Source organism: Pseudoxanthomonas sp., from assembly GCF_051953815.1.
Classification (GTDB): Bacteria; Pseudomonadota; Gammaproteobacteria; order Xanthomonadales; family Xanthomonadaceae; genus Pseudoxanthomonas_A.
Genome location: NZ_JBQCIJ010000052.1, coordinates 1 through 55,611 on the forward strand (window position 1 = coordinate 1; position 55,611 = coordinate 55,611).

Genomic DNA, 55,611 nt, shown 5'->3' on the forward strand with positions numbered 1-55,611 from the left:
CCCGGCTTGGGCTTCGCTCCGGCCTTGCCGGCCGGTTTCTCGGGCGCCAGGCCCAGCGCCGCATAGTCGGGGACGATGCGCGCTTTTTGTACGTTGTCGTGGACGACGACGAATTCGACGCCGTCCTGGTCGATCGTGATGCGGTCGCCGTCGACGGCGCGGATCGCGCCCTGCAGGCGGCGGCGTCCTTCGACCGGCAGATTCAGACTGAGCTTGGCCTTCTCGCCGATGAAGCGCGCGAACTGCGCCGGGGTGAACAGCGGCCGGTCGATGCCCGGCGAAGACACTTCGAGGGTATAGCGGCCGCTGATCGGATCGTTGACGTCGAGCTGTGCCGACAGTTCACGGCTGACCGCTTCGCAGTCCTCGATCGTGATCGGACGCTCGGCGTGGTCGATATAGATGCGCAGCAGACTGTTGCCGCGGCTGGGCGCGTACTCGATGCCGAGGCATTCGAGGCCCAGGTCGGCGACTACGGGATTGATCAACTGGATGAGTTCGTCGTCTTTCACGCTGCTTTGCTTTCTGCACAAACAAAAAATGGGCACTAAGGCCCATTCCATAGTCCGCCGTTGTCTCGCTTCCCAACATCGGCTACACGCGCATCCTGCGCTTCGTCCGGCGTATCCCCGATCGCAGCTCGTTCGATCGGTCTTGCCGGTTCTAGCAAAAAGGCCACACGAGGTGGCCTTTCGCTTGAACCTGGTAGCGGGGGCAGGATTTGAACCTGCGACCTTCGGGTTATGAGCCCGACGAGCTGCCAGACTGCTCCACCCCGCAGCAGAAGCGGAATTATGAAGGCTTCCGCGGTTTCTTGCAAGCCTTCACATCAACAAAAACTATCGCCCGGGCAAACAACATTCCGGGCGCCGGGTGCGCCCGCGCGGATCAACCCGCGAACGCCTGCTGGCACCACGACATGATCGGGTTCCAGAAGATGCCCAGCACCAGCAGCGCCAGCGCGTTCACGCCGAACACGAACGGCACCACCCTATCCTGCCGCGCCGGCTGGCGCTCGCCCACCGGCTCGTCGAAGTACATGACCTTGATGACGCGCAGGTAGTAGAAGGCGCCGATCACCGCGCAGACCACGCCCAGGATGGCCAGCCAGGTGAAGCCGCCCTTCAGCGCCGCGCCCAGCACCACCAGCTTGGCCCAGAAGCCCAGGAACGGCGGCACGCCGGCCAGCGAGGCCATCACGCACAGCACCAGCCCGGCCTGCCAGGGGTTGCGGGCGTTCAGGCCCTTGAAGTCGTCGATCCGGTCGGCCTCGAAACCCTGGCGCGACAGCACCACGATGGCGCCGAACGCGGCCGCCGACATCAGCGCGTAGCTGATGGCGTAGAACAGCGCCGCCGAATACCCGGTCGCGCCGCCGCCGGCGAAACCGACCAGCAGGAAGCCCACGTGCGAAACCGTGGAATACGCCAGCATGCGCTTGAGGTTGGTCTGGGCGATGGCGATCAGGTTGCCGATCACCAGCGATACCGCGGCCAGTCCCGCCAGCAGCCACTGCCATTGTTCAGCGGTCGGGCCGACGCCGCTTTCCAGCAGGCGGTAGGCCATGCCGAACGCCGCCAGCTTGGGACCGGAGCTGATGAACAGGGTGATCGGGGTCGGTGCCCCTTGGTAGACGTCCGGCAGCCACATGTGGAAAGGCGCCGCGCCCAGCTTGAAGGCCACGCCGGCCACCATGAACACCACGCCGGTCAGCAGCAGCGTGCGGTCGGGAGCCGAGGCGATGGCGGCGTGGATGCCGTCCAGGTGCAGCGTGCCGGTGGCGCCATAGACCAGCGACATGCCGTACAGCAGCAGGCCAGAGGCCAGCGAGCCCAGCACGATGTACTTCATCGCCGCTTCCGCGGACAGGCCGTCCTCGCGGTTGAGCGCGACCAGCGCGTAGGAGCACAGCGCCAGCAGTTCCAGGCCCAGGTAGACCATCACCAGGCTGCCGGCGGAGACCATCATCATCATGCCGGCGGTTGCCAGCATCACCAGCACCGGCACTTCACCCGGATACAGCTTGCGCTCGCGCAGGTAGGGCCAGGCGTAGACCAGCGACAACGCGCTGACCAGCAGGATCGCCAGCTTGGTGACATTGGCCATGACGTCGCGGACGAACATGCCGTTGAACACCGTCCCGCCACCACCGACGTCGGTCAGGATCATGAAGAACGACGCCGCCAGCGTGGCCAGGGCCAGCAGGTGGGTGATCACCCGCTGGCGGTCGCTGAGGAACAGGTCCAGCATCAGCAGCGCGAACGCGCCGGCGATCAGCACGACTTCCGGCAGCAGCGGCAGCAGGTCGGCGGCGGTGGGGAGCATCGACGTGGTCATCATTCTTCCTTACAGCTTGCTGTTGGCGAGCTGCATCGCCAGGTTCGCAATCGACGGTTCCATCAGGTCGACGAGCGGCTTGGGATAGACGCCCAGCACCAGCACGCCGACGGCGAACACGCCCAGCACCAGCGCCTCGCGCCCGTTGATGTCCTTGAGCTCGGCGACGTGCGAGTTGGCCACTTCGCCGTACATGACCCGCTTGATCAGCCATAGGGTGTAGGCGGCGCCGATGATCAGGGTCAGCGCGGCGACCAGCGCGATCAGCGGATGCTTCTGGAAGCTGGCGACGATGACCATGAACTCGCCGACGAAACCACTGGTGCCCGGCAGGCCGGAATTGGCCATGCCGAACAGCACGAAGAACACCGCGAACCAGGGCATCACGTTGGCGACGCCGCCGTAGTCCTTGATCATGCGGGTATGCATGCGGTCATACAGCACGCCGACGCAGGAGAACATCGCGCCGGAGACGAAGCCGTGCGAGATCATCTGCACCATCGCGCCCTGCAGGCCCAGGCGGGCGCCATCCAGGTTGCCGTAGTCGCGGACCAGGCCGAAGGCGATGAAGATGCCCAGGGTGACGAAGCCCATGTGCGAGACCGACGAATACGCGATCAGTTTCTTCATGTCGTCCTGCACCAGCGCCACCAGGCCGACGTAGACCACGCCGATCAGCGACAGCAGGATCACCAGCCACGCCCACTCGAAGCCCGCGTCCGGCACGATCGGCAGGCTGAAGCGCAGGAAGCCGTAGCCGCCGATCTTCAGCATGATCGCGGCCAGGATCACCGAACCGGCGGTCGGCGCTTCCACGTGCGCGTCCGGCAACCAGGTATGGACCGGGAACATCGGCACCTTGACCGCGAAGGCGATCAGGAAGGCGAAGAACAGCCAGGTCTGCTCCTTGGCGCTGAGCTGCAGCGTGTACAGGTCCGCCAGTTGGAAGCTGCCGCCCTTCAGGTACAGGTAGATCAGGCCGATCAGCATGAACACCGACCCGAGAAAGGTGTACAGGAAGAACTTGATCGAGGCGTAGATGCGGCGCGGGCCGCCCCACACGCCGATGATCAGGAACATCGGGATCAGCATGCCTTCGAAGAAGACATAGAACAGGATGGCGTCGAGCGCGCAGAACACGCCGATCATCAGGCCTTCCAGGAACAGGAACGCCGCCACGTACTGGCTGACCCGCTTCTCGATCGACGACCACGCGCCAATCAGCGCCAGCACGGTGGTCAGCGTGGTCAGCACGATCAGCGCGACCGAGATGCCGTCGGCGCCCAGCGCGTACCAGATGTTGAAGGTCGGCACCCAGGCGCGCCTTTCGGCGAACTGCATGCCGGGGTTGGCGAAGTCGAAGCCGGTCAGCAGCGGCAGGCTCGCCAGGAAAGTCAGCAGCGCCACGCCCAGCGCCACCCAGCGGGCGGCACTGGCGCGACGGTTGCCAAGGGCGAGGACCAGCGCGCCGCCGAGAATCGGCAGCCAGATCAGAATGCTAAGCAAAGGCCAGTTCGACACGAGTGGATATCCGTTAGTTCAGCGCCAAGGCGTTCATTGCCAGAACCGGATGAGCACGGCCAGCAGTGCAATCAGGCCGAGGATCATCGCGAAGGCGTAGTGGTAGAGGAAACCCGACTGGGTACGGCGCAACAGGTTGGCGGCCAGATCCACGATGCGGGCGCTGCCGTTGACGGCGGCGCCATCGATCACGTGGGTGTCGATCGCGCGCGAAGCCTTGCCCAGCTTCACGCCGCCACCGGCCAGGCCACCGATCCACAGGTCGTCCATGCCGTACTTGTTCTCCAGGATGCGGACCGGCAGCGCGAAGACGCGGCGCAGCTTGCCCGGCAGTTCCGGCTTGAACAGGTACAGGAAGGTCGCCAGGACGAAGCCGGCCAGGGTCAGCCAGAACGGCGGGGCCTGCATGCCGTGCAGGGCGAACTCGAACGGGCCGTGGAAAGTCTTCTTCAGCTGCGCCACCGTGTCGGCGGCCGGGTTGATGAAGTCGATCGCGCCGAGGAAGAACGGCATCTGCTCGTGGTGACCGCTCCAGTCGGTGCCGAACAGCATCGGCCCGATGGTGAAGTAGCCGACCAGGATCGAGGGAATCGCCAGCAGGATCAGCGGTACGGTCACCACCCACGGCGATTCGTGCGGCTCGTGCGCGCCGTGATGGCCGTGGTCGTCGCCATGGTGATCGTCATGCGCATCGGCAGGATGGTCATCGTGCGCATGATCGGCATGGGCGTCGCGGAAACGCTCCTTGCCGTGGAAGGTCAGGTACAGCAGGCGGAAGCTGTAGAAGCTGGTGACGAACACGCCCAGCAGCACCGCCCAGTAACCGTAGGTGGCGACCCATTCGCTGGGACCGCTGATGCCCTGAGCCATCGTGCCCAGTTCGGCCACCTTGTGGGCGAACTCGCCGGCCTGCTCCTGGTGGTGCTTGGCCGCCTCGATGATGGTGTCCTTGGAGTAGAAGCCGGACAGGAACGGCGTGCCCACCAGCGCCAGGGTACCGATCAGGCTGGTGAGGTAGGTGATCGGCATGTACTTGCGCAGGCCGCCCATCTTGCGCATGTCCTGCTCGTGGTGCATGCCGATGATGACCGAACCGGCCGCCAGGAACAGCAGCGCCTTGAAGAAGGCATGGGTCATCAGGTGGAACACCGCCGCCGAGTAGGCCGACACGCCCAGCGCGACGGTCATGTAACCCAGCTGCGACAGGGTCGAGTACGCGACCACGCGCTTGATGTCGTTCTGCACGATGCCGATCAGGCCGGTGAAGAACGCGGTGGTGGCGCCGATGAACAGCACGAAGTCCAGCGCGGTCTGCGACAGCTCGAACAGCGGCGACATGCGCGCCACCATGAAGATGCCCGCGGTCACCATCGTCGCGGCGTGGATCAGCGCGGAAATCGGGGTCGGGCCTTCCATCGAATCCGGCAGCCAGACATGCAGCGGCACCTGCGCCGACTTGCCCATCGCACCGATGAACAGGCAGATGCAGATGATGGTGGCCATCGACCAGATCAGCGGCTGATCCAGCACCTGCCAGGTCTGGCCAAACAGCGTGATGGCGCCGGACCACACCGGAATCGCCTTGCCGGCCAGCAGCGGCGCGTTGGCGAACACGGTCGCGTAGTCCAGGGTGCCGAACATGAACAGTACCGCGGCGATGCCCAGCAGGAAGCCGAAATCGCCCACGCGGTTGACCAGGAACGCCTTGAGGTTGGCGAAGATCGCCGAGGGGCGCTTGAACCAGAAACCAATCAGCAGGTAGGACACCAGGCCCACCGCTTCCCAGCCGAAGAACAGCTGCAGGAAGTTGTTGCTCATCACCAGCATCAGCATGCTGAAGGTGAACAGCGAAATGTAGCTGAAGAAGCGCTGGTAGCCCGGGTCCTCGGCCATGTAGCCGATGGTGTAGATGTGCACCAGCAGCGAGACGAAGGTGACGACCACCATCATCATCACGGTCAGCTTGTCGATCATGAAACCGACATGCGCGCTGTAGTTGCCCACCTCGAAGAACGTGTAGACGTTCTGGTTGAACGGCGAGGCGCCCTGCCCGACCAGTTGGTACAGCACCCAGCCGGACAGCGCGCAGCTGACCGCCACGCCGAGGATGGTGACGACGTGCGAGCCGGCGCGGCCGACCTGCCGGCCGAACAGGCCGGCGATGATGCTGCCCAGCAGCGGCGCCAGCACGATGGCCAGCAGCACGTTCTTGGAAATTGCGACTTCCAGACCTGTCATGGGTGCATCAGCCTTTGAGCGTGTCGACTTCGGCGACGTTGATCGTGCGCCGGGTGCGGAACAGGGTGACCAGGATGGCCAGGCCGATGGCGGCCTCGGCGGCGGCCACGGTCAGGATGAAGAACACGAAGATCTGGCCGGCGGTGTCGCCCAGTTCGCGGGAAAAAGCGACGAAGTTGATGTTCACCGACAGCAGCATCAGCTCGATGGACATCAGCAGCACGATGACGTTCTTGCGGTTCAGGAAGATGCCGGCCAGGCTGATGCAGAAAAGCACCGCACCCAGCGCCAGCAGGTGACCCAGGGTAATCATGCCTTGCCCTCCCCTTCGGCAGCTTCATCGGCGGATGCGCGGACCGGCTTTTCGACCGCCATCTTGACCATGCGGATGCGATCGCCGGCCTTGACCCGCGATTGCTCGGACGGATCCTGGTGCTTGGCGCCCGCGCGGCGGCGCAGGGTCAGCATCACCGCGGCGACCACGGCCACGGTCAGGATCACGGCGGCGAACTCGAACGGCAGCAGGAACTCGGTGAACAGGCTGCGCGCCAGCCAGGCCGTATTGGACACATCGGCGGCCGCGGCGGCGGCATTGTCCGGGAACGCGGCGCCGGTGCGCGCCTTGACCCCGATCAGGGTCAGCATCTGCACCAGCATCGCGACCGCGACGACCACGCCGACCGGCAGGAACTTGACCCAGCCTTCGCGCATCTTGGCGATGTCGATGTCCAGCATCATCACCACGAACAGGAACAGCACCATCACCGCGCCCACGTAGACGAGGATCAGCGCCACGCCAAGGAACTCGGCCCCGACCAGCAGCCAGATGCAGGCCACCGAGAAGAACGTCAGGATGAGGCACAGCACGGCGTGCACCGGGTTGCGCACGCTGATCACCGCGCCCGCGGCCACGGCCGCGATGCCGGCGAAGATCCAGAAAGCGATATTTACCCAATCCATCTCTTGGACCTCAGCGGAATGCGGCGTCGGCGGCGCGACGCTCGGCGATTTCGGCTTCCAGCCGATCGCCCAGCGCCAGCAACTGCGGCTTGGTGACGATGTTCTGGCCGCGCTTGTCGAAGTGGTACTCGAGCACGTGCGTTTCGACGATCGAATCCACCGGGCAGCTCTCCTCGCAGAAGCCGCAGAAGATGCACTTGAACAGATCGATGTCGTAACGGGTGGTGCGGCGGGTGCCGTCCTCGCGCGGGGCCGAGTCGATGGTGATGGCCAGCGCCGGGCAGACCGCCTCGCACAGCTTGCAGGCGATGCAGCGCTCTTCGCCGTTCGGATAGCGGCGCAGCGCATGCAGGCCACGGAAGCGCGGCGACTGCGGGAACTTCTCCATCGGATACATGATGGTGTACTTGGGCTTGAACGCGTATTTCAGCGTCAGCCACAGTCCGCCCAGCAACTCGAGCAGCATCAGGCTCTTGAAGTAATGGATGACCTTGTTCATTGCGTCAGACACCCTTCTCGAACACGCCAAAGAACACCATCACCGCCGTCACCGCGATCCATGCGATGGTCAGCGGAATGAACACTTTCCAGCCCAGACGCATGATCTGGTCGTAGCGGTAGCGCGGGAAGCTCGCGCGGAACCAGATGTAGGCGCTGGCGAAGAACAGGACCTTCAGCAGCAGCCACGGCCAGCCGCCGGTCCAGATCCAGTTGACCCAGGGCGACACGTCGGCGGTGATCCAGCCCTGCAGCGGGCTCAGCCAGCCGCCCAGGAAGAACAGCGACACCAGGAAGCTGACCAGGATCATGTTGGCGTATTCGGCCAGGAAGAACAGCGCGAACGCGGCGCCCGAATACTCCACCATGTGGCCGGCCACGATTTCCGATTCGCCTTCCACCACGTCGAACGGCGAGCGGTTGGTTTCGGCGACGCCGGACACCCAGTACACGACGAACAGCGGGAACAGCGGCAGCCAGAACCATTCGAAGAAGCCGTTGTTGCCGGCCTGCGCCATCACGATGTCGCTCAGGTTCAGGCTGCCGGCGGCGATCAGCACGCCGACCAGGGCGAAACCCATCGCGATTTCGTAGCTGACCACCTGCGCGGCCGAGCGCATCGCGCCGAGGAACGCATACTTCGAGTTGGAGGCCCAGCCGGCGATGATGATGCCGTACACGCCCAGCGAAGTCATCGCCAGCAGGTACAGCAGGCCGGCATTGGCGTTGGACAGCACCAGCTTGGCGTCGAACGGCACCACCGCCCAGGCGGCGAACGCCGGCGCCAGCGTGATCAGCGGCGCGATGATGTACATCGCCTTCTGCGCGCTGCTGGGCTGGATGATTTCCTTGAACAGCAGTTTGAACACGTCGGCGAAGGCCTGGAAGATGCCCATGCCCACGTACATCGGTCCGTGGCGGACGTGCATCCAGCCGATCAGCTTGCGCTCCCAGACCACGTAGAAGGCGACCGCGATGATCACCGGCACGGCGATCACCAGGATCTTCAGCACGATCCACAACGCGACACCGATGTCGCCCAGCGCGAAGAACCACTCGCGGAGCGGTCCGACGGCATTGATCAACAGCTCGTTCATGCGCTCACCACCGTGACACGTCCTGCGCCCAGCGGCGCGGTCGCGCCGTAGCCGCTCTCAATCCAGGCACTGCCCCTGGCCACGCGGGCATCCACCACCACCGGCAGGGTCGCGGTGCCGTGCGCCGAGCCGACCTTGGCCATCGCGCCCTCGGCCACGCCGGAAGACTGCGCGTCGGCCGGGTTCAGGACGATGCGCGCGCCCACGTTGAGCGGATGCGCCTGCAACGCCTCGGCCCGGCGGACGATGCCGTCGGTGCGATAGATGGCCGCGCTGACCGCCAGCTCCAGCCCCTCGCCCGCCGTGGCGGGCGCGGCCGAGCGCGCGATCGTCACCGGCGCGGCACCGGCGATGGCGGCGCGCAGGCCAGCCAGGTCGGTGAACTCGAACGACGGCAGTTGCAGTTCGCCCCCCAGTGCGCGCAGCACGCGCCAGCCCTCGCGGGCCTCGCCCGGCAGCTTGCCGGCGGCCTGGGTGCGCTGGTCGACGCCGTCCAGGTTGGTCAGGGTGGCTTCGATCTCAGGCAGTGCGCCGATCGGCAGGATCACGTCGGCGACGTCGCGGGTGGACTTGCAGGCGAAATGGCTGAACGCCACCACCTTGGCCGACGACAGCGCGCGCGCGGCGGCCGGCGTATCGGCGAAATCCAGGCCCGGCTCGATGCCATAGATGACGTAGGCCTTGCGCGGCTCGGCGAACATGCCGGCCACGTCGTGGCGCGACGGCAGCACGCCCTGGCGGGCCAGGCCCACCGCGTTGGCGCCCTGCGGGATGCGGCACAGCGAGGCGCCGGTGGCGGCGGCGAATTCGCCGGCGGCCTGGCGCAGCGCGGATGCCTGCGGATGATTCTCGGCGATGCCGCCCACGATCAGCACGGCATGGTTGCCGGCCTTGGCGGCTTCGCGCAGCGCGGCCTCGTTGAGCGCGCCGGCCAGCTGCGACGGCGGCACGATGTGCTTGCCGGCGATGCCGAACGCGAAGTCGAAGTCGACCGGGTTGACCACGTGCACCCGGGCGCCCTTGCGCTGGGCCTTGCGGATGCGCTGGTGCAGCAGCGGCAGCTCGTGGCGGACGTTGGTGCCGAACAGCACGATGACATCGGCCTTCTCGATGTCCGCCAGCGGCAGCGCGAACGGCTCGGCCACGGCGCCATCGGAGAAGTCGCGGTTGTTGATCCGGTGGTCCAGGTTGCCGGTGCCGAGGCCCGCGGCCAGCTTGGCCAGCAGACCGCCCTCCTCGTTCGAGGTGGCCGGGTGCGCCAGCACGCCCAGATCGTCACCGGCGTTGCCGCGCAGGATCTCCGCGGCGGCGGCCAGCCCCTCGGACCAGGACACTTCGCGCCATTCGCCATTGACCTTCTGCAGCGGCTTGACCGCGCGGTCGTCGCTGTACAGGCCCTGGTGCGAGTAGCGATCGCGATCCGACAGCCAGCACTCGTTGACCGCCTCGTTCTCGCGCGGCACGGTGCGCAGCACTTGGCCACGGCGGGAATGCACGAACAGGTTGGAACCCATCGCGTCGTGGTAGCCGACGGATTCGCGGGCGATCAGTTCCCACGGACGCGCGCGGAACTGGAACACCTTGTTGGTCAGCGCGCCCACCGGGCACACGTCGATGACGTTGCCGGAGATTTCGGTGGTCAGCGGCTTGCCGTCGTAAGTGCCGATCTGCAGGTTCTCGCCGCGGTACATGCCGCCCAGCTCATAGGTGCCGGCAACGTCCGCGGTGAAGCGCACGCAGCGCGTGCACTGGATGCAGCGGGTCATCTCGGTGGCGACCAGTGGACCGATGTCCTCGTCGGGCACCACCCGCTTGCGCTCCTGGAAGCGGCTGACGGAACGGCCATAGCCCAGCGACAGATCCTGCAGCTCGCACTCGCCGCCCTGATCGCAGATCGGGCAGTCGAGCGGATGGTTGATCAGCAGGAACTCCATCACGTTGCGCTGCGACTTCAGCGCCTTCTCGCTGCGGGTCTGGACCTTCATGCCGTCCATGACCGGCGTAGCGCAGGCCGGCGCCGGCTTCGGCATCTTCTCGACGTCGACCAGGCACATGCGGCAGTTGGCCGCGATCGGCAGCTTCTCGTGGTAGCAGAAGCGCGGAATCGGAATCCCGGCCTTGTCCGCCGCCTGGATGATCATCGAACCCTTGGGCGCGGCCATCTCGACACCGTCGATGAAGACGGTGACGTGGTCGGGCGGGAGGTTCGGGTTGACGGGCTGCGCACTCATGCGGCCACCTTGCCTTCAATGACCGTACCGGCGCGCTGGTCGTCGACCAGGAACCGCTTGTTGACGATCGCGTACTCGAATTCGTGCCAGAAATGGCGCAGGAAACCCTGCACCGGCCATGCCGCGGCTTCGCCGAAGGCGCAGATGGTGTGGCCTTCGATCTGGCCGGCGGCGGCCTTCAGCATGTGCAGGTCGTCCAGCGTCGCCTTCTGCTCGGCGATGCGGGTCAACATGCGGTACATCCAGCCGGTGCCTTCGCGGCACGGCGTGCACTGGCCGCAGCTTTCCTTGAAGTAGAAACGCGCGATGCGCTGACAGGCGCGCACCATGCAGGCGGTCTCGTCCATCACCACGACCGCGCCCGAGCCCAGGCCGGAGCCCGCCTTCTGGATGCTGTCGTAGTCCATGGTCAGGCCCATCATGGTCTCGCCCGGCAGCACCGGCATCGAGGAACCACCCGGAATCACCGCCTTGATCTTGTGGCCGTTGCGGATGCCGCCGGCCATTTCCAGCAGTTCGGCGAACGGCGTGCCCAGGCGGATTTCATAGTTGCCCGGACGGGCGACGTGGCCGGAGACCGAGAAGATCTTCGGGCCGCCGTTGTTGGGCTTGCCCAGGTTGAGGAACCACTCGGCACCGTTGCGGATGATCGCCGGCACCGACGCGTAGGTCTCGGTGTTGTTGATGGTGGTCGGCTTGCCGTACAGGCCGAAGTTGGCCGGGAACGGCGGCTTGAAGCGCGGCTGGCCCTTCTTGCCTTCCAGCGATTCCATCAGCGCGGTTTCCTCGCCGCAGATGTAGGCGCCCGCGCCCAGCGCGTTGAAGATGTCGATGTCGATGCCGGAGCCCAGGATGTTCTTGCCCAGCCAGCCGTGCTTGTAGGCCTCGGCGGTGGCTTCTTCCAGGTGCTCGAACGGCTCGTGGTGGAACTCGCCGCGCAGGTAGTTGTAGCCGACGGTGGAACCGGTGGCGTAGCAGGCGATCGCCATGCCCTCGATGACCGCGTGCGGGTTGAAGCGCAGGATGTCGCGATCCTTGGCGGTGCCCGGCTCGGATTCGTCGGAGTTGCAGAGGATGTACTTCTGCATGTCGCCCTTGGGCATGAAGCTCCATTTCAGGCCGGTCGGGAAGCCCGCGCCGCCACGGCCGCGCAGGCCGGACTGCTTGACCATCTCGACCACGTCGGCCGGCGGGATCTTCTCTTCCAGGATCTTGCGCAGCGCGCTGTAGCCACCGGTCTTGAGGTAGTTCTCGTAAGACCACGGCTTGTCGAAGTGCAGCGTGGTGTAGACGACCTGGTGTTCCTTCGGCGCCGGGCCGACCGGGCCGTAGCCCTCGGATGTGTGCGGATGATGTGCCATGCGCTTACTCCAGCCCGTCCAGCAGTTCGTCGACCTTGGCCGGCGTCAGCTTCTCGTGGTAATGGCCGTTGATCACGACCACCGGCGCGCCGCAGCACGCGGCGACGCATTCTTCTTCCCGCTTCAGGAACACGCGGCCGTCGGCGGTGGACTCGCCCAGCCGGCAGCCGAGTTTCTTCTCGGCGTGCTTGACCAGATCCTCGGCGCCGTTGAGCCAGCAGCTGATGTTGGTGCAGAAGGCGACATTGTTGCGGCCCACCTTCTCGGTCTCGAACATCGAGTAGAAGCTGGCGACCTCGTAGGCCCACACCGGCGGAATGTCCAGGTACTTGGCGACCGCGGCGATCAGTTCGTCGCTCAGCCATCCGCCGTTCTGTTCCTGCGCGGCATGCAAACCCTGCAGCACCGCCGACCGCTTGCGGTCGGGCGGGAACTTGGTCAGCCAATGATCGATGTGCGCGCGCGTCTTGTCGCTCAGCGCCACCTGCGGATCGACGTTCTGCGTCGCCTCGAAATTACCCGTGGCCCTCATCGGTCCACCTCACCGAAAACCAGATCGTAAGTACCAATCATGGCGACCACGTCAGGCAGCATGTGGCCGCGCACGATGGCATCCATGGAAGAAAGATGGGCGAAGCCCGGTGCGCGCAGCTTCACGCGGAACGGCTTGTTGGCACCGTCGGACACCAGGTAGCAGCCGAATTCGCCCTTCGGGGCTTCCACCGCCGAGTAGGTCTCGCCGGCCGGCACGCAGTAGCCTTCGCTGAACAGCTTGAAGTGATGGATCAACGCTTCCATGTCGTCCTTCATCTCCTCGCGCTTGGGAGGGGCGACCTTGAAATTCTTGACCATCACCGGGCCCGGATTGGCCTTCAGCCACTTCACGCACTGGGCGATGATGCGGTTGGACTCCCGCATCTCGGCCACGCGGACCAGGTAACGGTCGTAGCAGTCACCCTCGACGCCCAGCGGGATGTCGAAATCGACCGCGTCGTACTTCGCATAGGGCTGCTTCTTGCGCAGATCCCAGGCGACGCCCGAACCGCGCAGCATCACGCCGGTCATGCCCCAGGCGCGCGCCTGTTCCGGCGAGATCACGCCGATGCCGACGGTGCGCTGTTTCCAGATGCGGTTGTCGGTGAGCAGGGTCTCGTACTCGTCGACGCGCTTGGGAAATTCGCGGGTGAAGTCTTCCAGGAAGTCCAGCATGGACCCGTCGCGGGCATTGTTCAGGCGCTTCAGCGCCTGGCCCTTGCGCCACGGGGATTCCTTGTACTTCGGCATCCGGTCCGGCAGGTCGCGGTAGACGCCGCCCGGGCGGTAGTAGGTCGCGTGCATGCGCGCGCCGCTGACCGCCTCGTAGCAGTCCATCAGCTCCTCGCGCTCGCGGAAGGCGTACAGCATCACCGCCATCGCGCCGAGATCGAGCGCATTGGAACCGATCCACATCAGGTGGTTCAGAATGCGGGTGATCTCGTCGAACATTGTGCGGATGTACTGCGCGCGCTCCGGCGCCTCGATGCCCATGAGGGTCTCGATCGCGCGCACGTAGGCGTGTTCGTTGCACATCATCGACACGTAGTCCAGGCGATCCATGTAGCCGATCGACTGGTTGAACGGCTTGGATTCGGCCAGCTTCTCGGTGCCGCGATGCAGCAGGCCGACATGCGGGTCCGCACGCATGATGGTTTCGCCGTCCATTTCCAGGATCAGGCGGAGAACGCCGTGCGCCGCGGGATGCTGCGGGCCGAAGTTCATCGTGTAGTTGCGGATTTCCTGCTTGGATTCTTCAGGATTGCTCGCAAACGCAATGGGGGACTGTTGCGTACTCATCACTTGCTGCCCTCGCCCGCGGCGGCCTCGCCGGCCGCGGTCTGGTAGCGCGCGTCGTCGCGGATAACGCGCGGCACGCCGACGCGCGGCTCGACCGAGGTCACCGGCTCGTAGACCACGCGCTTCTTTTCTTCGTCGTAGCGCACTTCGACGTTGCCGATCAGCGGGAAGTCCTTGCGGAACGGATGGCCGACGAAGCCGTAGTCGGTCAGGATGCGGCGCAGATCCGGATGGCCTTCGAACACGATGCCATACAGGTCGAACGCCTCGCGTTCGAACCAGTTGGCGCCTGGCCACAGGTCGGTGACCGAGGCCACCACCGGCAGATCATCGTTCGGCGCGAAGCAGCGCACGCGCAGGCGCTGGTTGTGCTGGTACGACAGCAGGTGCAGGACCACCGCGAAGCGGCGCTCGGGACCGGCGCCGCGCGGTCGCTGTTCCCAGTCGAAGCGACCCGGGCCGAAGCCCTCGACACCGCGGCTGAAGCCTTCGGACGACACGTCCGAGGTATCCCACTCGGCGCTGCCGTAGCCCAGGTAGTCGACGCCGCAGACGTCGACGGCCTGTTCGAATCCGAACTCGTCGCGCAGGGCGCGGCAGACCTCATGCCAGGACGCGGAAGGCACCTCGAGGGTGACCTCTTCGCGGATTCCGGCAACCGTGATCACCGCATCGGCGAAGCGCGCGCGCAACCGGTCGGTGAAATTTGCAGCTTGCTCGGCCATGGGGCGTAGCGTGCTCTCGGAAAGGAAAACGGGTGAAACGGAACGCAGGCCCGCGCGCTCAGCGCGCGATGGTCTGCGTGCGCCAGATCTTCTTCTGCAACTGCAGGATGCCGTAGACCAGCGCTTCGGCGGTCGGCGGGCAGCCCGGCACGTAAACGTCGACGGGCACGATGCGATCGCAACCGCGCACCACCGAATACGAATAGTGGTAATAGCCGCCGCCGTTGGCGCAGCTGCCCATCGAGATGACCCACTTGGGGTCGGGCATCTGGTCGTACACCTTGCGCAGCGCGGGGGCCATCTTGTTGACCAGCGTGCCGGCCACGATCATCACGTCCGACTGGCGCGGCGACGGGCGGAACACCACGCCGTAGCGGTCCAGGTCCAGGCGCGATGCGCCGGCATGCATCATCTCGACCGCGCAGCAGGCCAGGCCGAAGGTCATCGGCCACATCGAGCCGGTGCGCGCCCAGTTCATCAGCGCGTCGACACTGGTGGTCACATAGCCCTTTTCCAGCAGCGGGTTGTCGCCTTCCGGCCGCAGGATGTCGTCCACCCGCCCTTCCGGGATCGGGTTGGTCATCAGGCGATCGAGGGTCTGGATCACTCCCATTCGAGCGCTCCCTTCTTCCAAACGTAAATGAAGCCGAGGAACAGCATGCCGACGAACAGGCCCATGGTGACCAGTGCGCGGGCGCCGAGCTCCTGGAAGACCAGGGTCCACGGGACGATAAAGATGATTTCCAGGTCGAAGACGATGAACTGGATGGCAATCAGGTAGTAGCGCACGTCGAACTTCATGCGCGCGTCTTCGAAGGCCTCGAAGCCGCATTCGTACGGCGACAGCTTCTGCGCGTCGGGGCGTCGCGGGCCAAGGAAGCGTCCCGCCAGGATCAGCGCGATGCCGATGCCGGTGGCGACGATCAGGAACAACAGGGTCGGCAGATAGTTGGCCAGCACTCGCGTTTCTCTTCTTGTCCTACCTGCCCCGCGTCCGGCCTGCACGCTCTGGAGCGTGTCGCCTTGGCGGGGCACTGCATTCCGCTATGGGACCGCGTGGTACGCGCGGTTTGCGCGGGTGCGCAAGGAGCTGCGGCGAGGCGACTCCGGCCTGGCCGCGGCATCCACCGTGTCCCGCCGCAGGCGGCGGTGACCGAACCGATCCAGGCCCTTCCGCAGCTCGTACCTGGCCTGGAATGGATCGGCGGAATTGTACCGGTTAGTGAACTGACTAGTAAACGTTTACGAAGCTGTATGCGGCGCTTTTCACGGGCAAAAGAAAAGCCCGCTTGCGCGGGCTTCGCTTTCCGACTCCACGGCCCGCCGGCATCGCCGGTCCCGCCGCTTCGATTGGTGCCCAAGAGGGGACTCGAACCCCTACAGCTTTCGCCGCTACCACCTCAAGGTAGTGCGTCTACCAATTCCGCCACCTGGGCTTTGAAACTAGGCAACCGTCGCCGGTTGCAGGGCCGTCATTGTATCCCGGTTCAACCGCCCTGTGCCGGGGTCTGCGCCGGCGGCTGGGCCGGGTTCGCCTGTCCGGATTCCGCCGGAGCCGCGGCCGGTGCGCTGGGCACGGTGGTCGGCGCGGGCTGTGCGGCCGGGGCCGCCGGAACGGTGGTCGGCTGCGCGGGCAGCTCGCCTGCGGCCGGCGTGGCCGCCGCGGGGCCCTGCTGGGTGGTCATCACGCCCAGGTTCTGCTGGGTCGTCGGGCGGGCGCTGTGCGAAGCGTGCCACGCCATGAACAGGGTGATGCCGAAGAACGCGATGGCCAGCCACTTGGTGCTCTTGGACAGGAAGTTGGACGCGCCGCGCGCGCCGAACACCGTGCCGGAAGCGCCGGCGCCGAAGCCGGAACCGGCCTGCGCGCCCGAGCCGCGCTGCATCAGCACCAGCGCGATGATCGCGATGGCGATCAGCACGTAGACCACATTGAGGATCAGCATCATTTCGAATTCGTCCCGAAACCAGTATTGATGGACCCGGCCAACGCCGGACCCGCGGGTCAGCCCCGCTCCGCCGCCGCTTTCGCGATGGCGAGGAAATCGCGCGCCACCAGCGACGCGCCGCCCACCAGCCCTCCATCGACATCGGGCTGAGCGAACAGTTCCGCGGCGTTGTCGGGCTTGACGCTGCCTCCGTACAGGATGGGCAGCGAATCGGCGATTCTAGCATCGCGTCCGGCCACTTCGCCACGGATGAATGCATGAACGGCCTGGGCCTGGGCCGGCGTGGCGTTGCGGCCCGTGCCAATGGCCCAGACCGGTTCATAGGCCACGATGGCCTTCGCGAACGCCTCCACGCCGGCGGCGTCCAGCACCGCCCGCAGCTGCGCGCCGACCACCGCCTCGGTCTCGCCGGCGTCCCGCTGGGCCAGACTTTCGCCCAGGCATAGCACCGGCACCAGTCCGGCGTTGCGGGCGGCGATGAACTTGCGCGCGACCAGCGCGTTGTCCTCATGGTGGTACTGACGGCGCTCGGAATGGCCCACCAGGCCATGGGTGGCGCCGACATCGACCAGCATCGAGGCGGAGACCTCGCCGGTATAGGCGCCCTTTTCGTTGCTGCTCACGTCCTGCGATCCGAGCGCGAAGCCCTGCGGCGCGTAGTCCTCCACCAGTTCGCCCAGATACGGCAGCGGCGGCAGGATCAGCACGTCCACCCCGGCCACCGGCAGGCCCGCGGCGATCTCGTCCATCAGGGCATAGGCGAACTGGCGGTCGCCGTGGAGCTTCCAGTTTCCGGCCACGATCTTGCGGCGCATAAGACCAATTCCTGTCCAGTGGGCGCGCAAGGATAGCCGATGCGCCGCCGAGGGCAAGCGCCGCCGACGCCGCTTACCATGCGGAACGGCCCGAGCGCCGCTTCCCTTCCATGTTCCCACAGGAGTCCGCATGCCCTCGCCCGATTCCGGCCACGCCCTGATCACCGGCGCCTCCAGCGGCATCGGCGCGGAAATCGCCCGCGAGTACGCGCGTCGCGGGGTACCGCTCATCCTCACCGCGAGGCGGGCCGATCGGCTGGAGGCGCTCGCGGCCGAACTGCGCGCGCAGGTTTCGGTGCAGGTGTTGCCGGCGGATCTGGCCGCCGCGGATGCGCCGGCGCAACTGTGCGAAGCCATCCAGGCGCGAGGTCTGCGCGTGCGCATCCTGGTGAACAACGCCGGCTACGGGGTCGCCGGGCGCTATCGGAGCAGCGATTGGCCGGTGCATGCGCAGTTTCTGCAGGTGATGATCGGTTCGGTATGCGAGCTCACCTGGCGCTTGCTGCCATCGCTGCGGAGTTTTCCGGACGGCCGCATCCTCAACGTGGCCTCGCTCGCCGGGCTGATGCCAAGTGCGGACGGACAGACGCTGTACGCACCGGTCAAGGCGTTCCTGATCAAGTTCAGCGAATCGCTGGCGCATGAGAACGCCGATCGCGGCATGAAGGTCTGCGCGCTGTGCCCTGGTTTCACCTACTCCGAATTCCACGACGTCACCGGCACGCGGGCGATGATGTCCAGGCTGCCGAAGGGGCTGTGGCTGCAGGCCGACGCGGTGGCGCGCGCCGGCATCGACGGGATGGAACGCGGTCGCGTGATCGTGGTGCCGGGCTGGCGCTACAAACTGCTGCACGGCATCACCCGGCACCTGCCCGACCAGACGCGGTTCCGGTTGATGGGCCGCAATTCGTCGCGGATCCGCAAGGCGGATTGAAAGGCGCGCGGAGCAACGAACAAGGGCCGGCGCCTGCGCGACCGGCCCTTGTTGCGGGGACACGAACCCTCGCGCACGGCGCGCGACGGCGGCTCCGAGCCCGTCTTACTTCAGCTTGATCTCGCGCAGGCGCTCTTCCAGGTAGCCTTGGGCGGTGATCGCCTCGGGATAGCGCTTGGGATTGTCGGCGCTGATCGTCGATGGCAGCACGTCGATCAGGAAATCCGGATTCGGATGCAGGAAGAACGGCACCGAATAGCGCGGCTGGCGCGCCTGCTCGCCCGGCGGATTCACCACGCGATGGGTGGTGGACGGATACACGTGGTTGGTCAGGCGCTGCAGCATGTCGCCGATGTTGACCACGATGGTGTCCGCGTCGGAGGTGAACGGCACCCACTCGCCCTGCTTGGACTTCACTTCCAGGCCGGCGGCGCTGGCGCCCACCAGCAGCGTGATCAGGTTGATGTCCTCATGCGCGCCGGCGCGCACGTTCGGAATGTCGTCGGCGGTGATCGGCGGGTAGTGGATCGGACGCAGGATCGAATTGCCGGCGTTGGTCTTGTCGATGAAGTAGTCGGACGGCAGGCCGATGTGCAGCGCCAGCGCCGACAGCACCCGCGCGCCCAGCTTGTCCAGCGCCTGGTACAGGCCGTAGCCGTGCTCGCGGAAGCCGGGCACTTCATCCGGCCACAGGTTCGGCGGCATCACCTCGCGATACTTGGAGTCATCGGGGATTTCGCGGCCGATGTGCCAGAACTCCTTCAGATCGAAATGCTTGGAATCCTTGGCGGTCTCCACGCCGAACGGCGTGTAGCCGCGCGCGCCACCACTGCCGGGCACGTGGTACTTGCGCTTGGTTTCCTCCGGCAACGCGAAGAAGCGCTTGAACACATCGTAGGCGGCATCGATCTCGGCCTGCGGGATGCCATGGTTGCGGATGCCGGCAAACCCCCATTCGCGATAGGCCGCGCCCAGCTCGGCCACGAAGGCCTCGCGGTCGGTGTCGAAACGGGTGATGTCCAGGGTGGGAATACGGGCACTCATTCACTTGCTCCAGGAAGGCGCGGCGGCGGCATTGCAGCCGACCGGCGCCGGAATTGCATTGATCGACCTCAAGCCGCCGCGGCGCGCACGGCCTCGGCCAGCTTCTCCAGCGTGTTCTGCATCAGGGTGTCGTCATCGGCCTCGACCGTCACCCGCACCACCGGCTCGGTGCCGGACGGACGCAGGAACGCGCGGCCACGACCGGACACCGCCGCCTGCGCCTCGGCCAATGCCGCCTGCACGCTGGCCGCCTCGGCCGGGCGCGCGCCGTTGGCCAGCTTCACGTTGATGGTTTTCTGCGGCACCTTCGCCAGACCCGCCAGCACCTGGCGCAGCGACTGCCGGCCGTGCTTGAGCACTTCCAGCACCTGCAGCGCGCTGACGATGGCGTCGCCGGTGGTCGCGCGGTCCAGGCACAGCAGGTGGCCGGAGGTCTCGCCGCCCAGCACGCCGCCGCCCTCGACCAGTCCCTGGTGGACGTAGCGGTCGCCGACCTTCACCCGCAGGAACGGCACCTGGCGTTCGGCCAGTGCGCGCTCCAGGCCATAGTTGGTCATCAGCGTACCCACCACCGCGCCCTTCAGGCGGCCGCTCCGTTGCCAGGCCGTCGCCAGCACGTACAGCAGGTCATCGCCATCGACCGGATTGCCCTGGTCGTCGGCCATCAGCACGCGATCGCCGTCGCCATCGAAGGCGATGCCCAGATCGGCGCCGGTCTCGCGCACCTTGCGGGCCAGGTTGTCGATGTGCATCGAACCGACGCCATCGTTGATGTTCAGGCCATTGGGCTCGGCGCCGATCGCGACGACGTCCGCACCCAGTTCGCGGAACAGCAGCGGCGCGATGTGGTAGGTCGCGCCATGCGCGCAGTCCAGCACGATCTTCATGCCGCGCAGATCGAAGCCGCGCGGCACGCTGGCCTTGCAGAATTCGATGTAGCGCCCGACCACGTCGCGGCTGCGGATGGCCTTGCCCAGCTTCTCCGATTCGACGGTGACGAAGCTGCCGTCGAGCGCAGCTTCGATCGCCGCCTCGGTGGCGTCGTCCAGCTTCTCCCCTTCGGCGGAAAAGAACTTGATGCCGTTGTCGTAGTGCGGATTGTGCGAGGCGCTGATGACGATGCCGGCGTCCGCGCCCAGGGTGCGGGTCAGGAACGCGACCGCCGGGGTCGGCATCGGCCCCATCAGCTGCACGTCGGCGCCGGCGGCGACCAGTCCGGCCTCCAGCGCGGCTTCGAACATGTAGCCGGAAATCCGGGTGTCCTTGCCGATCACCACGACCGGGCGACGTCCATTGCGCTCGGCCAGCACGCGGCCCAGGGCATTGCCCAGGCGCAGCACGAAATCGGCCGAGATCGGTCCCTGCCCGACCCGTCCGCGGATGCCATCGGTGCCGAAATACTTGCGGCTCATCGGGTTGCCTCCTTGCTCAGGCGATGACTTCGGCTTCTTGCGGACGGGGCTGGTTCTGCAGCAGCGCCAGCAGGTCGGCCAGGCGATCGCGCATCTCGCGGCGATCGCAGATCTGATCGATGGCGCCGTGCTCCAGCAGGAACTCGGCGCGCTGGAAGCCCTCGGGCAGGGTTTCGCGCACGGTCTGCTCGATCACGCGCGGGCCGGCGAAACCGATCAGCGCTTCCGGCTCGGCGATGTTGATGTCGCCCAGCATCGCGAACGACGCCGAGGCGCCACCGAAGGTGGGATGGGTGCTCACCGAGATGTACGGGATGCCCTGCTCGCGCAGGCGCGCCAGCGCGGCGGAAGTCTTGGCCATCTGCATCAACGAGAACAGGCTTTCCTGCATGCGCATGCCGCCGCTGGCGGCGAACGACACCAGCGGCGCGCGATCGGCCAGCGCGCGCTCGGCCGCGCGGGCGAACTTCTCGCCGCTCACCGAGCCCATCGAGCCGCCCATGAAGGCGAAGTCCATCGCGCAGGCCACCAGCGGGCGCTGCTTGAGGGTGCCCTTCATCGCCACCAGCGAATCGTGTTCGCCGGTGGCCTTCTGCGCCGCCTTGAAGCGGTCCGAATACTTCTTCTGGTCACGGAACTTCAGCACGTCGACCGGGGCCAGACCGGTGCTGATTTCCTCGATGCTGCCGGCGTCGAACAGCGCCTGCAGGCGCGCGCGCGCGCGGATGGACATGTGGAAGCCGCACTTGGGGCAGACCTCCAGGTTTTCTTCCAGTTCCGGGCGGTAGAGCACCGCGCCGCAGCGGTCGCACTTCTCCCACAGCCCTTCGGGCACACTGCGTTTGCTTTTGGCGCCACCGCCTTCGGTGCGGATGCCCGACGGCATCAGTTTGCTGAGCCAGCTCATGCGTTATCGACAATCCCGTTCAGGGGCCCATCCCGCGGATGGGCAGACGGGGCAGTTTAGCAGGCCGCCCGCGGCGGCCCGTCAGCCTGCCGGGCTGGCCGGCTCAGGGCTGGTCCAGCGCCTGCCGCAGCGGCGCCAGGAACGCGGCGGCGCGGACCGGAGGCGTGTCCGGAGCATCGGTCCGGGCCAGTTCGCTGACCAGGGCGCTGCCCACCACCACGCCGTCGGCGTCCACCGCCATGGCGCGGGCGCTGGCGGCGTCGCGGATGCCGAAGCCGGCGGCGACCGGCGCCCTGGCCTGCGCGCGGATCCGGCGCAGGCGATCGCCTGCGGCGCGGGTATCCAGGCGCTCGGACGCACCGGTCACGCCGGCGAAGCTCACGTAGTACAGGTAACCCTGCGCTTCATCGCAGAGCATGGCCAGGCGTTCGTCCGAGGTGGTCGGCGACGCCAGCATGATCAGGGCCAGGCCATGGCGGTTGAAGATGGCGCGGGTCTCGTCGGCCTCTTCCGGCGGCAGATCCACCAGCAGGACCCCGTCGACACCGGCCCGCAAGGCGGCTTCCGCGAACCGTTCGGCGCCGTGGATCTCGACCGGATTCAGATACCCCATCAGCACGACCGGGGTCGCGGAGTCGTCCCTGCGGAACGCGGCCACCACGTCCAGCACGTAGTGCAGGCCCGCGCCACGCGCTAGCGCCCGTTCGGAACTGCGCTGGATGGTCGGGCCGTCGGCCATGGGATCGGAAAACGGGACGCCGAGTTCGATGACATCGGCGCCCGCCTGCACCAGCGCATGCATCACCGGCACGGTGGCGTCCAGGGACGGGTCCCCGGCGGTGATGAACGGAATGAGCGCCTTGCGGCCGGCGGCGCGCAATTCCGCGAAACGCTGGTCGAACCGGCTCATTCGGGCTTGGCTTCCGGGTTGGCCGCCGCCTGCGCTTCGTTGAAGGCGGCGTATTCGGCGGCCAGTTCGGATTCGCCCACGTTGATGCCGCGCTCGGCGCCCAGCGCATCCAGGTGCTCGTTGAGCATGCGGCGGTACATGTTGGTCATGTAATCGAGGAAATCGTTGCGCGAAGCCGCCGCATCCCCCTCGAAGGAGAGGTACACGTGCGAGTTGAAGCGCGCGGCGGCGTACAGCGAAGCCACGCTGATGCGCTTGAGCCCCTGCTGCTGGGCCTGGCGGTTGGTCAGTTCCAGGTACTCGTTGACGCAACTGAAGAACGCCGGATCGAGCTGGTTGGGATCGTTGCCCTGGGCGGCCTGCGGATTGTTCTGTTCGGTCATTGCACTGCCTTAGAAATGGAGGTTCTCGCGCGCGGCGATGGTATGTACGTCCTTGTCGCCCCGTCCGGACAGGTTGCACAGGACCAGCGCGTCGCGCGGCAGATCCCGGGCGAGCTTGATGGCCTGCGCCACGGCGTGGCTGGACTCGAGCGCCGCAAGGATACCCTCGGTGCGGGCCAACTGGTGGAAGGCGGCCAGGGCTTCGTCGTCGGTCACGCCCACATAGCGGGCGCGGCCGGTCTCGGCCAGGAAGGCGTGTTCCGGGCCGACGCCGGGATAGTCCAGGCCGGCGGAAACCGAATGGGTTTCGATGATCTGGCCGTCGTCGTCGCACAGCACGTAGGTGCGGTTGCCGTGCAGCACGCCGGGCCGGCCCGCGGCGATGGACGCCGCGTGGCGGCCGGTGTCGATGCCGTCGCCGGCCGCTTCGGCGCCGACGATCTGCACGTCCGCATCGTTGAGGAAGGCATGGAACAGGCCGATGGCGTTGCTGCCGCCGCCGACACAGGCGGTGATGACGTCGGGCAGGCGGCCATAGTCCTCCAGCATCTGCGCGCGCGCCTCCCGCCCGACCACGGCGTTGAAATCGCGGACCATGCGCGGATACGGGTCCGGACCGGCCACGGTGCCGATGATGTAGAAGGTGTCGTGCACGTTGGTCACCCAGTCGCGCATCGCCTCGTTCAACGCGTCCTTCAGGGTCGCCGACCCCGAGGTCACCGGCACCACGGTCGCGCCCAGCAGCTTCATCCGGTAGACGTTGATCTTCTGGCGCTCGATGTCGGTGGCGCCCATGTAGACCACGCACTCCAGCCCCAGCCGGGCGGCGACGGTGGCGCTGGCCACGCCGTGCTGGCCGGCGCCGGTCTCGGCGATGATCCGGGGCTTGCCCATCCGGCTGGCCAGCAGGGCCTGGCCGATGGTGTTGTTGATCTTGTGCGCGCCGGTGTGGTTCAGGTCCTCGCGCTTGAGCAGGATACGCGCGCCGCCGACTTCGCGCGACAGCCGGGTCGCCTCGTAGATGGGACTGGGGCGGCCGACGTAGTGCTTCAGATCATGGTCGAAGGCGGCCAGGAACGCCGGATCCTGGCGGGCCTGGTCGTAGGCCGCGGCCAGTTCCTGCAGTGGCCCGATCAGGGTCTCGGCGACGAAGCGGCCGCCGAACCGGCCGAAATGGCCACGGGCGTCGGGGAAGGCGTGAAAGTCGGCGGGTCGGGATTCGGACATGGAGAACGACGGCGGGCACGGACGGGAGCGATGAGCTTAGCGCACACATGCCTTCGCAAAAATCGATTCTTTCTGCATCATTGGTGAGATAAACTCACACGAAATGAACACCCGCCTGCCTCCGCTCAATGCCCTGCGTGCCTTCGAGGCCACCGCCCGGCTCGGCGGGGTCGGTCCTGCCGCGCGGGAACTGCATGTCACCCACGGCGCGGTCAGCCGGCAGATCCGGCTGCTTGAGACGGACCTGGGCCTGGCGCTGTTTTCCCGCGAGGGGCGCGGCCTGCGGCTCACGCCCGCCGGCCGCCAGTTGCAGGAAGCCGCGGCCGCCGCCTTCACCCGGTTGCAGGAAACGACCCTGCGCCTGCGCCGCGACACCCCCTCCACCCTCGTGCTCGGCTGTCCGGGCAGCCTGCTGGCGCGCTGGATGATTCCGCGGCTGGAGCAACTGGGACGCGATCTGCCGGGACTCACCCTGCATCTGGCCGCCCAGGAAGGCGGCTTCGATACCGATCTGACCGGATTGGACGCCGCCCTCCTGCTGGCCGAAGCGCCGTGGCCCGCCGGCTGGCAGGTGCGCGAACTGGCCCCGGAACGCATCGGCCCGGTCGTCAGCCCGCGCCATCCCGCCAGCGCCTCGCCGGATCGCCTGCTGGAGGAACCGCTGCTGCACACGGCCTCGCGTCCGCAGGCCTGGCCGGCCTGGGCGGCACGGCACGGGATCGATCCCGCCCGCCTGCGCTACGGCGGCGGATTCGAGCATCTCTACTATCTGCTGGAAGCCGCGCTCGCCGGCATCGGCGTGGCGATCGCCCCCGAGCCGCTGGTAGCCGCCGATCTGGAGGCCGGTCGCCTGCTGGCGCCGTGGGGGTTCAGCGCGACCGGCGGCGCCTGGATTCTCGCCTGCCGGCGCGGCGCGACGGATCCGCGCGTGGACCGCCTGGGCGACTGGCTCGAACACGAACTCGCCGCCGGCGCATCCGGGCCGGAGAACGCGCCAATACCCGCGGCGCGGATCTAGGTCTGCTGTCCGCGCTGATCGGCGCGACGGACTTCCTCGACGAACTGGCGCATCTTCTCGATGTCCTTGACCCCCGGCGCCGATTCGATGCCGCTGGAGACATCCACGCCCCAGGGATGCGCGGTACGGATGGCGACCGCGACATTGTCCGCGGAGAGTCCGCCAGCCAGCAGATACGGACGTTCGACCGCCTGCGGCATCTGCTTCCAGTCAAAGCGCTTGCCACTGCCGCCCTGCTCGCCCGCGGCATGGCCGTCGAACAGGAACCCATGCGCGGACGGATAGCGCGCGACCGCGGTGAACGCGCTCTCGCTGGCGCCGCCCATCGCGATGGCCTTCAGGAACGGCAGCGGGAAGCCGGCGCAGAACGCGTCCTCCTCGCCACCGTGGAATTGCAGCAGATCCGGGCGCACGTGTTCGATGACGCTTTCCACGTCGCCGGCCGGGTTGTCCATCATCAACGCGACCACCGCGATTTCCTCGGGCACCAGATCGCGCAGCATGCGCGCCTGCCCGATCAGCAGACGGCGCGGACTGCGCGGCGCGAACACCAGCCCCACATAGTCCACGCCCAGTTCCACCGCGGCGCGCACGTCCTCGGCTCGGGTCAATCCACAGAATTTGATGCGGGTGGGCATGGGAATCGGGAATCGGGAATCGGGAATCGGGAATCGGGAATCGGGAATCGGGAATCGGGAATCGGGAATCGGGAAGAGCTTCCGCGTACCCTGCCCTTCACGCAAGGTCCGCGGCGTGACGGCCAGGCGACGCGGGGCGAACCGCTAGCCCGGCAGCGTCACTTCGTCCGGCAGTCGCCAGTGCGCCGGATACAGCGGGCTGATGAAGACCAGGCCATCGGGCGGCGCGGTCGGACCGGCCACGGTGCGATCACGGCCCGCCAGCAGTTCGGCGATCCAGCTTTCCGGCTTCTCGCCACGTCCGACCACCAGCAGCGACCCGACGATATTGCGCACCATGTGGTGCAGGAAGGCATTGGCCTGCACGTCGACCCGGACCTGCTCGCCCTCGCGCTGCACGGAAATCGCCTGCAGTTCGCGGAAGGCGTGCGGCGACTGGCAATGCACGGTGCGGAACGCGCTGAAGTCGTTCTCGCCGAGCAGCGCCTGGGCGGCGCGATGCATCGCGTCCGCATCCAGCGGCATCCGCTCCCAGCTCAGGGTGTGCCGGCCCAGCGCGGGCCGGACGATGCGGTTGACCAGTCGGTAGCGGTAGCGGCGGGCCCGGGCGGAAAAACGCGCGTTGAAATCTTCCGCCACCGGCTGGCACCAGCGCACGCAGACCGCCGGCGGAAGATTGGCGGTGGCGCCCAGTACCCAGCTGCGCGGATCGCGCGGCGCATCGCTGTCGAAATGGACGACCTGGCACTGCGCATGCACACCGGCGTCCGTGCGGCCCGCGCAGATGGTGTCGACCTGTGCGTTGGCCACCCGCGAGAGCGCGTTTTCCAGGACCGACTGCACGCTGGTCTCGTCCGGCGTACCGGACTTGCTCAGGCGCTGCCAGCCCTGGAATCCGCTGCCGTCGTATTCGACGCCCAGCGCGTAACGCATCAACGACTCCCTGCCCGCATCAGCCGAGATCGCGCAGCAGCTGCAGGGCTTCCTGGCGCGCGGCCTCGTCATGGCCGGCCGCGACTTCGTTCAGCAGATCGCGCGCGGTGACGGTGTCACCCAGATCCAGATACGCGACCGCCAGTTCCAGCCGCTCGCGCCCCGCCGGCGCGGGATTGAGCGGCGCGACGCTGGCGATTGCGTCGGCGGGGGATTCGCCCGAGTGCCAGGTCGGCCGGACCGACGCGGCTTGGACGGGGACCGGCGACGGCGCGGCGGCTTCGGCGACGGGCTCGTCGGCGACGGTGGACGCCGATGCGACGACCGCGGGCGTTTCGAACAGCGGTTTGCGCGACGCCGGTTTGGGCGGAGCGACCCGCTGGCGGCGGCTGGTCAGCAGCCAGGCCAGCGCGCCCACGATCAACAGTCCCCAGCCGACCCAGGCCCACAACGGCGTTCCGGGCGACGCGGTGCCGTTCGACTGCGCCAGGCGCTGCTGCGCCGCAGCCAGATCGCTGTCCTTCATCGCGATTAGTTTGTCCTGCTGCTGCTTCAGCTTTTCCAGTTCGGCGACCTGTGCACGCAGTTCCTGCACCTCCGATTCACGGGCGGCCAGGTCTTCCTGGGTCTGTTGTGCCTGTTGGTTCGCCAGCATGTTGCCCTCGCCACCGGCTTCGACGCCGGATTGTGTTCCTGCACGCGCGGCCGCGCTCGCCAACGGCGGCGCGATCTCCAGGCGGGCTTCGTTCGCGCGCGCCGGCGCATCCGCCGGAGACGACGTCGACGCCGACGCGATCGCCGCCGGCTGCGGAATCGGCCGGCGCGCCTGCCGCCATTCGTCGATCTGGTTGCGCACCAGCGCCGCTGCTTCCGCCTGTCCCAGGCGCGCGATCTCGTCCGACGCCGGGATCCGCAGCACCGCCCCCTGCTTCAGGCGATTGACGTTGCCGCCGATGAAGGCTTCGGGATTGGCGCGCAGCAGCGCGATCATGGTCTGGTCGAGCCCCTGTCCACCGGCGATCCCGCGTGCGATGCCGGACAGGGTCTGGCCACGCGCGACCGTCAGTTGATCGCCCGCCTGCGCGGACCTGCCGGCTGCCGGGGCTGCCGCCGGGGTGGCCGTCGTGGTCGTCCGTCCCGAAACGCCGCCCGCCGTCTCGGCCGGCGGAGAAGGCTCGACCGCCGCGACCGGCTCGGCCGGGCGGGCGATGGTGTCGTCCGGCGCCGCCTGCGGCGCATCGATGACCGGTTGCGCGGCGGCCGCGACGGTACCGGGCGAGTCGACCAGCGCGGAGTACTCGCGCACCAGCCGGCCCTGGCCCCAGTCCACTTCGACCAGGAAGTTCAGCACCGGCACGGTGACCGGCTCCTGCGTCGTCACCCGGATGACGGGCCGACCCGCGTCGTCCAGCGCGACCGCGAAGTCGAGATTGCCGACCAGGCCGGTCGGCCTGGGCAGGCCGACCCGCTCGAAGGTGGTCGGGGATGCGAGCTGGGCGCGCAGCTGCTCCAGTTCGCCCGGCTCGCTGGAGATGATCGGGATCTCGGCCAGCAGCGGCTGTCCGGGCGAGGATTTCACCCGGATCTCGCCCAGTCCCAATGCCAGCGCCGAGCTGCTGATCAACAGCAGCGCCAGCGCGGCCAGGCTGCGCCATCGGTATCCCGCCCTCGGCATCAAGCCGTCCCCTTTGCCACGATGGCGCCGACTATAACGGTTCAACCGTTTTTCGCCACCAGTTCCGCCAACTGCACGGCGTTCAGGGCCGCGCCCTTGCGGATGTTGTCCGAGACGATCCACAGGTTCAGGCCACGCGGGTGCGACAGGTCCTCGCGGATGCGGCCGACGTAGACCGGGTCGGTGCCCGAGGCATGCGTCACCGGGGTCGGGTAGCCGCCGGGGGCCCGGTCGTCCACCACTTCCACGCCCGGCGCGTTCTCCAGCAGCGCGCGCGCCTCGGCCGCGCCCAGCTTGACCCTGGTCTCGACGTTGACCGCCTCGGAATGGCCGTAGAACACCGGCACGCGCACGGCGGTCGGATTCACCTGGATGCTGTCGTCGCCGAGGATCTTGCGGGTCTCCCACACCAGCTTCATCTCCTCCTTGGTGAAGCCGTTGTCGAGGAACTCGTCGATGTGCGGAATCAGGTTGAACGCGATCTGCACCGGGAAGCGCTGCGGATCCGGATCCTGGAAGTTGAGCAGCGCGCCGGTCTGGCGGCCCAGTTCCTCCAGCGCCGAACGGCCACCGCCCGACACCGACTGGTAGGTCGCCACGTTGATGCGCTCGATGCCGGCCTTGCGATGGATCGGCGCCAGCGCGACCAGCATCTGCATGGTCGAGCAGTTGGGGTTGGCGATGATGCCGCGCGGACGATTCTGCACCTGCTCGGGATTGACCTCGCTGACCACCAGCGGCACGTCGTCGTCGTAACGGAAGGCCGAGGAATTGTCGATCACCACCGCGCCAGCGGCGGCGAACTTCGGTGCGTATTCCTTGGAGACGCTGCCGCCGGCCGAGAACAGGGCGATGTCGATGCCGGCCGGATCGAACGTGGCCAGATCCTGGATGGTGATCTTCTGGCCGTTGAACTCGACCTCGCCGCCGGCCGAACGCTCCGAGGCCAGCACGACCAGCTTGCCGATCGGGAAATCGCGCTCGGCGAGGATGGACAGCATGGTTTCGCCCACGGCGCCGGTGGCGCCCACGACGGCGACATTGAAACTGCGGTTCTGATTGCTCATGAATGGAATTCGCGAAAGAGGGATAGGGATGAAGGAAGACAGCGGACAGCAATGGGGGGCTGTGTTCGGGGAACCTCCGGGAAGGCCAGAGGCTCCCTATCGTTTAATCGCGGTGGCTTTGTCGTCGTCACGGCGGACGGCCAGCACGGCCGGGTTGATCGGGGTGGCCGGACGGCCGGCGTCCGGGCCTTCGCCGAGCGCGGCGATGAGATTGTCCACCGCCAGGCTGACCATGGCGCGCCGGGTGGCCAGGCTGGCGCTGGCGATATGCGGCGTCAGCACCACGTTGCGCAGCGCGAGCAGTTCCGGACGGACATCCGGCTCGCCTTCGTATACGTCCAGGCCCGCCGCCGCCAACCGGCCCCGCGCCAGCGCGTCGGCGAGCGCGGCCTCGTCGATCAGGCCGCCACGGGCGATGTTCACCAGGGTGGCGGTCGGCTTCATCTTCGCCAGCGCGGCGGCGTCGATCAGATGATGGACGTCCGGCGAATACGGCAGCACCAGCACAAGATGATCGGCACTGGCCAGCAGCGTGTCGAAATCGACGTATCCGGCGCGGCACTCCCGCTCGATCGCCGCGTCGACGCGATGGCGGTTGTGGTACAGGACGCGCATCCCGAAGCCGGCGGCGCGACGCGCGATGCCCTGGCCGATCCGGCCCATGCCGAGGATGCCCAGGGTGCTGCCGTGCAGATCCGTGCCCAGCATCGTGCTGAACGACCACTGCCGCCATTGGCCCTCGCGCAGCCAGCGCTCGGCCTCGGTGATGCGGCGGGCGGTGGCCATCAGCAGGGCGAAACCGAAGTCGGCGGTGGTCTCGGTCAGCACGTCGGGCGTATTGGTCGCCACGATGCCGGCCGCGTCCAGCGCCGGGATGTCCAGGTTGTTGTAGCCGACGCCGACGTTGGCGATGGCCTTCAGGCGCGGCGCTCCGGCGATCTCGGCGGCGCCGATGCGCTCGTTGAGGGTGACCACGGCGCCGTCCGCGTCGTGCAGGTGGGCGGCGATCTGTTCCGCCGTATAGGCCCGCACCTCGGCGGTGTCGCGCACGTCGAAGTATTCGCCGAGTCGTCCGATGACGTCATCGAACAACGGCTGCGAGACCCAGACGCGGCGACGGGGTTCAGCCATCGGCCTGTCCCGGCACCCGTGGCGGCACATCGCCCACGTCGCCGCACTGCGCGCGATGGCGCAGCGCGTGATCCATCAGCACCAGCGCCATCATCGCCTCGGCGATCGGGGTGGCCCGGATGCCCACGCAGGGATCGTGGCGGCCGGTGGTGATCACCTCCGCCGGCTGGCCGGCCACATCCACCGTGCGGCCCGGCAGGCGCAGGCTGGAAGTGGGCTTGAGCACGATCGAGGCGGTGACCTGTTGACCGGTCGAGATGCCGCCGAGGATGCCGCCGGCATGGTTGGACAGGAAGCCTGCCGGGGTCATCTCGTCGCGGTGCTCGGTGCCCTTCTGGGTGATCGCGGCGAAGCCATCGCCGATCTCCACGCCCTTGACCGCGTTGATGCTCATCAGCGCGGCGGCCAGATCGCCGTCGAGCTTGCCGTAGATCGGCTCGCCCCAGCCCGGCGGCACGCCGTCGGCGACCACGTTGACGCGCGCGCCGATCGAGTCGCCGGACTTGCGCAGCGCGTCCATGTAGCTTTCCAGCGCCGGCACCTGCGCGGCGTGCGGCCAGAAGAAGGGATTGTCCTCGACCACGTTCCAGTCGAAGCCTTCCGGCGTGACCGGACCCAGTTGCGACAGATAACCGCGGACCGTCACGCCATGGCGCTGCGCCAGCCACTTCTTGGCGATCACGCCGGCGGCCACGCGCATGGTCGTCTCGCGCGCGGAGGAACGTCCGCCGCCGCGCGGATCGCGGATGCCGTACTTCTGCCAATAGGTGTAGTCGGCATGGCCGGGACGGAACTGGCTGGCGATGTTGGCGTAGTCCTTGCTGCGCTGATCGGTGTTGCGGATCAGCAGCGCGATGGGCGTGCCGGTGGTCAGGCCTTCGTAGACGCCGCTGAGGATTTCCACCTCGTCGGCTTCGCGCCGCGCCGAGGTGTGCCGGCTCTTGCCGGTGGCGCGACGCTCCAGGTCATGCCGGAACTCCTCCGGCGCGATCGCCAGCCCGGGCGGGCAACCGTCGATCACGCAGCCGATCGCCGGTCCGTGCGATTCGCCGAACGTGGTGACGGTGAGGAGTTTTCCGAAACTGTTGCTGCTCAAGGCGGTGTCTCATGTGGAGCGGAGCCTGCTCCGCTGTTCCGGTAGGCCCGGACGCGTCGCCGAGCGAGCCCGGCGTCAACTGCGGGATGGCGTGGCGCCATCGAAGGCGCGTTTCATTTTCGCGCGTCCGCCAGCGCACGGATGTGCTTGTTGTGCCGGATCAGTTCGGCGCACTCGACCGCGAAAATGCCCATCTGGCCGACCTTGAACTCGATCCAGGCGAACTCGACCTCCGGCAGCAGCTTCATCAGCGCGTGCTCGGATTCGCCGACCTCGCAGATCAGCAGGCCTTCCTGGCTGAGGTGCAGCGGCGCGTCACGCAGGATCTTCAGCACCAGATCCAGGCCGTCGTCGCCGGCACGCAGGCCGAGTTCCGGCTCGAAGGAATACTCCTTGGGCAGGGCGTCGGTCTCGTCGTTGGTGACATAGGGCGGATTGGTGACGATCAGATCGTAGTGGCGCCCGCCCAGCCCGGCGAACAGATCCGACTTCACCAGTTGCACGTTGTCCGCGTGCAGGCGCGCCTTGTTCTCGGCCGCCAGCGCCAGCGCGTCGTCGCTGATGTCGACGCCGTCGACCTGCCACTCCGGGTTGTAGTGCCCCATCGCGATCGCGATGCAGCCCGAACCGGTGCACAGGTCCAGCGCGTGGTTGACCTCGCGCCCGCCCAGCCAGGGCTCGAAACCGGATTCGATCAGCTCGGCGATCGGCGAGCGCGGCACCAGCGCGCGCGCGTCGCTCTTGAAGCTCAGCCCGGCGAACCAGGCCTCACCGGTCAGGTAGGCCACCGGAACGCGCTCTTCCACGCGGCGCTTGAACAGCGCCAGGATTTCCGCCTTCTCGGCGCCGGTCACCCGCGCCTGGCCATAGGCCGGGCCCAGATCGGGCGGCAGATGCAGCGTGTGCAGCACCAGATGGGTCGCCTCATCGAGGGCGTTGTCATAGCTGTGCCCGAAGGTCAGGCCGGCCTCGTTGAAGCGGCTCGCGCCGTAACGGATCAGGTCGATGAGGGTATGCAGTTCTGCGGCTGCGTCGGCAGTCATGGCGTAAAGACGGGGGAAAGGGCCGGTGGGGTCCGGTTCCCGATTATAGGCGTTGCGCCGGTATCATGTCGGGTCCGCCGGCACGGCCCGAAACCGCAGCCACGCCGGCCTTCCCGCGAGACCGCCATGTTCAACAAGAAGTTCGGGATCATCCTGCTGCTGGCGCTGGCCGCCGGCCTGGGCCTGCTGGCCGCGCAGAAGTTCTTCGGCCCCGCCGGCCCCGCCCAGGCCTGGCCGGCGACGCAGGCGGTGACGATGTTCCCGCAGGCGCGCCCGCTGCCCGAATTCTCGCTGCGGCAGTCCGATGGTACGCAATTGGCCTCCGGCGAACTGAAGGGTCATTGGACCCTGGTGTTCCTCGGCTTCACCTTCTGCCCGGACGTCTGCCCGACCACCCTGGCCGAACTGGCCCAGTCGCAGAACCAGTGGCGCGCCCTGCCCGATTCGACCCGCCCGCGGGTGCTGTTCGTGTCGGTGGACCCGGAACGCGACACCCCCAACAAGGTCGGCGAGTACGCGCACGCCTTCCACCCCGACACGCTGGCGGCGACCGCCGACACGCCGACCCTGGAGAACTTCGCCAAGTCGCTGGGGTTCGTCTTCATGAAAGTCCCGGGCAAGGGCTTCGAGCAGAATCCCAACGACTATTCAATGGACCACTCCTCCGCCATCGCCGTGCTGGATCCGCAGGGACGCCTGGCCGGGCTGATCCGCCCGCCGTTCCGCCCGGATGCCATCGCCACCGACATGCAGGCACTGACCGAGGCCGCCGCGCGATGAGTCCGGTCACCGCGCTCACCTACGTCCTGCCGCACCGCCTGCTGTCCTCGCTGGCGCGTCGGTTGGCGTATTCCACCTCGCCGGCCATCAAGCAGTGGCTGATCGACGCGGTGGTGCGTCGCTTCCGGGTGGATCTGTCCGAGGCCGCCGAACCCGACGCGCGCGCCTATCCCAGCTTCAACGCCTTCTTCACCCGCGCGCTGAAGCCCGGCGCGCGCGTGGCCGATCCGGATCCGCGCGCGCTGCTGATGCCGGCCGACGGCCATATCAGCCAATGCGGCCCCATCCAGGAAGGTCGCATCTTCCAGGCCAAGGGCCAGTCGTTCACCGCCGCCGAACTGCTGGGCGACGCCGCCGACGCCGAACCCTTCCGCAACGGTTTGTACGCGACGGTGTACCTGTCGCCGCGTGACTACCACCGGGTCCACATGCCCTGGCACGGCACCCTGCGCGAGACCGTGCACGTACCCGGCCGTCTCTTCAGCGTCGGCACCGACGCCGTCGCCAGCGTGCCGGGCCTGTTCGCCCGCAACGAACGCCTGGTCTGCCATTTCGACACCGACTTCGGACCGATGGTCTCGGTGATGGTCGGCGCGCTGCTGGTGTCGGGCGTGGAGACGGTCTGGAGCGGCGTGGAAATTCCCGCCTACGGCGATCGGATTACCCGCAAGGACTATCGCGGCAAGGGCATCACCCTGGATCGCTTCGAGGAAATGGCGCGCTTCAACTACGGCTCGACGGTGATCGTCCTGCTGCCGCCGGGCGTGGCCGAGCTTGCGCCGGAACTGCACGCCGAATCGCCGGTACGGCTGGGACAGGCGCTGGCGCGGCGGAGCGCGACCGCCGCCGTCTAGGCGCTGGCGATCCCGCCGATGCTTCGATAGCCGCGGTGACGGCGAAAGCGGGTTAGCCGGCAAGTTGCCCGCAGGGTCGGCGGGAGGCCGGTTCGAGCGCGCGGATATGCCGGGCGATCCTGCTTTCGCTTTCGGCGAGTGCGCCATCGGCGGAGGCTTCGGCATGACGCCTTGCGCGCCGCAACGACTCCTCCGCGCCCGCCCATTCTCCCGCAAGCGCGAACTCCAGCGCCGCGAAACGATGCCGCAGATGCGGCGCCAGCCAATCGACGCCCTTTCCGAAGCCGAACGTTCCGAGCGATTCGATCCGTTGCTCATGCATTGCACGGGAAAATGCCAGTTCCAGTCCAAGAAGCGCGAGCAAGGGCTTGTTCGTCCGCTGCTCTCCTTTCGACAATCCGGGCAGCAATTGCGCCTGTCGCCGCTCCAGTTCTTCTACGGTGCTCCACTCTCCCAGATTCTGCGCCGCCTTCACCCGTATCCACACCACGACCAGGGACGCCAGGGCACCTTGCGTATCCAATTCGTCGATCAGCTCGGGTGGCAGCCGATCGGCGGTGGTACCGAACGCCGAAAGCGACATCAGCCGCAGATAGGCCAACGATGGCGACTGCGCATCCGGTGGATGCCGGCCCCAGAAGCAGAGCAGCATTCCATCGCTGGCCGCGCCTCCGAGCATGGGGATGAGATTCACGATGCCCGCCACGCCATTGATCAGGGCGAAAGCATGGATAAATCCCTCCCGCTCCACGTCAACGCCCCAGGCCAGCAACATGGCCAGCAACGCGGCGAGCAGATTCGCGGCCGGACCGCCCAGCACAAATCCCAGCATGGTGGAACGAAGCCCAACCGCGGGATCGGGATAGGCCTGGACAAATCCATGCAGGCCGAGCGCAGGTTTCGCCAGGCGCCAGCGGAATCCACGCCGCTGGAACATGATGTCCAATGGCCCCGCCCACAGGCGCATCAACCGCATGCCCTTCCGATGCGCCGCCAGCGCATGCCCCGACTCGTGGATCAGGACGGTCAGCAGCCAATACAGGACAACCGTGCCCAGCGCGAGCGGCACTTCCGGCAGGAACCAATTTCGCGCGGCCTCTTCCAGCAACGTCATGGCGCCAAGAAAGCCGACAAGCGACAGGCACCAGGCCAGGACGGTCCCGGCCCGAAGCACCCACACCGCCCCACGCGGAATCTCATCCGTACGCCGCTCTTCCCTCTTCCCCATCTCGCTCCCTCCTCGGGATTCAGCGTCGCGGCGCGCCGGAAAACGGCATCGTGGAGCGCCCGATCAACCACTGCGCCATCCAGTAACTCACCAGCACCCACACGCTCGCGAAGGGAATCTTGACGGCGAAGCGATCGACGGCCAGCAGGGCGTCGGATATCACGAAGCAGGCGCCGCCCGCCGCGGCCAGCGCGGTCGCGACGCGCGGGTGTTCACGCCAGACGCACGCCGCCTGCGCGGCCATGCCGGCCAGCGCCGCCACATAGACGACGACGGGAACTTTCAGTTCCGTCGGCAGGTGCGGCCACAGGTATGCCAGCATCGCCGCCGCGATCACGCCATAGGCGAGCACCGGCCAGACGGGACGAAACCAGCCGCCCCGCATCCGCAGCGCCCGCAAGTAACACAAGTGCGCCAGCAGGAAGCTGCCCAGGCCGAATGCGAACCAGTCACCCGGCAGCATCAGGAACACATCGCCCAGCAGCGACAGCAGCAGTCCCGCCAGTACCGCGCGCCGATAGCCGTGCCCGCTCGTGGCCATCCGCCACACCATGGCCGCGATCAGCAGCGTGGTCAGCGGCTTGAACAGATAATGCAGGACACGCAGGCCATCCACTTCGGCGCCGACGATGGCAAGCGCCGCGCTGACGGCGGCGGCGGACAACCAGATTGCATTCCTTCGCATCGTTCGCCGCCCCGGCACTTCAGATCATTTTTTGCAGCTTTCCAACTGGATCGACTGGCCTGGCCGCACGTTGTAGGCAGGCCCCTTGAGGCCGTTCGCGCGCGCCAGTTTCTTCAGATCGCACTGGTAGCGCTGCGAAATGCGGCCCAGGGTGTCGCCCTTGGCGACCCGGTAGTCGCGCGCCTGCTTCGCCTTGGGCTCGGCGGGCTTGGGCTCGCCGGAAGCGACCGTGGTCGGCACGCCGGCCACCGGAGTGACATCGCCCACCGCCACGGTGCCGGTCAGCGGCGTGCGCTTGATCGCGGCGCTGACGTCGGCGCGGACCAGGGTGCGCGCCAGGTCCGCGCGCGGACCGCTGACGCAATAACGGTTGTACAGGCCGGCGATGCGGGTGTTGGCCTTGAGCGTGGTGCCGGCCGGAATCCAGGCTTCGGCCTCGTAGCGCGGATTGAGGTTGCGCAGCACGCGCATGAAACCCTCGCGGGTGCCGCCGTTGCCCAGGCAGATGGTCAGCTCGTAGATCGAACTGTCGCGCGCCAGCCTCAGCGGGGCCGGATGCACGTCCACCTTCGGAAACTCCAGGCCGTACTGTTTGGGGTGCAGGAACAGCCACGCCGCCGCGATCACCATCGGCACATAGTCGCGGGTCTCGCCCGGGAACTGGCTGTACACCACTTCGTCCCAGAAGCTGCGGCCGGGATACTGCCGGTACACGCGCGCCGCGCGTCCTTCTCCGCCGTTGTAGGCGGCCAGCGCGAACTCGATGTTGTTGTTGAGTTCGCGCATGCGCTCGTTCATATAGGCGGCGCTGGCCTCGCCGGCGAAAGCCGGGTCGTAGCGGGTGTCGAAACCGGTGCCGTCCGGCCCCAGCCCGAAACGCTTGCCGGTGGCGTACATGAACTGCAACGGGCCGGCCGCGCCGGCGCGCGAGGTGGCGTGCACGCGGCCGTTGGATTCCTTGGCCATGATGCCGAACAGCAGGGCTTCCGGCAGTTTGCTGCGCTCCCAGTCCGGATACATTTCAGCGCGCATGTTCTGGTAGTTCTCGTAGCTGGTGATCAGCGCGCCGCGCATGTCGGTCAGCCAGCGGCGGATGCCGGCCTGCACGGCCGGGTTGTACTCGACCATCTTGTCGAATGCGTGGCGCTGGTCGTTGAGCAGCGATGCGGCGCGCTGGGCTTCCGGGATGGCCTGGGCGAGCGCCGAATGATCGCTGCCGTCATCGAGGGGATCGACGCTGGTGGTTTCCTCCTCGGCCTCGCCGCCACCGTCGGAGGCATCCTTGAGCAGGCGCTTGTAGGTGGTCAGCAGGGTATGGGTCTGGCAGCCGCGCTGCTTGATGCAGGCGTCCAGCACGTCCTCCATGTCCTCCAGCGCGGCATCGGTCTCGGTGGTGCCCTTGGGATCGCTGTTGGCCACCAGCACCAGGCCGTCGCGGTAGCGTTTCTCGGCGGCGGCCATGCGCGCGTTCAACACGTCGATGGCGGCCCTGTCCTTGGCGGACACGCGCTGGGCCTGGGCGGCGGGGGCCAGCAGCAGGGCCGGCAGGAGGACGGCCAGGCACGACCAGGCACGCAGGGGGAATTTCGGCTGGGACATCGACACTTGCAAAGGAAAACGGTCGCCGCAGGGTAGCGGCGCCCGGATCCCGGGGCAAGCCGAGCACCGTTCCGGCGTTACGCCCGCGGACATGCGGGATCGCTAGAATCAGCCGACCAGACTGCGAGGCACCTCATGGATCCGATTCTGTTGGGCAAAGGCACCACCGACGACATCCCCGTCACCCTGCTGCCGAAATTCGGCAACCGTCACGGTCTGGTGGCTGGCGCCACCGGCACCGGCAAGACCGTCACCCTCATGACCCTGGCCGAAGGCTTCTCGCGGCTGGGCGTGCCGGTGTTCCTGGCCGACGTGAAGGGCGATGTCGCGGGGCTGGCGGTGGCCGGCGACGGCAACGAGAAGGTGCTCCAGCGCGCCCGCGACATCGGCATCGCCGACTACGCGCCCGGCGCGAGCCCGGTGGTGTTCTGGGATCTGTACGGCAAGCTTGGCCATCCGGTACGAACCACGGTCAGCGAGATGGGCCCCACCCTGCTCTCGCGCATCCTGGAACTCAACGACACCCAGGCCGGCGTGCTCGACATCGTGTTCAAGCTGGCCGACGACCGCGGGCTGCTGCTGCTGGATCTGGAGGATCTGCGCGCCCTGCTCGGCCTGGTCGCCGACGAGCGCAAGGACATCTCGACCAGCTACGGCCTGGTCAGCACGCAGTCGGTCGGCGCCATCCAGCGCGCGTTGCTGCGGCTGGAGCAGGAGGGCGGCGAGATGTTCTTCGGCGAGCCGGCGCTAGAGTTGCCGGATCTGATGCGCACCCACCTGGATGGCCGCGGCGTGGTCAACATCCTGGCCGCGGATCAGCTGATCCTCAAACCGCGCCTGTACTCCAGCTTCCTGCTGTGGCTGTTGTCGGAACTGTTCGAGACCCTGCCGGAAGTGGGCGATCTGGACAAGCCGAAACTGGTGTTCGTGTTCGACGAGGCGCACCTGCTGTTCGACGATGCCCCGCCCGCGCTCAAGCAGCGCATCGAACAGGTCGTGCGGCTGATCCGTTCCAAGGGCGTCGGCGTGTACTTCTGCTCGCAGTTCCCCGACGACGTGCCCGACAACATCCTGGGCCAGTTGGGCAACCGCGTGCAGCACGCGCTGCGCGCGTTCACCCCGCGTGATCAGAAGGCGGTGAAGACGGCCGCGCAGACGTTCGTCCCCAATCCCAAGCTGGACGTGGCCGAGGCGATTTCGCGGCTGGGCACCGGCGAGGCGCTGGTCTCGACGCTGCAGGACAAAGGCGTGCCCTCGCCCGTGCAGCAGACCCTGGTGTCGCCGCCGCGTTGCCGGATGGGCGCCATCAACGACGCCGAACGCGCGCAGGTCCGCGCCGGCAGCCCGGTCGGCGCCAAGTACGACAACCGCATCGACCGCGAATCGGCGGCGGAAATGCTGGCCAGGCGCGCCGACGCCGCCATGCAGACCGCCAACGCGCCGGCCGCAAAATCCGAGAAGGAAGATCCCGACGCCGGCGGCTTTGGCCAGGCGGTCAAGGATGCGGTGTTCGGCACCAAACGCCGCCAAGGCATGATCGAGACCATGGCCAAGCAGACCACCCGCACCATCGGCACCAAGCTGGGCAACCAGATCGTGCGCGGCATCCTGGGCAGTATCTTCGGCGGGCGCCGCTGACGCGGCGGCCGAGGGCAGCGCGGCCGCGAGGCGAGACGGAGCATGCGGATCAGACAGGCCGAACCTTCCGAAATCGAAGCGTTGGCGCGCCTGTGGCACGACGGCTGGCAGGACGCCCACGCGGCCATCCTGCCGCCGGCACTGGCGCGTCACCGGACCCTGGCCAGTTTCGCCGAACGCCTCGCGGATGGCCTGCCCCGGGTGCGCACGATCGGCGCCATCGGCCAGCCGCTCGGTTTCGCCATGATCAAGGGCGACGAGATGTACCAGCTGTACGTGGGCGCCGCCGCGCGTGGCAGCGGCGTGGCGGCCATGCTGTTGGCCGACGCCGAAGCGCGCCAGGCCCGGGCCGGCGTCTCCCGCGCCTGGCTGGCCTGCGCCATCGGCAATGAGCGTGCCGCGCGCTTCTACACCCGCCAGGGCTGGACGCTTGCGGGCAACATGATCAACCGTCTCGACACGCCGGCCGGCATCTTCGATCTCGAAGTGTGGCGCTACGAGAAGACCCTGGCGCGCGCTTGATTCCACTGCCGCCGCCCTGATCTATCCTGTTCCGCAAAGTACTCCGCAAGGCTTTCCTGTCCGCATGTCCCGCTGGCGTCCCCCTGCCGAAAAGAGCACCGCCCTGATCACCCGCGAAGGCCACGATCGCCTGAAGGCGGAACTGGACGAGCTGTGGCGCGTCCGGCGCCCGGAAGTGGTCAAGGCGCTGGCCGCCGCCGCCGCGGAAGGCGATCGCTCGGAGAACGCCGAGTACACCTACCGCAAGAAACAGCTGGGCGAGATCGATCGCCGCGTGCGTTACCTGAGCAAACGACTGGAGGCCCTGCGCGTGGTCGAGGGCGCGCCTTCGGATCCGGAGGCGGTGTTCTTCGGCGCCTGGGTGGAGGTGGAGAACATCGCCAGCGGAGAGACTTCGCGCTACCGCATCGTCGGTCCCGACGAAACCGATGCGCCGCGCGGCTGGATCAGCATCGATTCGCCGCTGGCGCGGGCGATGCTGAAGAAGCGCATCGACGACGAATTCCCGGTGGAACTGCCGGGCGGCCCCGCCCGCTTCGCGGTGGTGGACGTCAGCTACGCGAACTGACCAGCGGCGGCGGATAGCGCCGACCTTCCCGCAACGGACGGAAGTAATCGGCCTGCGTGTAGAAACCGGCATCCTGGTGCGGATGCCAGCCCGGAACGCCGGCCAATGGCAATGGACGCAGTTCCAGCGGGTCAGCCAGGACCTCTCCCGCCTCGATGGCCTCGGTGACGCGCGCCAGGGCGTCCTCCCCGGTTTCGGCTCGGACCACCAGGCATTTGCCCACCAGCCGCCGCCCCGGCAACAGCGCCTGCTCCATCAGTGCGTGGCCTACCACCGCGGCAATGGCGAGGTCGCCGCGCCGCCAACCCTCGATCCGGCCGCGGAACAGGCCCGACCAGTCATGGCGATCCCACGCGTCGAGCAGCGCGGCGTCGCGCACCCGCACGATCACGCCGGTTTCGTCGAACTGGGTAAGCGCTTCCTGCGCGCGGTTGCGCCGATGGGGACCGTTGCGCGCGATGTGCAGGCATTGGCGCGCATTGAGCGCCGCCTTGATGGCCGGGTAGCGTCCCCAGACCAATGCGTTGAACAGATCGTGCCAGTTACCGGCGCGGGTGGCGATGCGGCCCTGCGCGACCCGCGACTCGTAATGCAGCCCGTCGGCGGCCAGCGCCTGGTCCTGGTCGATGAAGCGTCGTCCGGCCAGTGGCAGTCGCGCATTGAGCACGTCGACATCCGGCCAGCGGGCCGAAACGATCAGATCGCGATAGGCCGACAGGCCTTCAAACAGCGGATGCGCGAATCCGCTGGCGGTCGGGTAACCGCGCGGGGGCGCGACAAACCGGCGACGTTCCGCGCCCGCGGCCGCCGCCGTTCCGGTCACAGCACCTTGAGGTCGATCGGCGCGGCGTCCGCTTTGACGACGGCATCGCCGAACAGGTCATGTTCGTCGCTGTCGGTGATCTCCACGTCGACGAAATCGCCTACGCGCAGGCCGGCTTCCTCGGCGTTCTGGATATGCACCAGACCGTCGATTTCCGGCGCATCGGCCGACGAGCGCGCGACCGCGATGCCGTCTTCCAGCAGATCCACCAGGCAACGCTGCACGCTGCCGATCTTCGCTTCCAGGCGCGCGGCGGAGATGGCCGCCTGCCGTTCCATGAAACGGGCCAGGCGTTCCTGCTTCACTTCCTCCGGCACCGGATCCGGCAGCGCGTTGGCGGCCGCGCCGTCGACCGGCGAATAGGCGAACGCGCCCACGCGATCCAGCTGCGCCTCGTCGAGGAAATCCAGCAGCGACTCGAATTCGGCCTCGGTCTCGCCGGGGAAGCCGACGATGAAGGTCGAGCGCAGGGTCAGTTCCGGGCACATCGCCCGCCAGCGCTGCACCCGCTCCAGGGTCTTGTCGACCGCGCCGGGACGCTTCATCAGCTTGAGGATGCGCGGGCTGGCGTGCTGGAACGGAATGTCCAGATACGGCAGCACCTTGCCTTCGGCCATCAGCGGAATGACGTCGTCCACGTGCGGATACGGATAAACGTAGTGCAGGCGCGTCCACGCCCCGAGCGAGGACAACCCCTCGCACAGCGCCTTCATGCGGGTGGCGTAGGTCTTGCCGCCCCATTCGCGCTCGGCGTACTTCAGGTCGACGCCGTAGGCCGAGGTGTCCTGCGACACCACCAGCAGTTCCTTCACCCCGCCCCGGACCAGGCACTCCGCCTCGCGCAGCACGTCGTCGACCGGACGCGACACCAGATCGCCACGCATGGACGGGATGATGCAGAAGCTGCAGCGGTGATTGCAGCCTTCGGAGATCTTCAGATACGCGTAGTGCTTGGGCGTGAGCTTGATGCCCGTGTCGGGCACCAGGTCCAGGAACTTGTTGCGCGCCGGCGGCAGCGCCGTGTGCACCGCGCTCATCACGCTGGCGTAGTCCTGCGGGCCGCTGATCGACAGCACGTCCGGGTAGGCCTCGCGGATCAATTCCTCGCGCTTGCCCAGGCAACCGGTGACGATCACCTTGCCGTTCTCGTGCAGCGCCTCGCCGATGGCGTCCAGCGACTCCTGCACCGCCGCGTCGATGAAACCGCAGGTGTTCACCACCACCGCGTCGGCCGCGTCGTAGCTGGGCACGATCTCGTAACCCTCCACCTTGAGCTGGGTGAGGATGCGCTCGGAATCGACCAGCGCCTTGGGGCAGCCGAGGCTGACGAAGCCGATCTTCTGGGAGGTAGGTTGGGCGGACATGACAGTTACCGGATGAGGCAGCCCAACATTGTACCGCGGCGCCCAGCCGCACGCGTCCGGACCCTAGTTCACCACGCATGCCTGACACGGCAGGTATTACCCTGTCGCGCCTTTCCCCATCCCATCAAAGGAGTGCCCATGGGCCAGATGATCGAACTCTCCAGCACCACGCCGATCGGCGCCTACCTCACCGAGCCCGCCAGCTCGCCCCGCGGCGGTGTCGTGGTCGTGCAGGAAATCTTCGGCGTGAACGCGCACATCCGCGACATCGCCGACCGCCTCGCCGCTGCCGGCTACGTGGCGATCGCCCCGGCGCTGTTCGACTCGGCGAAGCCGGGTGTGGAGCTGGACTACGACGCCGAGGGCATGCGCGAAGGCGTGGCGCTGAAGGCGCAGGTGAGCCTGGAGCGCGCGCTGCAGGACGTGGCCGCCGCGGCCAAACGCGTAGCCAGGGCCGGCAGGGTCGGCACCGTCGGTTTTTGCTGGGGCGGCACGATCGCCTATGCAGCCGCCATCGAGCTCGGCGTGCCCGGCGTGAGCTATTACGGCGGCGGCAACACGCAGCTGGTCGGCAAGCCAGCCGCGGCGCCGCTGATGTTCCACTACGGCCTGAAGGACACCCACATCACCGCCGCCGACCGCGCGGCAGTCGCGTCGGCCAACCCGGGCGCGCCGCTGTACGAGTACGAGGCGGACCACGGCTTCAACTGCGACTGCCGCGACAGCTACGACGCAGCCAGCGCGGCCATGGCGTGGCAGCGCACGCTGGCTTTTCTTGCCGAACACCTCGGCTGATCCAGCCCGAGCGTTCGGCTCCGCAGCAGCAGGCGGACTAGACTTCCCGTTTCGCGAACTTCCCGGGGGCGAGCTCATGGGCCAGTCGATCAGCCTCAACACCACCCGCCTGCACTGCATCGGCGCCTATCTCGCGCGGCCGGCTGGCCCGCCGCGCGGCGGCGTCGTCGTGGTGCAGGAGATCTTCGGCGTGAACGCGCACATCCGCGCCGTCACCGACCGATTCGCCGAGGCCGGCTACACCGCGATCGCGCCGTGCTTCTTCGACCACGTCGAGAACGGCGTGGAGCTGGGCTACGACGAGGCCGGCTTCGCCCGCGGCCGTACGCTGGTGGCCGAGGTCGGCATCGAGCTGGCGGTGGACGACGTAGCCAGCGCCGCCGAAGCGATCGCCTCGGCCGGGCGTATCGGCGTGGTCGGTTTCTGCTGGGGTGGCACGGTCGCGCTGCGCGCGGCGCAGCGGCTGGGCCTGCCGGCGGTGAGCTACTACGGCGCGCGCAATCCGGCCTATCTGGACGAGACGCCGAAGGCACCCGTAATGTTCCACTTCGGCGAGCGCGATACCTCGATCCCACCGGAGACGGTGCAACAGCACCGCGAGAAGCTGCCGCAGATGCCGGTGTACACCTATCCGGCCGGGCACGCCTTCAACCGCGACGTGGACCCGCACACCTACGATGCCCCTAGCGCGGCGCTGGCCTGGCGGCGCACGCTGGACTTCTTCGCGCGTGAACTGGGGAGCCCGGCATGACGGCGGAGTTCGCACTGGATGCTCGCCTGGCGGCCGACTCGGTGCCGGTAATCGACCTGCCGCTGTGCAGCGCGCGGCTGATGAACGACGCGCGCTTCGCCTGGGTGCTGCTGGTGCCGCGCCGTGCCGGCATGAGCGAGCTCCACGATCTGGATGAAGCGGATCAGGAGCAACTCTGGCGGGAGATCCGCTCCGTCACGCAAGCGCTTCGCGCGGTGGCGCCGTGCGACAAGCTCAATATCGGGGCACTGGGCAACATCGTTCGCCAGCTGCACGTCCACGTGGTGGCGCGCGTGGTGGGCGATGCCGCCTGGCCTGGGCCGGTGTGGGGCAGCGGCGTGGCCAGCCCCTGCGAGGAATTATTCTTGGCCAGTAAGTCCGCTGCTTTGTGCGACGCTTTGGCCAAGACGTTCCCCATAAAGCAGGCGACCTAGAACTGGCTGCTTACCTGTTGATCACAGACGCTGCAGCACCCCGAAATAGTAGCCTCAAAAACTTCAAATCATGGGACAACATCGCCAGCCCCCCCACGTAGGGCCTAGCGCCCCTCCGGCGGCTCATATCCGCCTGATGCATCTTTGTTCTTGATCGCATCATTCATCCTCACAGGACCACGGTACTCCTCGAGGGTACGCGCCTTCGTTTCTTCAGGATTGATCTGCTTGAGCTGGCCCTTGTCGTCGTAATAGGCGACGAACCCATAGTCCAACTGCATGCGCGCCAGATACTGCAGATGCTGTTTGCGAACCTTGTAGTCGTCGCTAGGCACTAACAAGACCGTCTTGGGTAGCTTCCCGGCATCTTTCAGGTATGCAAAATGGCTTCCAGCATCAAGCGCCGACAGTACGGCCCCGTCGACCACAAACTGTCCGCCCTTGTAGGCCTTAATCACGGCATCGAAATGCTGCTGCGCCTGCATCGCCGCCACTTCCGCCTTGGTATCGCCGCGATGGCAGCCGGTAAGGACCAGCGCGCTGGCCAGCAACGAGGCGGCAACCAGCCGTCCGGCGAGGGTGGAAAGACGGATCATGCGGATCTCCTGCAGGGTATGCGTGACAGCGGACGAGTGTAGCGCCGTCGGGTGTGGATGGCGTCGAGGGTGGGCGATGGGGTATTCAGGTGCGCGGCAGGGTGACGCCCTGCTGGCCCTGGTACTTGCCGCCGCGGTCCTTGTAGCTGGTCTCGCACTCTTCGTCGGACTCGAAGAACAGCATCTGCGCCACGCCCTCGTTGGCGTAGATGCGCGCCGGCAGCGGCGTTGTGTTGGAGAACTCCAGCGTGACGTGGCCTTCCCACTCCGGCTCCAGCGGTGTCACGTTGACGATGATGCCGCAGCGCGCGTAGGTGCTCTTGCCCAGGCACACGGTGAGCACCGAGCGCGGGATGCGGAAGTACTCCACTGTGCGCGCCAGCGCGAAAGAGTTGGGCGGGATGATGCACACGTCCGCCTCCACGTCGACGAAGCTGGTGGGATCGAACGCCTTCGGGTCGACGATGGTGGAATTGATGTTGGTGAAGATCTTGAACTCGCGCGCGCAGCGCACGTCGTAGCCGTAGCTGGAAGTGCCGTAGGAGATCAGCTTCTGATCGTCGCGCACCTTCACCTGGCCCGGCTCGAACGGCTCGATCATGCCGTGCTGCTCGGCCATCCGGCGGATCCACTTGTCGGGTTTGATGCTCACGCGCGCTCCGGTCGTCAAAGGGGCGGCGCAGCCACCGTCGGCCGCCGCCAAGTGCGAAAAAATAGCACGGGGACGGCCTCTCAGGCTTGCGCCAGCGCCCGGTCCAGGCGGGCCAGCAGCGCGCACAACGCCTCGCGCAGGGCCGGCTGATCGACGATCCACGCCGCCTCGCAGCCGACGCCCGGCAGCGGCACCGTGTCGGAAACGTCGTCCAGCACGGTCGCCGACATGGTGCGCAGGATCTCGACCAGCGCCTCCTGCGCGTGATGCGAGCCGCGCCCCGAGGCGTTGATCAGTGCTACCGGCTTGCCGGGGAACTCCAGGCCGCCGACCAGCCAATCCAGCGCGTTCTTGAACGCGCCCGGCACGCCGTGGGCGTATTCCGGACAGGCAATCAGCAGCGCATCGCTGGTGCCGACCGCCTCGCGCAACGCGGCCACCGGGGCGGGCAGCGGATCGCGCTCGTCGTCCGGGTTGAACCAGGGCAACGCCGCCAGGCCGTCATGCAGCACCAGCTCCAGCGACGGCGGCGCCAACACGCGCGCCGCTTCCAGCACGGCCGTATTGGCCGACACGCGCCGCAGGCTGCCGGACAGGCACAGCACCCGGCGACGCGCTGGCACCGTCATGCGGTCGGCGCGCCCTGCACCACCACCTTGCCCAGGCCCAGCGCCTTGTTGCGCGGCTGGAGCGACAACCGCCCCGCGGCGTTGCGGGCGATCTCGCGGTAGCGCGCGGCCAGGTCGGACTCGGGCATCGCCACCACGGTCGGGTTGCCGCCGTCGGCCTGCTCGCGGATGCGGATGTCCAGCGGCAGCGAGCCTAGATAGGCCACGCCGTACTGCTCGGCCATGCGCTGGCCGCCGCCCTCGCCGAAGATGTGCTCCTCGTGCCCGCAGTTCGAGCACACGTGGGTGGCCATGTTCTCCACCACGCCCAGCACCGGCACCTCGACCTTCTCGAACATCTTCAGCGCCTTGCGCGCATCGAGCAGGGCGATGTCCTGTGGCGTGGTGACGATCACCGCGCCGGCGACCGGCACCTTCTGCGACAGCGTGAGCTGGATGTCGCCGGTGCCCGGCGGCAGATCGACCACGAGGTAATCCAGCGCCTCCCAACGCGAATCGTTGAGCAACTGCATCATCGCCTGGGTGACCATCGGACCGCGCCAGATCATCGGGGTTTCCTCGTCCACCAGGAAACCGATCGACATCGCCTGCAGGCCGTGCGCCTGCATCGGGATGATCGACTTGCCGTCCGGCGACTGCGGCTTGCCGCTGATGCCGAGCATGCGCGGCTGGCTGGGGCCGTAGATGTCGGCATCGAGAATGCCCACCTTGGCGCCCTCGGCAGCCAGCGCCAGCGCCAGGTTCACCGACAGGGTGGACTTGCCCACGCCGCCCTTGCCCGAAGCCACCACGATGACGTTCTTCACGTTCGGCAGCGGCGCCAGCTGGCCCTGCACCTTGTGCACCTGCGCGCGGCTGATCACCGAGACGGCTGCCGCGGCGATCGCCGGGTCGGCCTGCAGCGCATCGCGCGCCTGAGTGGCCAGCGTATCGGCGGCGGTCGCCGCGGGATAGGCCAGCTGCAGGTCGACCGATACGCGATCGCCGTCCACGCCGATGGCGCGCACGGCATCGGCCAGCGGCGCGCCGGTGTGGGGGTCGATGAGGTCGCCGAGGATGCGGCGTACCAGGGCTTCATTCGCCTGGGTCATGGGGGGCATGTCTTGAGGGGAGAGACCGTCGATTATGCCAGCCCCCGACACGCACCCGGCTGCGCCAGATCAGGGCGCACCGAGGCCAGGTGAGGTCTTGCGCATTGCAGCTTGACCCGCTTCGGGGGCCTCGGCACGCTCGCCCCATACGCTTTCGTACGGGAGGACCACCATGACGCTGCTATCCCGCTTCACCCTCGCCACCGGCCTGCTGCTGATCGCCGGCTCCGCCTTCGCCGCCACCGATACACCGGTCGGCACCTGGAAGACCATCGACGACAAGACCCACCAGCCGAAGTCGATCGTCGAGATCACCGACAACAACGGCGAGCTGCAGGCCAAGGTGGTCAAGGTGCTCAACTCCGACGAGGGCCCGAACCCGATTTGCAAGGAGTGCGACGGCGCGCGCAAGAATCAGCCGATCGAGGGCATGACCATCATGTGGGGCGTCACCAAGGATGACGACGTGTGGGATGGCGGCAAGATCCTCGACCCGAAGAACGGCAAGGAATACAAGGTCAAGCTCACGTTGACCGACGGCGGCCAGAAGCTCGACGTGCACGGCTACATCGGCTTTGCCCTGCTCGGCCGTTCGCAGGTGTGGGAACGCCAGCCGTAAAGGCGCCATCTCCGCGCTCGCCTGAAAGCCCGCCCATCGGCGGGCTTTTTCGTGCCACCGACACACCGTGCAGGGCCGGTCGATTTGGACGTCCATGCCATAATGCGCGGCCACTTAAGCCAAGCAAGCTGCCATGAGCCGTCGCCTCCTTGTCACCAACGCCCTGCCCTACGCCAACGGCCCGCTGCACATGGGCCACCTGCTGGGCTACATCCAGGCCGACATCTGGGTGCGGGCGCAGCGCATGGCCGGCCATGAAGTGGTCTACGTCTGCGCCGACGACGCGCACGGCACGCCAATCATGCTGGCAGCACAGAAGGCTGGACTGGCGCCGGAGACCTACATCGACGGCATTCGCGCCGGCCACGAGGCCGACTTCGTCGCCTTCGGCGTGGCGTTCGACCACTACCACAGCACCCATTCGGACGAGAACCGCGAGCTGGCGACGCTGATCTACACGCGCCTGCGCGACGGCGGCGCCATCGCCCGTCGCGACATCCAGCAGTTGTTTGATCCGGACAAGCAGATGTTCCTGCCGGACCGCTACATCAAGGGCACCTGCCCGGTGTGCAAGACGCCGGACCAGTACGGCGACAACTGCGAGAACTGCGGCGCCACCTACGCACCGACCGACCTGATCAACCCGTACTCGGTGATGTCCGGCGCCACGCCGGTGCTGCGCGATTCGGAGCACTACTTCTTCCAGTTGTCGAGGTTCGAAGGCCTGCTGCGCGACTGGTTCGCCGGCAAGTATTCGAACGGCCAGCCGGTAGCCAACAGCGGCGTGGCGGCCAAGCTGCGCGAATGGCTGGACGGCGGCCTGAAGGACTGGGACATCTCGCGCGACGCCCCGTACTTCGGCTTCCCGATCCCCGACGCGCCGGGCAAGTTCTTCTACGTGTGGCTGGACGCGCCGGTCGGTTACCTAGCCAGCTTCAAGGCGCTGTGCGACAGGACCGGGCTGAGCTTCGACGACTTCCTCGCGCCCGACAGCGCCGCCGAGATGCACCACTTCATCGGCAAGGACATCATCAACTTCCACGGCCTGTTCTGGCCGGCGATGCTGCACGGCGCGGGCTTTCGCGTGCCGACCGCGCTGCACGTCAACGGCTACCTCACCGTCAACGGCGCGAAGATGTCCAAGTCGCGCGGCACCTTCATCCAGGCGCGCACGTATCTCGACGCCGGGTTAAACCCGGAGTGCCTGCGCTACTACTTCGCCACCATGCTCGACGACGCGCCGGTGGACGTGGACCTCGACCTCAAAGCGTTCGAGGAGCGCGTGAACTCGCACCTGGTCGGCAAGTGGGTGAACATCGCCAGCCGCACCGCGGGATTCGTACACAAGTTCTTTGACGGTCGCCTCGCCGAACGTTTCGGCGCCACCGAAACCGAGCTGTGGAACCGCCTGCAGGAGCACTACGACGGCCTGGCCGAGCTCTACGAGCAGGGCCAATTCGCCGAGGTCACCCGCCGCTTCGTGCTGATGGCCGACCTGGTCAACGGACACATCGCCGCCACCGCGCCGTGGACGCTGGCCAAGGACGAGTCGCGACGCGTCGAGCTGCACCAGGTGTGCTCGTTCGCGATCGCCGCGTTCCGCCTGCTCGGCGGCTTGCTCAAGCCGATCCTGCCCGCCACGGTGGCGGCGGCCGAACAGTTCCTGGCCGCGCCGATCATCGATTTCGACGATGCCCGCGCCGCGTTGCACAACCACATCATCGCGCCCTTCGAGCCGCTGCTCGGCCGCCTCGATCCGAAGCAGATCGAAGCGATGGTCGAGGCCTCGAAGGAATCGCTCGGCGGCCCCGCCAGCGCGCCTGTTTCCACCGAAAAACCCAAGCAAGTGAAGAAATCCATGACCGACGCCACGCCCGCCCCCGCAACCACCGACGCTGCCGCTGCCACGACCACCACGATCGGCATCGACGATTTCGCCAAGCTCGATTTGCGCGTGGGCAAGGTCACCGTGTGCGAGTTCGTCGAGGGCTCGGACAAGCTGCTGCGCTTCGAGCTGGACGCCGGTCCGCTGGGCACGCGGCAGATCTTCTCCGGTATCCGCGCCGCCTACGGCGAGCCGGAAAAACTGGTGGGACGCAACGTGGTGTTCATCGCCAACCTGGCGCCGCGCAAGATGCGCTTCGGCCTGAGTGAGGGGATGATTCTCTCGGCTGGCGACGGCGGCAGCGACCTGTTCCTGCTTGACGCCGACGCCGGTGCCAAGCCGGGCGCCACGGTGCGCTGACACCGGTTCAACGGCGGCTGTAGGTCACGAACACGCCGACCAGGTCGCCGTTCTCGTTGTACGGCGCCATGTCCACGTAGCGGTAGCCGCGTGCGGCGAAATCGGCATGCGACTTGGTGAGCTGGCCGGCGAGGTGGTCCTTGCGCATGCCGAAGTGGGCATCGATGAAGACGGTGACGCTCTCGGGCGCTCCGGCTGGGGCGGTATCGGCACGCGCTGGACCCACGTGGCCCAGCGCGAGCGAACCGACCGCACCGATGGCGGCGGCCAGCAGCAGCGAAGCGACGGTCAGCGGGGCGTGTTTCAGCGGGAAGACTTTCATGGGCAGACTCCGCAAGCAGGAATACGGCAGTATCGGATCGGCGATTATCGCCCCGACCGCCCACCACGCATGAGCGAACCGATCGACACTCTGGCCACCCGCATCGACGCGATCCTGCCGCAGACCCAGTGCGAGCAGTGCGGCTTCCACGGTTGCCGCCCGTACGCCGAGGCGATCGCGCGCGGCGAGGCGCCGATCAACCGCTGCCCGCCGGGGGGCGCGGCCGGCATCGCGAAACTCGCCGCCCTGCTCGACCGGCCCGTGCTGCCGCTGGACCCCGCCCACGGCGTGGAAAAACCGCGCACGCTGGCGCGCATCGTCGAAGCCGACTGCATCGGCTGCACCAAGTGCATCCAGGTGTGCCCGGTCGATGCCATCGTCGGCGCGCCCAAGCTGATGCATACCGTGCTGATCGACGACTGCACCGGCTGCGAGCTATGCGTGCCGGCCTGCCCGGTGGATTGCATCGTGCTGGAACCGATGCCGCTGGCCTGGGCGGAAGATGCCGACCGCGCCGAGGTGGCCCGCGCGCACTTTCAGCGCCGCGAGGCGCGACTGGCCCGCGAACGCGCGGCCCATGAGGCCGAACTGGCCGCGCGCAAGGCCGCGGTGGATGCCGCAGCGACACCGAGCAACCCCGTACTGGCCGCGCTCGCCCGCGCCAAGGCGAAGAAGCAGGGAAACCCCGAATGAAGCGCGCCGACGTCGTGGAGCTGTTCACCCGCCTGCGCGAGCTGAACCCCAAGCCGACCACCGAGCTGGCCTATACCACGCCGTTCGAGCTGCTGGTCGCCGTGGTGTTGTCCGCGCAGGCCACCGATGTGGGCGTGAACAAGGCCACGCGCAAGCTGTATCCGGTGGCCAACACTCCGGCGGCGATCCTCGCACTGGGCGAGGACGGCCTGAAGGCGTACATCAGCACCATCGGCCTGTTCAACGCGAAGGCGAAAAACGTCATCGCGCTGTGCCAACTGCTGATCGAGCAGCACGGCGGCGAAGTGCCGCGCGAGCGCGAGGCGCTGGAGGCACTGCCCGGCGTGGGCCGCAAGACCGCCAACGTGGTGCTCAACACCGCCTTCGGCGAGCCGACCATCGCGGTGGATACGCACATCTTCCGCGTGTCCAACCGCACCGGCCTGGCGCCCGGCAAGGACGTGCGGGCGGTAGAGGCGAAGCTGGAGAAAGTGGTGCCGCCGGAGTTCAAGCTCGACGCCCACCACTGGCTGATCCTGCACGGCCGCTACGTGTGCAAGGCGCGCAAGCCGGACTGCCCGCACTGCGTGATCCGCGACCTGTGTCGCTACAAGGACAAGACCCCCGCCTGAACCACGCGGCTCGCAAACCCATGTAGGAGCCCGCTCGCGGGCGATGCCTTTCGGTTTGTTTCGAAATTAAGAGCGTGGAGCATCGCCCGCGAGCGGGCTCCTACAAAGAAAGGCGACTATTGCGCCGCACAAAAGCAAACGGCGGGCTGCTGCCCGCCGTTTTCCGTCCCTGGGTCGAACTCCCTTCCGATATTCGGGATCACGACCCCGGCATCTTGCCGGGGTCGTGTGACCGTTTTTAGAACGCCACCTGGCCGAAGATGCCCACTTCGTCGGTCTTCACGTTCTGCACGTGCGGCGGGATCGGGGTGTTGACCGACTTGTCGCCCTTCTCGTGCTTGTACACCGCGGCCAGCTGGAAGCCCTTGGTGATATCGAACTGCACGCCGGCGTTGTAGTAGGTGTCCTTGGCCTTCGGGTCGAGCGTCTTGCTCAGCTTGGCGCTGTCGTAACGAGCGAACAGCGAGACGCCGTCGGCCACCGCCACGCTGCCCCACACCGAGTAACCGTCGGCCTTGTCGGTGGAGATCGTCGTCACGTTGTTCCAGTTCTTGGACGTGAAGTACTCGGCACCGAAGCGGTAGTTCTTGTCGGCGTAGGCCAGCAGCAGGTCGGCGCGCGAAGCGGTGTTGATGGCCGAGGAGTTCTGCAGGTCCTTGCCCAGGTGACCGTTGTAACCGCCGATCGCGATGATCGCGTTTTCAAACGGCACGAAGCCAACGCGGGCTTCGACGTCCACGCCCTTGCCGCGGCTCGGGTTCTTGTAGCCGTTGCCGTTGACCACGGACACCGCATAGTTGAGGGTCTTGCCACCGAGGTCGCCGAAGGCGTGCAAGCCCCAGTCGGCCGAGTTGGCGTAGTGCAGGCGGTCGGTCAGCGTATTTTCGACGTAGCGGAAGCCGTAGTAGTTCTCGACGAACGGGATCCACGGCATGTCGGCCGAACCCATGCGCAGCTTGAACGCCGGGTCGAAGCTGCCTTCCACGTAGACCTTCTTCACGAACAGGTTGGTCTCGCCATCGCTGCCGACATAGTTGAAGTCAGTGGTCAGGTTTGCCGACCACATGTCATCGAACTTGTGGGTCACCGACAGGTAGAAGCGCTTCACGTCCAGGCCGGTGCCGGTGGCGTTGGTCTTGCCGGTATCGCTGTTCTTCTGGCTGATGTTCGAGAAATCGAAGTACATCTTGCCGTTGAGCGTGGTGTCGTTCACCAGCTTCTCGAGCTTGGCCAGCTTCTTGTCGTTGGTGGCCGAGGCCTGCACCTTCTCGATCGCCTGACCGGTGCTGACGTTGATCTCGGACTGGGCGTCGGTGCGCTGCTCCAGCTCGTTGATCTTGGACTGCATGGCCGCCAGCTGGGCCTTCAGCATCTCGATTTCGGCATTGGTGGTGGCCGAGGTGGCCGAAGCCTTGGTGGTCTTGGTGGCCGGCGCGGCCGACACGATGCTGCTGAACCCGAGACCGGCAGCAATCGCTACCACGAGCAACTTGGAACGCATGGGAAATCTCCGCTGGATGGATAACGCCACCTCGACCGCGCCCCTCTGAAATCCGTGGTCGGCGAAGCAGGACGTTAAAAGTTTGCGGGTATCCCTTTGCAGTCATGTTGACGAAATGTGACAGAACGAAGTCAGCCACCACCGGCTGTCACCTTTCGCGCCCCGCCACGCGCGGGTCCGGTGGTGCCACACTGATATGCTTCGCCGATGGATGACCTCAACAAGAGCCTGGCCAGCCGCATGGCCGACCGCTTCCGCGGCTTTCTGCCGGTGGTGGTGGACGTGGAAACCGGCGGCTTCGACGCCGAGCGCGACGCCCTGCTGGAAATCGCCGCCGTCACCCTGAGCATGGATAGCGAAGGCTACCTGCACCCGCAGCCGGCGGTTTCCGCCCATGTCGAGCCCTTCCCGGGCGCCAACCTCGATCCGCGCGCGCTGGAGATCACCGGCATCGACCCAGACAACCCTCTGCGTGGGGCGCTGAGCGAGCGGATGGCGCTGGACCACGTATTTAACGAGGTGCGCCTGGCCATGCGCCACCACCATTGCCAGCGCGCGGTGCTGGTGGGCCACAACGCCGCCTTCGACCTGGGCTTCCTCAACGCGGCGGTCCGTCGCACCGGACACAAGCGCAACCCGTTCCACCCCTTCAGCTGCTTCGACACCGCCACGCTGAGCGGGCTGGCCTACGGGCAGACCGTACTGAGCAAGGCGGTGCTGGCCGCCGGCGGCCACTTCGATTCGCGCGAGGCGCATTCGGCGATCTATGACGCCGAGCGCACCGCGGAGCTGTTCTGCGGCATCGTCAACCGCTGGCGCCGGCTGGAAACCTTCGAGCGCGAACACATCGGCCTGGGTGTGTTGTGACGCCTGGATGACGGTTTGTCACACGGCTGAAACATTCATCTCATTTCATTGCAACACACACCCCCTGTAATGGCGGAAGGGGCGGGCCTCATCCCGTGACTTTCCTCCTCAAGGAGCTACCGTGTTGACCTCAACCAAATCCCGCATCGCCGTGATCGCCGCGGCCTCGATGATGAGCATGGCCGCCCAGGCCACCGACATCACCGGCGCCGGCTCCAGCTTCGTCTATCCGGTGCTGACCAAGTGGTCGGCCGCCTATGCCGAGAAGACCGGCAACCAGCTGAACTACCAGTCGGTCGGTTCGGGCGCTGGCATCGCGCAGATCAAGGCCGGCACCATCGACTTCGGCGCCTCCGACGCTCCGCTGAGCTCGGAAGACCTCAAGAAGTTCGGCCTGGGCCAGTTCCCGCTGGTCGTCGGCGGCATCGTTCCGGTGGTCAACATCGCGGGCATCCAGTCCGACCAGATCAAGCTCGACGGCGCCACGCTGGCCGACATCTTCATGGGCAAGATCACCAACTGGAATGACCCGAAGATCGCCGCGCTCAACGCCGGCGTGAGCATCCCGGCCGGCAAGATCACCGTCGTGCACCGCTCGGACGGCTCGGGCACCACCTACAACTTCACCAACTACCTGACCAAGGTCAGCCCGGCATGGGCCGCCAAGGTGAAGTTCGGCACCGCCGTGGATTGGCCGACCGGCGTGGGCGGCAAGGGCAACGAGGGCGTGTCGCAGTACG

At 67.2% G+C, this 55,611-nt stretch carries 57 protein-coding genes and 2 tRNA genes (1 of these 59 only partly in view); 16 read left to right on the top strand and 43 right to left on the bottom strand.

The annotated features are described in order from the left end of the window. The 19 genes from rimP to tpiA form a co-directional block, all read right to left on the bottom strand. A partial coding sequence (rimP, locus tag ACTHN1_RS16530) for a ribosome maturation factor RimP (RefSeq protein WP_440472033.1) occupies positions 1-512 on the bottom strand: 512 nt, incomplete at its 3' end. 191 nt (positions 513-703) lie between these two features. Then, positions 704-780 (bottom strand) — tRNA-Met (locus ACTHN1_RS16535). A gap of 108 nt (positions 781-888) precedes the next feature. Beyond that, positions 889-2,340 (bottom strand): NADH-quinone oxidoreductase subunit NuoN, encoded by a 1,452-nt coding sequence (gene nuoN / locus ACTHN1_RS16540; protein WP_440472034.1) that lies wholly within the window; start codon positions 2,338-2,340, stop codon positions 889-891. Positions 2,341-2,346: 6 nt separating this feature from the next. Then, positions 2,347-3,858 (bottom strand): NADH-quinone oxidoreductase subunit M, encoded by a 1,512-nt coding sequence (locus ACTHN1_RS16545; protein WP_440472035.1) that lies wholly within the window; start codon positions 3,856-3,858, stop codon positions 2,347-2,349. A 33-nt stretch (positions 3,859-3,891) separates the two neighbouring features. Continuing rightward, complete coding sequence (gene nuoL, locus ACTHN1_RS16550; protein ID WP_440472036.1) at positions 3,892-6,096, bottom strand: NADH-quinone oxidoreductase subunit L; 2,205 nt, start codon at positions 6,094-6,096, stop codon at positions 3,892-3,894. Positions 6,097-6,103: 7 nt separating this feature from the next. After that, positions 6,104-6,409 (bottom strand): NADH-quinone oxidoreductase subunit NuoK, encoded by a 306-nt coding sequence (gene nuoK, locus ACTHN1_RS16555; RefSeq protein WP_440472037.1) that lies wholly within the window; start codon positions 6,407-6,409, stop codon positions 6,104-6,106. Continuing rightward, a complete protein-coding gene (locus ACTHN1_RS16560) occupies positions 6,406-7,056 on the bottom strand; it encodes an NADH-quinone oxidoreductase subunit J (protein ID WP_440472038.1) in 651 nt (216 codons plus the stop codon). The genes nuoK and ACTHN1_RS16560 overlap by 4 nt, the downstream gene beginning before the upstream one ends. Before the next feature lie 10 nt (positions 7,057-7,066). Then, on the bottom strand, positions 7,067-7,555 hold the full coding sequence (nuoI, locus tag ACTHN1_RS16565) for an NADH-quinone oxidoreductase subunit NuoI (RefSeq protein WP_295379652.1): 489 nt from the start codon (positions 7,553-7,555) through the stop codon (positions 7,067-7,069). A gap of 4 nt (positions 7,556-7,559) precedes the next feature. Next, complete coding sequence (gene nuoH / locus ACTHN1_RS16570; RefSeq protein ID WP_440472039.1) at positions 7,560-8,651, bottom strand: NADH-quinone oxidoreductase subunit NuoH; 1,092 nt, start codon at positions 8,649-8,651, stop codon at positions 7,560-7,562. Next, a complete protein-coding gene (nuoG, locus tag ACTHN1_RS16575) occupies positions 8,648-10,882 on the bottom strand; it encodes an NADH-quinone oxidoreductase subunit NuoG (protein WP_440472040.1) in 2,235 nt (744 codons plus the stop codon). Before nuoG ends, nuoH begins: the two co-directional genes overlap by 4 nt. Continuing rightward, positions 10,879-12,243, bottom strand: coding sequence for an NADH-quinone oxidoreductase subunit NuoF (gene nuoF / locus ACTHN1_RS16580; protein WP_141453296.1), 1,365 nt, complete (start codon positions 12,241-12,243; stop codon positions 10,879-10,881). Before nuoF ends, nuoG begins: the two co-directional genes overlap by 4 nt. Before the next feature lie 4 nt (positions 12,244-12,247). Beyond that, positions 12,248-12,775, bottom strand: a complete 528-nt coding sequence (gene nuoE, locus ACTHN1_RS16585) for an NADH-quinone oxidoreductase subunit NuoE (RefSeq protein WP_440472041.1) — start codon at positions 12,773-12,775, stop codon at positions 12,248-12,250. Next, a complete protein-coding gene (locus ACTHN1_RS16590; protein ID WP_440472042.1) occupies positions 12,772-14,076 on the bottom strand; it encodes an NADH-quinone oxidoreductase subunit D in 1,305 nt (434 codons plus the stop codon). The genes nuoE and ACTHN1_RS16590 overlap by 4 nt, the downstream gene beginning before the upstream one ends. Beyond that, positions 14,076-14,801, bottom strand: a complete 726-nt coding sequence (locus ACTHN1_RS16595) for an NADH-quinone oxidoreductase subunit C (protein ID WP_440472043.1) — start codon at positions 14,799-14,801, stop codon at positions 14,076-14,078. Before ACTHN1_RS16595 ends, ACTHN1_RS16590 begins: the two co-directional genes overlap by 1 nt. 58 nt (positions 14,802-14,859) lie before the next feature. Further along, positions 14,860-15,414, bottom strand: coding sequence for a NuoB/complex I 20 kDa subunit family protein (locus ACTHN1_RS16600; RefSeq protein WP_141453300.1), 555 nt, complete (start codon positions 15,412-15,414; stop codon positions 14,860-14,862). Further along, positions 15,405-15,761, bottom strand: a complete 357-nt coding sequence (locus tag ACTHN1_RS16605; protein WP_183642358.1) for an NADH-quinone oxidoreductase subunit A — start codon at positions 15,759-15,761, stop codon at positions 15,405-15,407. The genes ACTHN1_RS16600 and ACTHN1_RS16605 overlap by 10 nt, the downstream gene beginning before the upstream one ends. 391 nt (positions 15,762-16,152) lie before the next feature. After that, positions 16,153-16,237, bottom strand: a tRNA-Leu gene (locus ACTHN1_RS16610). Between the two features lie 51 nt (positions 16,238-16,288). Continuing rightward, on the bottom strand, positions 16,289-16,750 hold the full coding sequence (gene secG / locus ACTHN1_RS16615; protein WP_440472044.1) for a preprotein translocase subunit SecG: 462 nt from the start codon (positions 16,748-16,750) through the stop codon (positions 16,289-16,291). A gap of 56 nt (positions 16,751-16,806) precedes the next feature. Further along, entirely contained in the window at positions 16,807-17,565 is a 759-nt protein-coding gene (gene tpiA / locus ACTHN1_RS16620) for a triose-phosphate isomerase (protein ID WP_440472045.1), read from the bottom strand. 130 nt (positions 17,566-17,695) lie between these two features. Between tpiA and ACTHN1_RS16625 the strand changes: the two genes are divergently transcribed. Further along, entirely contained in the window at positions 17,696-18,499 is an 804-nt protein-coding gene (locus tag ACTHN1_RS16625; RefSeq protein WP_440472046.1) for an SDR family NAD(P)-dependent oxidoreductase, read from the top strand. 105 nt (positions 18,500-18,604) lie between these two features. On the opposite strand, the gene ACTHN1_RS16630 is transcribed toward ACTHN1_RS16625, so the two are convergent. The 6 genes from ACTHN1_RS16630 to trpB form a co-directional block, all read right to left on the bottom strand. After that, entirely contained in the window at positions 18,605-19,543 is a 939-nt protein-coding gene (locus ACTHN1_RS16630) for an isopenicillin N synthase family dioxygenase (protein WP_440472047.1), read from the bottom strand. Positions 19,544-19,611: 68 nt separating this feature from the next. Next, the gene (glmM, locus tag ACTHN1_RS16635) at positions 19,612-20,955 is read right to left on the bottom strand and encodes a phosphoglucosamine mutase (protein ID WP_440472048.1); all 1,344 of its coding nucleotides are present in this window, start codon (positions 20,953-20,955) and stop codon (positions 19,612-19,614) included. Between the two features lie 16 nt (positions 20,956-20,971). After that, positions 20,972-21,862, bottom strand: a complete 891-nt coding sequence (gene accD / locus ACTHN1_RS16640) for an acetyl-CoA carboxylase, carboxyltransferase subunit beta (RefSeq protein WP_440472049.1) — start codon at positions 21,860-21,862, stop codon at positions 20,972-20,974. Between the two features lie 103 nt (positions 21,863-21,965). Further along, a complete protein-coding gene (gene trpA, locus ACTHN1_RS16645; RefSeq protein ID WP_440472050.1) occupies positions 21,966-22,772 on the bottom strand; it encodes a tryptophan synthase subunit alpha in 807 nt (268 codons plus the stop codon). Beyond that, entirely contained in the window at positions 22,769-23,155 is a 387-nt protein-coding gene (locus ACTHN1_RS16650; RefSeq protein ID WP_440472051.1) for a DUF3144 domain-containing protein, read from the bottom strand. Before ACTHN1_RS16650 ends, trpA begins: the two co-directional genes overlap by 4 nt. Before the next feature lie 9 nt (positions 23,156-23,164). Continuing rightward, positions 23,165-24,382: a tryptophan synthase subunit beta gene (gene trpB, locus ACTHN1_RS16655; protein WP_440472052.1), complete on the bottom strand. Its 1,218-nt coding sequence runs from the start codon at positions 24,380-24,382 to the stop codon at positions 23,165-23,167. 103 nt (positions 24,383-24,485) lie between these two features. Between trpB and ACTHN1_RS16660 the strand changes: the two genes are divergently transcribed. Then, positions 24,486-25,400: a LysR family transcriptional regulator gene (locus tag ACTHN1_RS16660; RefSeq protein WP_440472053.1), complete on the top strand. Its 915-nt coding sequence runs from the start codon at positions 24,486-24,488 to the stop codon at positions 25,398-25,400. Here ACTHN1_RS16660 and ACTHN1_RS16665 read toward each other — a convergent pair. The 7 genes from ACTHN1_RS16665 to prmB form a co-directional block, all read right to left on the bottom strand. Beyond that, positions 25,397-26,038: a phosphoribosylanthranilate isomerase gene (locus ACTHN1_RS16665; RefSeq protein ID WP_440472054.1), complete on the bottom strand. Its 642-nt coding sequence runs from the start codon at positions 26,036-26,038 to the stop codon at positions 25,397-25,399. The genes ACTHN1_RS16660 and ACTHN1_RS16665 overlap by 4 nt on opposite strands. 144 nt (positions 26,039-26,182) lie before the next feature. After that, positions 26,183-26,971 carry a tRNA pseudouridine(38-40) synthase TruA gene (gene truA, locus ACTHN1_RS16670; RefSeq protein WP_440472055.1) on the bottom strand — a complete coding sequence of 263 codons (789 nt, stop codon included), beginning with the start codon at positions 26,969-26,971 and terminating at the stop codon, positions 26,183-26,185. A 19-nt stretch (positions 26,972-26,990) separates the two neighbouring features. After that, positions 26,991-28,646: a type IV pilus assembly protein FimV gene (locus tag ACTHN1_RS16675; protein WP_440472056.1), complete on the bottom strand. Its 1,656-nt coding sequence runs from the start codon at positions 28,644-28,646 to the stop codon at positions 26,991-26,993. Between the two features lie 41 nt (positions 28,647-28,687). Next, a complete protein-coding gene (locus ACTHN1_RS16680) occupies positions 28,688-29,713 on the bottom strand; it encodes an aspartate-semialdehyde dehydrogenase (protein ID WP_440472057.1) in 1,026 nt (341 codons plus the stop codon). A 96-nt stretch (positions 29,714-29,809) separates the two neighbouring features. Then, positions 29,810-30,844, bottom strand: coding sequence for a 2-hydroxyacid dehydrogenase (locus ACTHN1_RS16685; RefSeq protein ID WP_440472058.1), 1,035 nt, complete (start codon positions 30,842-30,844; stop codon positions 29,810-29,812). Further along, positions 30,837-31,940, bottom strand: coding sequence for a chorismate synthase (gene aroC, locus ACTHN1_RS16690; RefSeq protein ID WP_440472059.1), 1,104 nt, complete (start codon positions 31,938-31,940; stop codon positions 30,837-30,839). The genes ACTHN1_RS16685 and aroC overlap by 8 nt, the downstream gene beginning before the upstream one ends. Positions 31,941-32,053: 113 nt before the next feature. Continuing rightward, positions 32,054-32,983 (bottom strand): 50S ribosomal protein L3 N(5)-glutamine methyltransferase, encoded by a 930-nt coding sequence (gene prmB / locus ACTHN1_RS16695; RefSeq protein WP_440472060.1) that lies wholly within the window; start codon positions 32,981-32,983, stop codon positions 32,054-32,056. 126 nt (positions 32,984-33,109) lie between these two features. On the opposite strand from prmB, the gene ACTHN1_RS16700 reads away from it, so the two are divergent. Next, positions 33,110-33,763 (top strand): SCO family protein, encoded by a 654-nt coding sequence (locus tag ACTHN1_RS16700; protein ID WP_440472061.1) that lies wholly within the window; start codon positions 33,110-33,112, stop codon positions 33,761-33,763. Further along, on the top strand, positions 33,760-34,617 hold the full coding sequence (gene asd, locus ACTHN1_RS16705; RefSeq protein WP_440472062.1) for an archaetidylserine decarboxylase: 858 nt from the start codon (positions 33,760-33,762) through the stop codon (positions 34,615-34,617). Before ACTHN1_RS16700 ends, asd begins: the two co-directional genes overlap by 4 nt. 52 nt (positions 34,618-34,669) lie before the next feature. Here asd and ACTHN1_RS16710 read toward each other — a convergent pair whose 3' ends face one another. Genes ACTHN1_RS16710 through ACTHN1_RS16720 form a run of 3 tightly spaced genes read right to left on the bottom strand, consistent with a single transcriptional unit; the run spans position 34,670 to position 38,129 of the window. Further along, positions 34,670-35,845, bottom strand: a complete 1,176-nt coding sequence (locus tag ACTHN1_RS16710) for a site-2 protease family protein (RefSeq protein ID WP_440472063.1) — start codon at positions 35,843-35,845, stop codon at positions 34,670-34,672. A 19-nt stretch (positions 35,846-35,864) separates the two neighbouring features. Then, a complete protein-coding gene (locus tag ACTHN1_RS16715; protein WP_440472064.1) occupies positions 35,865-36,509 on the bottom strand; it encodes a lysoplasmalogenase in 645 nt (214 codons plus the stop codon). Positions 36,510-36,554: 45 nt separating this feature from the next. Continuing rightward, positions 36,555-38,129 carry a transglycosylase SLT domain-containing protein gene (locus tag ACTHN1_RS16720; protein WP_440472065.1) on the bottom strand — a complete coding sequence of 525 codons (1,575 nt, stop codon included), beginning with the start codon at positions 38,127-38,129 and terminating at the stop codon, positions 36,555-36,557. A gap of 135 nt (positions 38,130-38,264) precedes the next feature. Here ACTHN1_RS16720 and ACTHN1_RS16725 point away from each other — a divergent pair, with 135 nt between their 5' ends. The 3 genes from ACTHN1_RS16725 to greB all read left to right on the top strand — a co-directional run bounded on the left by ACTHN1_RS16725 (position 38,265) and on the right by greB (position 40,857). Then, a complete protein-coding gene (locus ACTHN1_RS16725) occupies positions 38,265-39,767 on the top strand; it encodes a helicase HerA-like domain-containing protein (RefSeq protein ID WP_440472066.1) in 1,503 nt (500 codons plus the stop codon). A 42-nt stretch (positions 39,768-39,809) separates the two neighbouring features. Beyond that, positions 39,810-40,289 carry an N-acetyltransferase family protein gene (locus tag ACTHN1_RS16730; RefSeq protein ID WP_440472067.1) on the top strand — a complete coding sequence of 160 codons (480 nt, stop codon included), beginning with the start codon at positions 39,810-39,812 and terminating at the stop codon, positions 40,287-40,289. A gap of 64 nt (positions 40,290-40,353) precedes the next feature. After that, a complete protein-coding gene (gene greB, locus ACTHN1_RS16735) occupies positions 40,354-40,857 on the top strand; it encodes a transcription elongation factor GreB (RefSeq protein ID WP_440472068.1) in 504 nt (167 codons plus the stop codon). Here greB and ACTHN1_RS16740 read toward each other — a convergent pair. Continuing rightward, positions 40,841-41,680, bottom strand: a complete 840-nt coding sequence (locus ACTHN1_RS16740; protein ID WP_440472069.1) for a DUF3025 domain-containing protein — start codon at positions 41,678-41,680, stop codon at positions 40,841-40,843. The two genes, greB and ACTHN1_RS16740, sit on opposite strands and share 17 nt — an antisense overlap. Next, positions 41,677-43,044 (bottom strand): 30S ribosomal protein S12 methylthiotransferase RimO, encoded by a 1,368-nt coding sequence (rimO, locus tag ACTHN1_RS16745; RefSeq protein ID WP_440472070.1) that lies wholly within the window; start codon positions 43,042-43,044, stop codon positions 41,677-41,679. The genes ACTHN1_RS16740 and rimO overlap by 4 nt, the downstream gene beginning before the upstream one ends. 138 nt (positions 43,045-43,182) lie before the next feature. Here rimO and ACTHN1_RS16750 point away from each other — a divergent pair, with 138 nt between their 5' ends. The 3 genes from ACTHN1_RS16750 to ACTHN1_RS16760 all read left to right on the top strand — a co-directional run bounded on the left by ACTHN1_RS16750 (position 43,183) and on the right by ACTHN1_RS16760 (position 45,024). Further along, a complete protein-coding gene (locus ACTHN1_RS16750) occupies positions 43,183-43,839 on the top strand; it encodes a dienelactone hydrolase family protein (RefSeq protein ID WP_440257200.1) in 657 nt (218 codons plus the stop codon). A gap of 76 nt (positions 43,840-43,915) precedes the next feature. Then, on the top strand, positions 43,916-44,590 hold the full coding sequence (locus ACTHN1_RS16755; protein ID WP_440257198.1) for a dienelactone hydrolase family protein: 675 nt from the start codon (positions 43,916-43,918) through the stop codon (positions 44,588-44,590). After that, positions 44,587-45,024 carry an HIT domain-containing protein gene (locus ACTHN1_RS16760; protein WP_440257196.1) on the top strand — a complete coding sequence of 146 codons (438 nt, stop codon included), beginning with the start codon at positions 44,587-44,589 and terminating at the stop codon, positions 45,022-45,024. Before ACTHN1_RS16755 ends, ACTHN1_RS16760 begins: the two co-directional genes overlap by 4 nt. A 104-nt stretch (positions 45,025-45,128) precedes the next feature. On the opposite strand, the gene ACTHN1_RS16765 is transcribed toward ACTHN1_RS16760, so the two are convergent. The 4 genes from ACTHN1_RS16765 to apbC form a co-directional block, all read right to left on the bottom strand. Next, positions 45,129-45,620 carry a hypothetical protein gene (locus ACTHN1_RS16765; RefSeq protein WP_440257194.1) on the bottom strand — a complete coding sequence of 164 codons (492 nt, stop codon included), beginning with the start codon at positions 45,618-45,620 and terminating at the stop codon, positions 45,129-45,131. Positions 45,621-45,705: 85 nt separating this feature from the next. Beyond that, positions 45,706-46,272 (bottom strand): dCTP deaminase, encoded by a 567-nt coding sequence (dcd, locus tag ACTHN1_RS16770; RefSeq protein WP_431637992.1) that lies wholly within the window; start codon positions 46,270-46,272, stop codon positions 45,706-45,708. Positions 46,273-46,352: 80 nt separating this feature from the next. Next, entirely contained in the window at positions 46,353-46,901 is a 549-nt protein-coding gene (locus ACTHN1_RS16775; protein WP_440257192.1) for an NADPH-dependent FMN reductase, read from the bottom strand. Next, positions 46,898-47,992 carry an iron-sulfur cluster carrier protein ApbC gene (gene apbC / locus ACTHN1_RS16780; RefSeq protein ID WP_440257190.1) on the bottom strand — a complete coding sequence of 365 codons (1,095 nt, stop codon included), beginning with the start codon at positions 47,990-47,992 and terminating at the stop codon, positions 46,898-46,900. Before apbC ends, ACTHN1_RS16775 begins: the two co-directional genes overlap by 4 nt. A 172-nt stretch (positions 47,993-48,164) precedes the next feature. On the opposite strand from apbC, the gene ACTHN1_RS16785 reads away from it, so the two are divergent. Beyond that, positions 48,165-48,611, top strand: a complete 447-nt coding sequence (locus ACTHN1_RS16785; protein ID WP_431637996.1) for a DUF2147 domain-containing protein — start codon at positions 48,165-48,167, stop codon at positions 48,609-48,611. A gap of 133 nt (positions 48,612-48,744) precedes the next feature. Then, a complete protein-coding gene (gene metG, locus ACTHN1_RS16790; RefSeq protein ID WP_440257188.1) occupies positions 48,745-50,856 on the top strand; it encodes a methionine--tRNA ligase in 2,112 nt (703 codons plus the stop codon). Positions 50,857-50,863: 7 nt separating this feature from the next. Here metG and ACTHN1_RS16795 read toward each other — a convergent pair whose 3' ends face one another. Next, positions 50,864-51,178 carry a hypothetical protein gene (locus ACTHN1_RS16795; protein WP_440257186.1) on the bottom strand — a complete coding sequence of 105 codons (315 nt, stop codon included), beginning with the start codon at positions 51,176-51,178 and terminating at the stop codon, positions 50,864-50,866. 69 nt (positions 51,179-51,247) lie between these two features. Here ACTHN1_RS16795 and ACTHN1_RS16800 point away from each other — a divergent pair, with 69 nt between their 5' ends. Both ACTHN1_RS16800 and nth read left to right on the top strand, forming a co-directional pair. Beyond that, positions 51,248-51,871 carry an RnfABCDGE type electron transport complex subunit B gene (locus tag ACTHN1_RS16800; protein ID WP_440257184.1) on the top strand — a complete coding sequence of 208 codons (624 nt, stop codon included), beginning with the start codon at positions 51,248-51,250 and terminating at the stop codon, positions 51,869-51,871. Beyond that, a complete protein-coding gene (gene nth, locus ACTHN1_RS16805) occupies positions 51,868-52,503 on the top strand; it encodes an endonuclease III (protein WP_440257182.1) in 636 nt (211 codons plus the stop codon). Before ACTHN1_RS16800 ends, nth begins: the two co-directional genes overlap by 4 nt. Positions 52,504-52,741: 238 nt before the next feature. Here the strand turns inward: nth and ACTHN1_RS16810 are convergent, their stop codons facing one another. Then, positions 52,742-54,004, bottom strand: coding sequence for a porin (locus ACTHN1_RS16810; RefSeq protein ID WP_431638001.1), 1,263 nt, complete (start codon positions 54,002-54,004; stop codon positions 52,742-52,744). Between the two features lie 207 nt (positions 54,005-54,211). Here ACTHN1_RS16810 and rnt point away from each other — a divergent pair, with 207 nt between their 5' ends. Both rnt and pstS read left to right on the top strand, forming a co-directional pair. Then, entirely contained in the window at positions 54,212-54,871 is a 660-nt protein-coding gene (gene rnt, locus ACTHN1_RS16815; RefSeq protein ID WP_440261980.1) for a ribonuclease T, read from the top strand. Between the two features lie 121 nt (positions 54,872-54,992). After that, the coding region annotated (gene pstS, locus ACTHN1_RS16820; protein ID WP_440472071.1) for a phosphate ABC transporter substrate-binding protein PstS crosses the window boundary (this coding region is incomplete at its 3' end): on the top strand, positions 54,993-55,611 show 619 of its 955 nt. Its footprint extends 336 nt past the window's final position.

Coding starts and splice junctions, on each gene's coding strand:
- nuoH (WP_440472039.1), bottom strand. CDS start 8,651: ATGAACGAGCTGTTGATCAATGCCGTCGGACCGCTCCGCGAGTGGTTC.
- secG (WP_440472044.1), bottom strand. CDS start 16,750: ATGATGCTGATCCTCAATGTGGTCTACGTGCTGATCGCCATCGCGATC.
- ACTHN1_RS16720 (WP_440472065.1), bottom strand. CDS start 38,129: ATGTCCCAGCCGAAATTCCCCCTGCGTGCCTGGTCGTGCCTGGCCGTC.
- accD (WP_440472049.1), bottom strand. CDS start 21,862: ATGAGCTGGCTCAGCAAACTGATGCCGTCGGGCATCCGCACCGAAGGC.
- ACTHN1_RS16625 (WP_440472046.1), top strand. CDS start 17,696: ATGCCCTCGCCCGATTCCGGCCACGCCCTGATCACCGGCGCCTCCAGC.
- ACTHN1_RS16710 (WP_440472063.1), bottom strand. CDS start 35,845: ATGGGGAAGAGGGAAGAGCGGCGTACGGATGAGATTCCGCGTGGGGCG.
- ACTHN1_RS16730 (WP_440472067.1), top strand. CDS start 39,810: ATGCGGATCAGACAGGCCGAACCTTCCGAAATCGAAGCGTTGGCGCGC.
- nth (WP_440257182.1), top strand. CDS start 51,868: ATGAAGCGCGCCGACGTCGTGGAGCTGTTCACCCGCCTGCGCGAGCTG.
- ACTHN1_RS16600 (WP_141453300.1), bottom strand. CDS start 15,414: ATGGGAGTGATCCAGACCCTCGATCGCCTGATGACCAACCCGATCCCG.
- ACTHN1_RS16785 (WP_431637996.1), top strand. CDS start 48,165: ATGACGCTGCTATCCCGCTTCACCCTCGCCACCGGCCTGCTGCTGATC.
- glmM (WP_440472048.1), bottom strand. CDS start 20,955: ATGAGCCGCAAGTATTTCGGCACCGATGGCATCCGCGGACGGGTCGGG.
- ACTHN1_RS16650 (WP_440472051.1), bottom strand. CDS start 23,155: ATGACCGAACAGAACAATCCGCAGGCCGCCCAGGGCAACGATCCCAAC.
- ACTHN1_RS16595 (WP_440472043.1), bottom strand. CDS start 14,801: ATGGCCGAGCAAGCTGCAAATTTCACCGACCGGTTGCGCGCGCGCTTC.
- ACTHN1_RS16755 (WP_440257198.1), top strand. CDS start 43,916: ATGGGCCAGTCGATCAGCCTCAACACCACCCGCCTGCACTGCATCGGC.
- trpA (WP_440472050.1), bottom strand. CDS start 22,772: ATGAGCCGGTTCGACCAGCGTTTCGCGGAATTGCGCGCCGCCGGCCGC.
- nuoG (WP_440472040.1), bottom strand. CDS start 10,882: ATGAGTGCGCAGCCCGTCAACCCGAACCTCCCGCCCGACCACGTCACC.
- truA (WP_440472055.1), bottom strand. CDS start 26,971: ATGCGTTACGCGCTGGGCGTCGAATACGACGGCAGCGGATTCCAGGGC.
- rnt (WP_440261980.1), top strand. CDS start 54,212: ATGGATGACCTCAACAAGAGCCTGGCCAGCCGCATGGCCGACCGCTTC.
- ACTHN1_RS16590 (WP_440472042.1), bottom strand. CDS start 14,076: ATGAGTACGCAACAGTCCCCCATTGCGTTTGCGAGCAATCCTGAAGAA.
- prmB (WP_440472060.1), bottom strand. CDS start 32,983: ATGACTGCCGACGCAGCCGCAGAACTGCATACCCTCATCGACCTGATC.
- nuoI (WP_295379652.1), bottom strand. CDS start 7,555: ATGAACAAGGTCATCCATTACTTCAAGAGCCTGATGCTGCTCGAGTTG.
- nuoL (WP_440472036.1), bottom strand. CDS start 6,096: ATGACAGGTCTGGAAGTCGCAATTTCCAAGAACGTGCTGCTGGCCATC.
- asd (WP_440472062.1), top strand. CDS start 33,760: ATGAGTCCGGTCACCGCGCTCACCTACGTCCTGCCGCACCGCCTGCTG.
- ACTHN1_RS16800 (WP_440257184.1), top strand. CDS start 51,248: ATGAGCGAACCGATCGACACTCTGGCCACCCGCATCGACGCGATCCTG.
- rimO (WP_440472070.1), bottom strand. CDS start 43,044: ATGTCCGCCCAACCTACCTCCCAGAAGATCGGCTTCGTCAGCCTCGGC.
- ACTHN1_RS16765 (WP_440257194.1), bottom strand. CDS start 45,620: ATGATCCGTCTTTCCACCCTCGCCGGACGGCTGGTTGCCGCCTCGTTG.
- ACTHN1_RS16680 (WP_440472057.1), bottom strand. CDS start 29,713: ATGAGCAATCAGAACCGCAGTTTCAATGTCGCCGTCGTGGGCGCCACC.
- ACTHN1_RS16760 (WP_440257196.1), top strand. CDS start 44,587: ATGACGGCGGAGTTCGCACTGGATGCTCGCCTGGCGGCCGACTCGGTG.
- nuoN (WP_440472034.1), bottom strand. CDS start 2,340: ATGATGACCACGTCGATGCTCCCCACCGCCGCCGACCTGCTGCCGCTG.
- nuoE (WP_440472041.1), bottom strand. CDS start 12,775: ATGAGGGCCACGGGTAATTTCGAGGCGACGCAGAACGTCGATCCGCAG.
- nuoF (WP_141453296.1), bottom strand. CDS start 12,243: ATGGCACATCATCCGCACACATCCGAGGGCTACGGCCCGGTCGGCCCG.
- trpB (WP_440472052.1), bottom strand. CDS start 24,382: ATGTCCGAATCCCGACCCGCCGACTTTCACGCCTTCCCCGACGCCCGT.
- ACTHN1_RS16560 (WP_440472038.1), bottom strand. CDS start 7,056: ATGGATTGGGTAAATATCGCTTTCTGGATCTTCGCCGGCATCGCGGCC.
- ACTHN1_RS16660 (WP_440472053.1), top strand. CDS start 24,486: ATGAACACCCGCCTGCCTCCGCTCAATGCCCTGCGTGCCTTCGAGGCC.
- tpiA (WP_440472045.1), bottom strand. CDS start 17,565: ATGCGCCGCAAGATCGTGGCCGGAAACTGGAAGCTCCACGGCGACCGC.
- metG (WP_440257188.1), top strand. CDS start 48,745: ATGAGCCGTCGCCTCCTTGTCACCAACGCCCTGCCCTACGCCAACGGC.
- ACTHN1_RS16725 (WP_440472066.1), top strand. CDS start 38,265: ATGGATCCGATTCTGTTGGGCAAAGGCACCACCGACGACATCCCCGTC.
- apbC (WP_440257190.1), bottom strand. CDS start 47,992: ATGACCCAGGCGAATGAAGCCCTGGTACGCCGCATCCTCGGCGACCTC.
- ACTHN1_RS16700 (WP_440472061.1), top strand. CDS start 33,110: ATGTTCAACAAGAAGTTCGGGATCATCCTGCTGCTGGCGCTGGCCGCC.
- ACTHN1_RS16685 (WP_440472058.1), bottom strand. CDS start 30,844: ATGGCTGAACCCCGTCGCCGCGTCTGGGTCTCGCAGCCGTTGTTCGAT.
- ACTHN1_RS16630 (WP_440472047.1), bottom strand. CDS start 19,543: ATGAGTGCCCGTATTCCCACCCTGGACATCACCCGTTTCGACACCGAC.
- ACTHN1_RS16665 (WP_440472054.1), bottom strand. CDS start 26,038: ATGCCCACCCGCATCAAATTCTGTGGATTGACCCGAGCCGAGGACGTG.
- nuoK (WP_440472037.1), bottom strand. CDS start 6,409: ATGATTACCCTGGGTCACCTGCTGGCGCTGGGTGCGGTGCTTTTCTGC.
- ACTHN1_RS16775 (WP_440257192.1), bottom strand. CDS start 46,901: ATGACGGTGCCAGCGCGTCGCCGGGTGCTGTGCCTGTCCGGCAGCCTG.
- greB (WP_440472068.1), top strand. CDS start 40,354: ATGTCCCGCTGGCGTCCCCCTGCCGAAAAGAGCACCGCCCTGATCACC.
- ACTHN1_RS16675 (WP_440472056.1), bottom strand. CDS start 28,646: ATGCCGAGGGCGGGATACCGATGGCGCAGCCTGGCCGCGCTGGCGCTG.
- ACTHN1_RS16750 (WP_440257200.1), top strand. CDS start 43,183: ATGGGCCAGATGATCGAACTCTCCAGCACCACGCCGATCGGCGCCTAC.
- ACTHN1_RS16795 (WP_440257186.1), bottom strand. CDS start 51,178: ATGAAAGTCTTCCCGCTGAAACACGCCCCGCTGACCGTCGCTTCGCTG.
- ACTHN1_RS16810 (WP_431638001.1), bottom strand. CDS start 54,004: ATGCGTTCCAAGTTGCTCGTGGTAGCGATTGCTGCCGGTCTCGGGTTC.